This is a genomic window from Enterobacter cloacae complex sp. P27C (assembly GCF_014895705.1).
In the GTDB taxonomy this organism is placed as follows: Bacteria; Pseudomonadota; Gammaproteobacteria; order Enterobacterales; family Enterobacteriaceae; genus Enterobacter; species Enterobacter bugandensis.
The window spans coordinates 1-56046 of sequence record NZ_JADBQB010000015.1 but is presented as its reverse complement, the minus strand read 5'-3'; the positions used below and the strand labels follow the sequence as shown (position 1 = coordinate 56046).

The window sequence follows — 56046 nt, the reverse complement described above, 5'->3', positions numbered from 1 at the left end:
ATCACCATGGGTAAAGGATGTTAAAAAGTGTTCACCATGTCCCCGAACACCTGTCTACCATGTCCCCGGACTGTACAATACGGGGAGGTGGGGGCAAGATTAACGGTCGCGTTGAACAGCGATGTGGGCAAGACCAATCAGGGCATCGCGCCATGGGCTGTCTGGAATAACCTGGAGAGCTTCGATGGCTTTGTCAGCCTCTTCTTCAGCACGCTGGCGGGTCCATTCCAGCGAGCCGCAGATGGCCATCGTTTCCAGTACAGGTTCCAGAAGATGGCGACCATTTCCCTGTTCGATCGCCTCACGGATCATTTTCGCCTGGTCGGCCGTTCCGTGACGCATCGCGTGAAGCAGCGGCAGGGTCGGTTTGCCTTCGTTCAGGTCATCGCCAACGTTTTTGCCGAGCGTTTCGCCGTCCGCGCTGTAGTCCAGCAAATCATCAATCAGCTGGAAGGCAGTACCCAGGTAGCGTCCATAATCCTGCAGTCCTTTTTCCTGCGCCTCGGAACAGCCAGCCAGGATGCCGGAACACTGGGCGGCCGCTTCAAACAGGCGCGCTGTTTTGCTGTAGATAACGCGCATGTAGTTTTCTTCGGTGATATCGGGGTCATTGACGTTCATCAGCTGCAGCACTTCGCCTTCAGCGATGACGTTGACGGCTTCGGACATCACCTCGAGCACTTTCAGAGAGCCCAGGCTGGTCATCATCTGGAAGGCGCGGGTATAGATAAAGTCCCCGACCAGAACGCTGGCGGCGTTCCCGAAGGCAGCGTTTGCCGTGGCTTTGCCACGACGCATATCGGATTCATCCACAACATCGTCATGCAGAAGCGTCGCGGTGTGAATAAATTCGATCAGCGCGGCGATCGTCACGTGGGCATTTCCCTGATAGCCAACGGCTCTGGCAGCCAGAATGGCAATCATCGGGCGAATGCGTTTACCGCCGCCGCTGACAATGTAATAGCCCAACTGATTGATCAGCTGAACGTCAGAGTTGAGTTGCTCCAGGATTGCTGCATTTACACCCGCCATATCTTGCGCGGTTAACTCGTTGATTTTTTCTAAATTCATCGCAAAAGCCGGGCTTTTTATCCTGTTGATCCCATCTTCAATGGGGTAACGAAGGGTTTCGGTTTATCAATAGTAGTGCTGATTGTACTGAAAAAACGGCTCAGATAAACGTTACCGTACGTGTTGTGTTTTTTTTCTTCATGTATTGACGGTAGCACTTGTCAAAGGCTCGCGTTTTGCGTAATATTCGCGCCCTATTGTGAATATTTATAGCGCACTCTGATTCATACGAGGACGTGCGCGGAAGCGGAGTTTATATGTACGCGGTTTTCCAAAGTGGTGGTAAACAACACCGAGTAAGCGAAGGTCAGACCGTTCGCCTGGAAAAGCTGGACATCGCAACTGGCGAATCTGTTGAGTTCGCAGAAGTTCTGATGATCGCAAACGGTGAAGAAGTCAAAATCGGCGTTCCTTTCGTTGATGGCGGCGTTATCAAAGCTGAAGTTGTTGCACACGGTCGTGGCGAGAAAGTTAAAATCGTTAAGTTTCGTCGTCGTAAACACTACCGTAAGCAGCAGGGCCACCGTCAGTGGTTCACTGATGTGAAAATTACTGGCATCAGCGCCTAAGACCTGAGGAGAGATTTAAATGGCACATAAAAAGGCTGGCGGCTCCACACGTAACGGTCGCGATTCAGAAGCTAAACGCCTGGGCGTTAAGCGTTTCGGTGGCGAATCCGTTCTGGCGGGTAGCATCATCGTTCGTCAACGTGGTACCAAATTCCACGCTGGCAACAACGTAGGTTGCGGTCGTGACCACACTCTGTTTGCTAAAGCAGACGGTAAAGTGAAATTTGAAGTTAAAGGCCCGAACAACCGTAAATACATCAGCATCGTTGCTGAGTAAGGTTTTCTCGGTCCGGTAACGGATTAAAGCCCCGCAACGTGTTGCGGGGCTTTTTACATTGGAAACCCGGAAAATTTTCTGTAGGGAAAACGGGCATGAAGCAGCAGGCCGGCATTGGTATTCTTTTGGCGCTCACGACCGCAATGTGCTGGGGTGCGCTGCCGATTGCAATGAAGCAGGTACTGGAAGTGATGGAGCCGCCTACGGTGGTCTTTTATCGCTTCCTGATGGCAAGCATTGGTCTCGGGACCATCCTTGCAGTTAAAGGCAAGCTTCCACCGCTACGGCTCTTCCGCAAACCTCGATGGCTGGTGTTACTGGCCATTGCGACGGGCGGTCTGTTCGGTAACTTTATCCTGTTCAGCTCTTCCCTGCAGTATTTGAGCCCTACGGCGTCTCAGGTGATTGGTCAGCTTTCGCCTGTCGGCATGATGGTCGCGAGCGTGTTCATCCTCAAAGAGAAGATGCGCGGGACGCAGATTATCGGGGCAAGCATGCTGCTATGCGGCCTGGTGATGTTCTTCAACACCAGCCTGATCGAGATTTTTACCCGGCTTACGGACTACACCTGGGGCGTGATCTTCGGCGTGGGTGCAGCAACGGTCTGGGTGAGCTATGGCGTCGCGCAAAAGGTATTATTGCGTCGCCTGGCCTCACAGCAGATCCTTTTTTTGCTGTACACTTTGTGTACAGTGGCATTATTGCCGTTAGCGAAGCCGGGCGTCATTAGCCAGCTGAGCGACTGGCAACTGGCGTGCCTCATTTTTTGTGGGCTTAACACGCTGGTCGGTTATGGCGCGCTGGCGGAAGCGATGGCGCGCTGGCAGGCAGCACAGGTGAGCGCATTGATCACGCTTACCCCGCTGTTTACGCTGTTATTTTCAGATTTGTTATCAATGGCCTGGCCCGATGTCTTCGTCAGACCGATGCTCAACCTGTTGGGCTATCTCGGTGCGTTTGTCGTGGTTGCGGGCGCGATGTATTCCGCCATTGGTCATCGTCTTTGGGGACGTTGGCGCAAAAATGAAGCGGTCGTAGTAGTCCCCCGCTCAGGCGAATGAGTTACGGAGAGTAAAATGAAGTTTGTTGATGAAGCGACGATTCTGGTCGTGGCAGGTGATGGCGGTAACGGTTGTGTAAGCTTCCGCCGTGAAAAATATATTCCTCGTGGCGGCCCTGACGGCGGTGACGGTGGCGATGGTGGTGACGTGTGGCTGGAGGCGGATGAAAACCTCAACACGCTGATCGACTACCGCTTTGAAAAATCCTTCCGCGCAGAACGCGGACAGAACGGCCAGAGCCGTGACTGTACCGGTAAACGCGGTAAAGACGTGACCATTAAGGTTCCGGTCGGTACGCGCGTTATCGATCAGGGCACCGGTGAAACCATGGGCGATATGACTAAACACGGTCAGCGCCTGATGGTGGCGAAAGGCGGCTGGCACGGTCTGGGTAACAGCCGTTTCAAATCTTCCGTTAACCGTACCCCGCGTCAGAAAACGATGGGTACCCCGGGTGATAAGCGTGACCTGCAGCTTGAGCTGATGCTGCTGGCAGACGTGGGCATGCTGGGTATGCCAAACGCCGGTAAATCGACCTTTATCCGCGCTGTTTCTGCTGCGAAACCAAAAGTAGCGGACTATCCGTTTACCACGCTGGTACCAAGCCTCGGCGTTGTCCGTATGGATAACGAGAAGAGCTTCGTCGTGGCTGATATCCCAGGCCTGATTGAAGGCGCTGCGGAAGGGGCTGGCCTGGGTATTCGCTTCCTGAAGCACCTTGAGCGTTGCCGCGTACTGTTGCACCTCATCGACATCGATCCGATCGACGGTTCCGATCCGGTTGAAAACGCCCGTATCATTATCGGTGAGCTGGAAAAATACAGCGAAAAACTGGCGAGTAAGCCACGCTGGCTGGTCTTCAACAAGATCGACCTGATGGATAAAGCGGAAGCCGAAGCGAAAGCCAAAGCGATTGCTGAAGCGATGGGCTGGGAAGATAAATACTACCTTATCTCCGCGGCAAGCCAGGTTGGCGTGAAAGATCTCTGCTGGGATGTGATGACCTTCATCATCGAGAACCCTGTCGTTCAGGCTGAAGAAGCGAAACAGCCAGAAAAAGTCGAATTCATGTGGGATGACTACCACCGCCAGCAGCTCGAAGAGCTGGAAGCGGAAGAGGAAGACGACTGGGACGATGACTGGGATGAAGACGACGAAGAAGGCGTCGAGTTCATCTACAAGCACTGATATCTGTCCAAAGCCCCCATCCGGGGGCTTTTTTCATTCCAGCGTTGAGGGCAGCCAGCAGCTTGCTATCAGGCCGCCTTCAGCACCATTCTCCAGCATCAGCTTACCGTGATGAAGCTGCAGGATGCGCTGTACGATACTCAGGCCCAGGCCGCTGCCGCCGTAACGCTGATCGAGGCGACGGAACGGCTCCGTGATCGACTGTCGATGCGCTTCGTCAATACCAGGCCCCTGATCGATAACGCTGAGCTGCGTACCGCCTTCGACCTCGGTAAGCGTCACGGTAATCGTGGTGCCTGTCGGGCTGTAGCGCCCGGCATTCTCCAGCAGGTTGCGCAGCATCAGCCGCAGCAGTACCGCGTCTCCCTGAACCGTGAGCGCGCTTTTAGCAGGCCAAATCACCGTATGCTCTTTGGCTTCATGCTCAAGACCAAGAGGCGTGATAATGGTGTCCGTCCAGTTGATGGTTTCATAGTGGCCGCTCGCCATTGCCTGTCCTGCACGGGCCAGCATCAGCAGTTGCTCAACGGTGTGCATTAGCTGGTCAATACGGCTGATGAGCGTCGTGGCCTGCGTAGAGCCTGACTGGGCCATGAGCTCCAGATGGAGCCTGATTCCGGCAAGAGGCGTTCGCAGTTCATGGGCGGCGTCAGCCGTAAAGAGACGCTCCTGCTGAATGGTACTGTCCAGCCTGGCGAGTAGCTGATTGAGCGAGGTGGTAACGGCGCCGATTTCTTCCATGTCGGAATACATAGGAAGTGGGGTTAGGTTATCCGCCGAACGGTTAGCCAGGCTCACGCGCAGTTTATTCAGCGGTCGGGTTATCCAGGTGACCGCCCAGAACGAGAAAAACAACGTAAACCCAACCATCACCAGAGAAGGAACCAGCAGCGAGGCAATCGCTTCACGGATCTCTTTCTCGACGTGGTTGTTACGCGATTTTGCCGACAGCGTTTCGTTCACCAGAAAGCCAATCTGCTCGCGGCTTTCGTGCCACAACCAAATGACGCTTATCAGCTGGAAAAATAACAGAATGACCGCCAGCAACACCATTAATCGCCGACGCATGCTGTTCATTTCTGGCTCTCCAGGCGGTAGCCAACGCCGCGGACGGTTTTAATCCGGTCTTTGCCGAGCTTACGACGCAGGTTGTGGATGTGGACTTCCAGGGTATTTGACCCCGGATCGTCCTGCCAGGAATAGATATCCTGCTGAAGGGTTTCTCTGTGTACCGTTTGTCCGCTGCGCATGATCAGACGCGTCAACAAGGCGAACTCTTTTGGTGTGACTTCAACGGGCTGGGACTGGCGCAATACCTGCTGGGTTTGCAGATTCAGGGTAATGTCCCCGTCGGTTAGTAAGTTATCACTATGGCCCTGATAACGGCGTATTAACGCTCGCACCCGAGCCTGAAGTTCTGCAAGCGCAAAGGGCTTCACCAGGTAATCATCGGCGCCAGCATCAAGGCCGGTAATACGATCTTCAATGGCGTCGCGTGCCGTCAGGATTAACACCGGATTGGCGATGCCCCGGCGACGCCACTGGGTAAGCAGCGTCGCGCCGTCTTTGTCCGGCAAGCCCAGGTCAAGGATCACCAGGCTGTATTCGCCGCTCTGGATCAGGGCATCTGCTTCTGCCGCGGTGCCGGCACAGTCCAGGGCATAGCCTTCATTGGCGAGTCCCAGAGCCAGTCCTTCCTGTAATAACAGATCGTCTTCAACTATAAGTAGTTTCATCGCTAGTTATTCTGGTAGATGTCTTTATAAAGCCTGCTTTCGAAGCGAACCAGTGGAATACGGCGGTTGCGCTGGTCGGTCGGTTCGACGGCATAGCCGGAAAGATACTGCACGAATGCCATGCGCTGTCCGCTGGCGGTCGTGATGAACCCTGCCAGGTTATACACCCCCTGCAGTGAACCTGTTTTCGCGGATACTTTGCCATCCACACCTGCCGCGTGAAGCCCGGCGCGGTACTGCAGCGAACCGTCGTGTCCGGCAAGCGGCAGCATTGAGATAAAGTTTAGCTCAGTGTCATGTTGTGCAATGTACTGAAGCACCTGCATCATGGTGGCCGGGGCAATCAGGTTATGACGCGATAATCCTGAACCATCAACGGCGATAGTGTTACCCAGATCGATTCCCGCCTGCTGGCGCAGGATCTGACGAACAGCGTCTGAGCCCGCGCGCCAGGTTCCCGGCACGCCGAAACGCGCGTGGCCAATCATGCGGAACACGGTGTCGGCAATCATGTTGTCAGACTTTTTCAGCATAATTCGCAGCAAATCGTGCAGCGGTGGCGACTGTTTGCTGGCAATGACCGTTCCGGGCTGGTTGACCTGCGTCTGGCGTAGCAGCGTGCCGGAGTAGGTTATTCCCGCCTGCTTCAGCTCATCCTTGAGAATCGCACCCGCATAGCTTGCGCCATCCTGAATCGCGAAGGCCAGCGGCAGGGGATCGGCGCGCTGCGTCAGGCAGCCGGTGAGGGTGTAGCGGTTAAGATCGCCAGGCACCACGTCCAGTTCGCAGTACTGGGCATCAGGGGAGCCTTTAGCCAGCGTTCGCACCTGGCTAAACATGGTCACCGGATAGTAAGATGCCACGCGAATGAACGCTAAATCATCCGGCTTGGGCGCGCTGTAAAGGGAAATCGAGAAGCAGTTGCGGTCAACAATCGCGGCGGCTGGCGGGGCGCTAAAGCACTGCGTCATGTCGTTCCACGGCCAGCCTGGTGCTTTATCGTGGCTGGCAAAAATGGAGGTATCGATCAGCACGTTGCCATCGATTTTTGTCACGCCGGATTTTTTCAACACCGCTACCATGTTGCGGATATCCTGGCGCTTAAAGGTGGGATCACCACCGAAACGGGCGATAAGATCGCCTTTCAGTTCGCCACCGTCGACGTTACCTTTGGTTTCAAGCGTGGTGGTAAAACGGAAGTCAGGCCCGAGTTGGAGCAGGGCGGCGAGGGCAGTGATCACCTTCTGGGTACTGGCAGGCAGCGCCATCTGTTGACTGTGATAGTCAATCTCGGGAGCCTGTGCGCCAACCTTCTGCACCATCAGGGCGAGGTTCGCGCCTGCGGGGAGCTGATTAATGTACTCATCAACATTCGCGGCCTGGGCGGTGAACGTTATACTGGTAGTCAATCCGATGATAAAACTGGAAAATCGCATAATCTCGCGCTAACAACCCGAAAACAAACCGTCATACTACGGTGCATGGCACTGCAAAGTAAACGATGACCCATAGTGAACTTCGCGGTAAAATGCGTATCAAATTGAAAAATTGCTGCTGACCTGGGGCGTCGCTCCCGGGTCGGTTTTCTTTTTGCTTCTTGCCCGCTTCGGGGGGCAGGAGCAGGGAACACTGCTCCCAACAGGAATGTTTAAGAGGTATAACAAATGCAAGCTATTCCGATGACCTTACGTGGTGCCGAAAAACTGCGCGAAGAGCTGGATTTCCTGAAATCCGTGCGTCGCCCTGAAATCATCGCCGCTATCGCGGAAGCCCGTGAGCATGGCGACCTGAAAGAGAATGCTGAATACCATGCGGCGCGCGAGCAGCAGGGTTTCTGTGAAGGGCGCATTAAAGATATCGAAGCGAAACTGTCTAATGCGCAGGTTATCGATATCACCAAAATGCCTAACAACGGTCGCGTGATCTTTGGTTCTACCGTCAGCGTTCTGAACCTCGACAACGATGAAGAGCAAACCTATCGCATCGTGGGCGATGATGAAGCAGACTTTAAACAGAACCTGATTTCGGTGAACTCACCCATTGCTCGCGGCCTGATTGGCAAAGAGCAGGACGATGTTGTCACCATCCGCACCCCTGGCGGTGAAGTGGAATACGAAATTATCAAGGTTGAATACCTGTAATTCGCTTCTCTACTAAGATGTTGATACATTGTAAAGAAAAGAAAAAGGCCGCATAGCGGCCTTTTATCAACTCAAGGAGCATGGCATTTTGCTGAGCCTGCTGAAAGAAATCCCTCGTTTCACACAGAAAATGTGATTGATTCAGGATATCCTTAGCGTGGCAGCGAGATTTTACGCTCTTTAGATGGGCGATAGAGCACCAGCGTTTTACCGATGACCTGTACATTACAGGCGCCGGTTTCGCGCACGATGGCTTCCACGATCAGGTTTTTAGTGTCTCTGTCTTCAGAGGCGATTTTCACCTTGATCAGCTCGTGGTGTTCCAGCGCTTGTTCAATCTCGGCAAGCACCCCTTCGGTCAAACCATTGTTGCCAAGCATGACTACAGGCTTGAGCGGATGTGCCAGACCTTTAAGGTGCTGTTTTTGTTTAGTACTCAGATTCATCGTATATTTTTGCTTACGTTGGGATTGAAAACGGTTCATTCTACCGCCATCTCCCTTATATCGCCAAATAGCTGCGTAGAAATTTACGTCACAGGCAAGCAACGATGAACCAGGACGGAAATGTTAAATGACAGGTAAAAAGCGTTCTGCCAGTTCCAGCCGCTGGCTTCAGGAACACTTTAGCGATAAATATGTTCAACAGGCACAGAAAAAGGGGTTACGTTCCCGTGCCTGGTTTAAACTTGATGAAATACAGCAAAGTGACAAACTTTTTAAGCCGGGGATGACGGTTGTCGACCTCGGTGCGGCACCTGGCGGATGGTCCCAGTATGCGGTAACGCAGATCGGCGGAACGGGCCGAATCATCGCGTGCGATCTTTTACCAATGGATCCCATCGTTGGTGTCGACTTCCTTCAGGGCGACTTTCGTGATGAATTAGTGCTGAAAGCGTTACTTGATCGTGTTGGTGACAGTAAGGTCCAGGTTGTCATGTCGGATATGGCACCAAATATGTGCGGAACACCGGCGGTGGATATCCCCCGCGCCATGTATCTGGTGGAGCTAGCGTTAGAAATGTGTCGTGATGTACTAGCGCCTGGTGGTAGTTTTGTTGTGAAGGTGTTTCAGGGCGAAGGTTTCGAGGAGTATCTTAAGGAAATTCGCTCCCTGTTTGCGAAGGTCAAAGTTCGTAAGCCGGACTCTTCCCGGGCCCGTTCCCGTGAAGTGTATATTGTAGCGACCGGGCGAAAATGATAACCGGGAGATTTCAGACGAAAGTTTGAATGAAACTGGATATAGAGTATCCTGACGCTGTTTTTAACACAGTTGTAATATGAGGTTAATCCCTTGAGTGACATGGCGAAAAACCTAATACTCTGGCTGGTCATTGCCGTTGTGCTGATGTCAGTATTCCAGAGCTTTGGGCCCAGCGAGTCGAATGGCCGCAAGGTGGATTATTCTACCTTCCTGCAAGAGGTCAATCAGGACCAGGTTCGCGAAGCGCGTATCAACGGACGTGAGATCAACGTTACCAAGAAAGATAGTAACCGTTACACGACTTACATCCCGGTGAACGATCCTAAGCTGCTTGATAACCTTCTGACCAAAAACGTCAAAGTGGTAGGCGAGCCGCCAGAAGAACCAAGCCTGCTGGCTTCTATCTTCATTTCCTGGTTCCCGATGCTGCTTCTTATCGGCGTCTGGATCTTCTTTATGCGCCAGATGCAGGGCGGCGGTGGCAAAGGTGCCATGTCGTTCGGTAAGAGCAAGGCGCGTATGCTGACGGAAGACCAGATCAAGACCACGTTTGCTGACGTCGCCGGTTGTGACGAAGCAAAAGAAGAAGTGGGTGAACTGGTTGAATACCTGCGCGAGCCGAGCCGTTTCCAGAAACTGGGCGGTAAAATCCCGAAAGGCGTCCTGATGGTAGGCCCTCCGGGTACCGGTAAAACCCTGCTGGCGAAAGCCATCGCGGGTGAAGCGAAGGTGCCGTTCTTTACTATTTCAGGTTCTGACTTCGTTGAAATGTTCGTGGGTGTCGGTGCATCTCGTGTGCGTGACATGTTCGAGCAGGCCAAGAAGGCAGCACCGTGCATCATCTTTATCGATGAAATCGACGCCGTAGGCCGCCAGCGTGGCGCGGGCCTGGGCGGTGGTCACGATGAGCGTGAGCAGACCCTGAACCAGATGCTGGTTGAGATGGACGGCTTCGAAGGTAACGAAGGTATTATCGTTATCGCGGCGACTAACCGTCCGGACGTACTTGACCCTGCGCTGCTGCGTCCAGGCCGTTTCGACCGTCAGGTTGTTGTCGGTCTGCCGGATGTTCGTGGTCGTGAACAGATTCTGAAAGTGCACATGCGTCGCGTACCGCTGGCGCCAGATATCGACGCGGCAATCATTGCGCGCGGTACGCCGGGCTTCTCCGGCGCGGACCTGGCTAACCTGGTCAACGAAGCTGCACTGTTTGCCGCTCGCGGTAACAAGCGCGTGGTCTCCATGGTTGAGTTCGAGAAAGCGAAAGACAAAATCATGATGGGTGCGGAACGTCGCTCCATGGTGATGACGGAAGCGCAGAAAGAGTCCACGGCTTACCACGAGGCGGGTCACGCGATTATCGGTCGCCTGGTGCCGGAACACGATCCGGTACACAAGGTAACGATTATTCCGCGCGGCCGTGCGCTGGGTGTGACCTTCTTCCTGCCTGAGGGCGACGCGATCAGCGCCAGCCGTCAGAAGCTGGAAAGCCAGATTTCGACCCTGTACGGCGGTCGTCTGGCGGAAGAGATCATCTACGGGCCAGAACATGTTTCTACCGGTGCGTCGAACGACATTAAAGTGGCGACAAACCTGGCACGTAACATGGTGACTCAGTGGGGCTTCTCCGACAAACTCGGTCCGCTGCTGTATGCAGAGGAAGAGGGTGAAGTATTCCTGGGCCGCTCCGTGGCGAAAGCAAAACATATGTCCGATGAGACGGCACGTATCATCGACCAGGAAGTGAAAGCGCTGATTGAACGTAACTACGGTCGCGCGCGTCAGATCCTGAACGACAATATGGACATTCTGCATTCGATGAAAGATGCGCTCATGAAATATGAGACCATCGATGCACCGCAGATTGACGACCTGATGGCTCGCCGCGAAGTGCGCCCGCCAGCAGGCTGGGAAGACCCAGGCGCTTCCAACAATTCTGACAACAATGGTACCCCGCGCGCGCCGCGTCCGGTCGATGAACCGCGTACGCCAAACCCGGGCAACACCATGTCAGAGCAGTTGGGCGACAAGTAAGTCACTGCTGTTGAAGCGTTTGTCTGTACCCCAAACCCTGGAGCTTGCTCCGGGGTTTTTCTTTTCCGTTAAACCATACTAAAACCAGGGATTTGACCATGAAACTCTTCGCCCAGGACTCGCATCTCGATCTTTCACATCCGCACGTGATGGGGATCCTGAATGTTACCCCTGACTCCTTCTCTGACGGCGGCACGCATAACACGCTTATCGACGCGGTTAAGCACGCAAATCTAATGATCAACGCGGGTGCCACTATCATTGACGTGGGCGGTGAATCGACGCGTCCCGGCGCGGCAGATGTTTCGGTGGAAGAAGAGCTGGCGCGCGTGGTGCCGGTGGTTGAGGCAATCGCGCAACGTTTCGAGGTGTGGATCTCCGTCGACACGTCCAAACCAGAAGTGATTCGTGAAGTGGCGAGAGTGGGTGCTCACATTATTAATGACATCCGCTCGCTGACCGAACCGGGTGCGATCGAGGCCGCTGCAGAAACCGGCCTGCCGGTATGCCTGATGCATATGCAGGGGCAACCGAAAACCATGCAGGAAGCGCCGAAGTATGATGATGTCTTTGCCGACGTGAATCGCTTCTTTATTGAGCATATTGAACGCTGTGAGCGTGCAGGCATCCCAAAAGAGAAATTGCTGCTCGACCCGGGGTTCGGTTTCGGTAAAAATCTCTCACACAATTATGCGTTGCTTGCGCGCTTATCGGAATTTCATCACTTTGGTCTGCCGCTGCTGGTGGGTATGTCGAGAAAGTCGATGATTGGCCAATTGCTGAATGTAGGACCGAGCGAGCGCCTGAGTGGCAGCCTGGCCTGCGCGGTAATTGCGGCGATGCAAGGCGCGCACATTATCCGTGTCCATGACGTCAAAGAAACAGTAGAAGCCATGCGTGTGGTGGAAGCCACACTGGCAGCGAAGGAAAACAAACGCTATGAGTAATCGTAAGTATTTTGGTACCGATGGTATCCGTGGGCGCGTAGGCGATGCTCCAATTACCCCTGATTTTGTTCTGAAGCTCGGCTGGGCTGCCGGCAAGGTGCTGGCGCGTCATGGCTCACGTAAGATCATTATTGGTAAAGATACCCGTATTTCGGGCTATATGCTGGAATCTGCGCTGGAAGCGGGTCTGGCGGCTGCAGGGCTTTCAGCCTCTTTTACTGGCCCAATGCCAACGCCTGCTGTTGCCTACCTTACGCGCACCTTCCGCGCGGAAGCGGGAATTGTGATTTCGGCGTCTCATAACCCGTTCTACGACAACGGCATCAAGTTCTTCTCCATTGACGGCACCAAGCTGCCGGACGAAGTGGAAGAGGCCATTGAAGCCGAAATGGAAAAAGAGATCACCTGTGTTGATTCCGCCGAGCTGGGTAAAGCGAACCGTATCGTCGATGCGGCGGGTCGTTATATCGAATTCTGCAAAGGCACCTTCCCGAACGAGCTGAGCCTGGCGCATCTCAAAATTGTGGTGGACTGTGCGAACGGTGCGACCTATCACATTGCGCCGAATGTCTTCCGCGAGCTGGGTGCGAAAGTGATCGCCATCGGCTGCGAGCCGGATGGTCTGAACATTAACGAAGAAGTCGGGGCGACGGACGTGCGCGCCCTGCAGGCGCGCGTGCTGGCGGAAAAAGCCGATCTGGGTATTGCCCTGGACGGCGACGGTGACCGCGTGATCATGGTTGACCACGAAGGTAATAAAGTCGACGGCGATCAGATCCTCTACATCATTGCTCGTGAAGGCCTGCGCCAGGGGCAGCTGCGCGGCGGTGCGGTAGGGACCCTGATGAGCAACATGGGCCTCGAACTGGCGCTGAAACAGCTCGGTATTCCGTTTGTTCGCGCGAAGGTGGGCGACCGCTACGTGCTGGAAAAGCTGCAGGAGAAAGGCTGGCGCATTGGTGCTGAGAACTCCGGCCACGTGATCCTGCTCGACAAAACCACTACCGGTGACGGCATTGTTGCCGCGCTTCAGGTGGTTGCCGCGATGGCGCGCAACCATATGAGCCTGCACGATCTGTGCAGCGGGATGAAAATGTTCCCGCAGATCCTGGTGAACGTGCGTTTCACTGCGGGTAAAGGCGATCCGCTGGAAAATGACAACGTGAAAGCGGTGATGGCTGAGGTTGAAGCGGCCCTGGGCAGCCGTGGGCGCGTGCTGCTGCGTAAGTCTGGTACCGAACCGCTGATCCGCGTGATGGTGGAAGGCGAAGACGAAGCGCAGGTCACCGAATTTGCGCACCGAATTGCGGATGCCGTAAAAGCTGCATAATCTTGCATGCTAAATGTTTAAAAAGGCGGCGTTTGCCGCCTTTGTTTTAAGCAATTAATGGCTTTTTGCTGTTTTTTTCCGCAGTTGATACAATGCGTCGAAAATGCCCTTGCGAAGGTGATTCGCTTTGGTTAGTATTCACACCCGCTTCAGTGGGAAACAGAAATCCTGCTAATTGGTCGAAGCATTGGTATGCGGCAAATCCGCAAGGAACAGGTTGATTATGTACGAAGCTCTTTTAGTTGTTTTCCTTATTGTAGCCATCGCTCTCGTAGCGTTGATCATGCTGCAGCAAGGTAAAGGCGCTGATATGGGAGCCTCCTTCGGAGCAGGCGCTTCCGGTACGCTGTTCGGTTCAAGTGGTTCTGCGAACTTCATGACCCGCACGACGGCGATTCTGGCTACGCTGTTCTTCATCATCAGTCTGGTGCTTGGCAATATCAACAGCAACAAGACCAGCAAAGGAAGCGAGTGGGAAAATCTGAGCGCGCCAGCAAAAACTGAGCAGACTCAGCCAGCTGCACCGGCTAAGCCAACCAGCGATATCCCGCAGTAAGTATTCCGTACCGAGGTGGTGGAATTGGTAGACACGCTACCTTGAGGTGGTAGTGCCCTAACGGGCTTGTGGGTTCGAGTCCCATCCTCGGTACCAATATTCCAGAAGAAAGACGTCGAAAGGCGTCTTTTTTTTCGTCTGTAGTTTTTGCCGTTCGTAGGCCCGGTGGCGCTGCGCTTACACGCCCTACAAAAGCCAAACAAAAAGGCGCCCATAGGGCGCCTTTTGCATGTTTCATCAGCGATTACTTCTTATCGCTATTCTCCAGGTTTTCAACCTGCGGCAGGCCGTTACCGGAATTCGCGGAGAGCAGACCATTCTCAACGTAGTTGAACAGCTTCTCACGGGTATCGGTGATGTCCAGGTTACGCATGGTCAACTGACCAATACGGTCGTCCGGAGAAAACACAGACTCGCCTTTTTCCATGGTCAGACGCTCGGCTTTATAGGTCAGGTTGTCCGACACGGTGTTAAGAATGGAGTAGTCGTTACCACGACGCAGTTCCAGGGTCACTTCACCGGTGATCGCGCTCGCTACCCAACGCTGCAGTGCGTCACGCAGCATCAGCGCCTGCGGATCGAACCAGCGACCCTGATACAGCAGTTTGCCCAGTTGACGACCATGAGAATGATACTGCTCGATGGTGTCTTCGTTGTGAATACCGGTCAGCAGACGCTCGTAAGCGATGTGCAGCAGCGCCATCCCTGGAGCTTCATAGATACCGCGGCTTTTCGCTTCGATGATACGGTTTTCAATCTGATCGCTCATGCCCAGACCGTGACGACCGCCGATGCGGTTTGCTTCCAGCATCAGTTCAACGTCGTCAGAGAAGGTCTTACCGTTCAGGGCAACCGGATGACCACGTTCGAAACGCACGGTCACTTCTTCTGCCGGGATCTTCACGCTCTCGTCCCAGAACTTCACGCCCATGATCGGGTTAACGATCTTCACGCTGGAGTTCAGGAATTCCAGGTCTTTCGCTTCGTGCGTCGCACCCAGCATGTTGGAGTCGGTGGAGTAGGCTTTCTCGACGGACATCTTATAGTCAAAACCGCAGGCAATCATAAACTCAGACATCTCATGACGACCACCCAGCTCGTCGATGAAGTCGGTGTCCAGCCACGGCTTATAGATCTGCAGCTCCGCGTTGGTCAGCAGGCCATAACGATAGAAACGTTCGATATCGTTGCCTTTATAGGTGCTGCCATCACCCCAGATGTTTACGCCATCTTCTTTCATGGCGGCAACCAGCATGGTGCCGGTGACGGCACGACCCAGCGGGGTGGTGTTGAAATAGGTCAGGCCGCCCGTGGTGTTATGGAACGCACCGCACTGAATAGCGGCGATACCTTCTGCAACCAGTTGCTTACGGCAGTCAATCAGTCGCGCGTTTTCTGCGCCATACTCTTTAGCGCGACGAGGAATAGCGTCGTAATCGTCCTCATCCGGCTGACCCAGGTTCGCAGTATATGCATACGGAACCGCTCCCTTCTGGCGCATCCACAGCAGTGCAGCGCTGGTATCCAGGCCGCCTGAGAAAGCGATGCCAATACGTTGTCCTACCGGAAGATGCTTGAGAATCGTCGTCATAGAATAAAACCCTGCTTGATTGACTGATTAGAGACCGCTTTCGTTCTCTTGTGCATTTTTATGCAAAATAAGTGAGTATTCATTTAATCATCTTTTATCGAATACCGGAAGAGACTCATGCGTTTTTTGTAAAAAATTTGGTCTGTTCTCTCTGGCGGAAGCTGGGTTGACAGGTGGGGTCAACTATCAATATACTAAACGCCGATTTTACGTCCCGTCTTCGGTACCAAATCCCAGCATTATTTGCAAATTCTGTCCAAAACGCGTAGAATTTGCCACGTTTCAGGCGCGGGGTGGAGCAGCCTGGTAGCTCGTCGGGCTCATAACCCGAAGGTCGTCGGTTCAAATCCGGCCCCCGCAACCACTTTCCCATAAAGTTCTTTTTCAAATATACTGTGAAGACTTAGAGCCTTCGTAGCTGGATTTGAAAAACTTCTTTCGGAGAGTGCTCCAGGCCACAGTTGTGGCTATAGGGTTCAGTTATCTAAAGCCCCGATTTATCGGGGTTTTTTGTTATCTGACTACAGAATAACTGGGCTTTACGCCCTTTTTTTATGTCTTGGGGGTGGGCTTGTCCACATTAGAGCAAAAATTAACAGAGATGATTACTGCACCGGTCGAAGCACTGGGCTACGAACTGGTCGGCATCGAATTCGTTCGCGGCCGTACATCGACGCTGCGCATCTATATTGATAGTGAAGATGGCATCAATGTTGATGATTGTGCTGATGTCAGCCACCAGGTGAGTGCGGTTCTTGATGTTGAAGACCCGATTACCGTTGCGTACAACCTGGAAGTTTCCTCACCTGGCCTGGATCGCCCGATGTTCACGGCCGAGCACTATGTGCGCTTTACCGGTGAAGAAGTGGCTCTCGTTCTGCGTATGGCCGTACAGAACCGCCGTAAATGGCAGGGAATTATCAAAGCCGTTGATGGTGAAATGATCACGGTAACAGTCGAAGGCAAAGATGAAGTGTTCGCGCTGAGTAATATCCAGAAGGCGAACCTGGTTCCCCACTTTTAACAGTCTGGATTGAGGTGAAAAGCCCGCGATGAACAAAGAAATTTTGGCTGTTGTTGAAGCCGTCTCCAACGAGAAATCACTGCCGCGTGAGAAAATTTTCGAAGCGCTGGAAAGTGCACTGGCTACAGCAACCAAGAAAAAATACGAACAAGAGATCGATGTTCGCGTAGAAATCGATCGTAAAAGCGGTGACTTCGATACATTCCGTCGTTGGGTAATCGTTGAAGAAGTGACCCAGCCGACCAAAGAGATCACCCTGGAAGCGGCACGTTTTGAAGACGAAAGTCTGAACGTTGGTGACTACGTTGAAGATCAGATTGAATCTGTGACCTTCGACCGTATCACCACCCAGACCGCTAAGCAGGTTATCGTGCAGAAAGTGCGCGAAGCCGAGCGCGCGCTGGTTGTTGATCAGTTCCGCGATCAGGAAGGCGAAATCATCACCGGCGTGGTGAAGAAAGTAAACCGTGACAACATCTCTCTGGAAATTAAATCCGAAGGGATGCCGGGCAACGCTGAAGCCGTGATCCTGCGTGAAGACATGCTGCCGCGTGAAAACTTCCGCCCGGGCGACCGTATTCGTGGTGTTCTGTACGCCGTGCGCCCTGAAGCGCGTGGTGCACAGCTGTTCGTGACCCGTTCTAAACCAGAAATGCTGGTTGAACTGTTCCGCATCGAAGTGCCGGAAATCGGCGAAGAAGTTATTGAGATCAAAGCAGCAGCTCGCGATCCAGGCTCTCGTGCGAAAATTGCGGTGAAAACCAACGACAAGCGTATCGACCCGGTCGGTGCTTGCGTCGGTATGCGCGGTGCGCGCGTTCAGGCGGTTTCTACCGAACTGGGCGGCGAGCGTATTGATATCGTTCTGTGGGACGACAACCCGGCGCAGTTCGTGATCAACGCAATGGCTCCGGCTGATGTCGCGTCTATCGTTGTTGACGAAGACAAACACACCATGGATATCGCTGTTGAAGCGGGCAACCTGGCGCAGGCGATTGGCCGTAACGGTCAGAACGTACGCCTGGCGTCACAGCTGAGCGGCTGGGAACTCAACGTCATGACCGTTGATGACCTGCAGGCTAAGCATCAGGCTGAAGCCCATGCGGCGATCGATACCTTCACCAAATACCTCGACATTGACGAAGACTTCGCCACTGTTCTGGTAGAAGAAGGTTTCTCTACGCTGGAAGAACTGGCCTATGTGCCAATGAAAGAGCTGCTGGAAATTGACGGTCTGGATGAGCCAACCGTTGAAGCCCTGCGTGAACGCGCTAAAAACGCACTGACCACCCTGGCACTGGCTCAGGAAGAAAGCCTTGGCGATAAGAAGCCGGCTGATGACCTGCTGAATCTGGAAGGTCTTGATCGTGCGATTGCGTTCAAGCTGGCTGCCCGTGGTGTTTGTACGCTGGAAGATCTCGCTGAGCAAGGCGTTGATGACCTGGCCGATATCGAAGGTTTAACCGACGAGAAAGCCGGCGAACTCATCATGGCCGCACGTAATATTTGCTGGTTCGGCGACGAAGCGTAATAAACTGTAGCAGGAAGGAACAGCATGACTGATGTAACTGTAAAATCGCTGGCTGCTGAGATTCAGACCTCCGTGGACCGCCTGGTACAGCAATTTGCTGATGCAGGGATCCCGAAGTCCGCTGATGACTCGGTGACCGCGCAAGAAAAACAAACCTTGTTAACGCACCTGAACCGCGAACACGGTTCTACGCCTGACAAGTTAACGCTGCAGCGCAAAACGCGCAGCACGTTAAACATTCCTGGTACCGGTGGCAAAAGCAAATCGGTACAAATTGAAGTCCGCAAGACGCGCACCTTTGTAAAACGTGATCCGCAAGAGGCAGAACGCCTTGCCGCGGAAGAGCAGGCACAGCGTGAAGCGGAAGAACAAGCTCAGCGTGAGGCGGAAGCAGCCGCCAAACGTGAAGCAGAATTAAAAGCTGAACGTGAGGCCGCAGAAAAAGCGAAACGCGACGCCAGTGATAAAGTGAAGCGTGACGCTGCGGAAAAAGACAAAGTGAGCAATCAACAGACAGACGAAATGACCAAAACCGCCCAGGCTGAAAAAGCCCGCCGTGAAAATGAAGCTGCCGAGCTGAAGCGTAAAGCGGAAGAAGAAGCCCGCCGTAAGCTGGAAGAAGAAGCTCGCCGCGTCGCTGAAGAAGCGCGCCGTATGGCAGAAGAAAACGAGAAGAATGGCGTGAATACCGCTGAACCGACTGAAGACACCAGCGACTATCACGTGACCACTTCTCAGCATGCGCGTCAGGCTGAAGATGATAACGACCGTGAAGTAGAAGGCGGCCGTGGCCGTGGTCGTAATGCAAAAGCCGCGCGTCCGGCTAAGAAAGGTAACAAACACGCTGAATCTAAAGCTGACCGCGAAGAAGCTCGTGCAGCGGTTCGCGGTGGTAAAGGCGGTAAGCGTAAAGGTTCCTCTCTGCAGCAGGGCTTCCAGAAGCCAGCTCAGGCGGTTAACCGTGACGTCGTGATTGGCGAAACCATCACCGTTGGCGATCTGGCGAACAAGATGGCGGTTAAAGGTTCTCAGGTCATCAAAGCGATGATGAAGCTGGGCGCAATGGCGACCATCAACCAGGTTATCGACCAGGAAACCGCACAGCTGGTTGCCGAAGAGATGGGCCACAAAGTTATCCTGCGTCGTGAAAACGAGCTGGAAGAAGCAGTAATGAGCGACCGTGACACTGGCGCTGCGGCTGAACCGCGTGCACCGGTTGTGACCATCATGGGTCACGTTGACCACGGTAAAACCTCTCTGCTCGACTACATTCGTTCTACGAAAGTTGCCTCCGGCGAAGCGGGTGGCATTACCCAGCACATCGGTGCTTACCACGTAGAAACCGAAAACGGCATGATCACCTTCCTGGATACCCCAGGCCACGCAGCGTTCACCTCAATGCGTGCTCGTGGTGCTCAGGCTACGGATATCGTTGTACTGGTTGTTGCAGCAGACGATGGCGTTATGCCACAGACCATTGAAGCTATCCAGCACGCGAAAGCGGCGCAGGTGCCTCTGGTTGTTGCGGTCAACAAAATCGATAAGCCAGAAGCCGATCTGGACCGCGTGAAGAACGAACTGTCTCAGTACGGCGTTATGCCGGAAGAGTGGGGCGGCGAAGCGCAGTTCATCCCTGTATCTGCAAAAGCGGGTACTGGTATCGACGACCTGCTGAACGCTATCCTGCTTCAGGCCGAAGTTCTGGAGCTGAAAGCCGTTCGTAAAGGTATGGCGAGCGGTGCGGTAATCGAATCCTTCCTGGATAAAGGTCGTGGTCCGGTTGCAACGGTTCTGGTTCGCGAAGGTACGCTGAACAAGGGCGACATCGTTCTGTGTGGCTTCGAATACGGTCGTGTTCGTGCGATGCGTAACGAACTGGGTCAGGAAGTGCTGGAAGCAGGTCCGTCCATTCCAGTGGAAATCCTGGGGCTGTCCGGTGTTCCGGCTGCCGGTGATGAAGTGACCGTTGTGCGTGACGAGAAGAAAGCGCGTGAAGTGGCACTGTATCGTCAGGGCAAGTTCCGTGAAGTTAAGCTGGCGCGTCAGCAGAAATCTAAACTTGAGAACATGTTTGCGAACATGGCTGAAGGCGAAGTTCACGAAGTGAACGTCGTTCTGAAAGCGGACGTTCAGGGTTCTGTGGAAGCGATCTCCGACTCCTTGCTGAAACTGTCTACCGACGAAGTGAAAGTGAAGATCATCGGTTCTGGCGTAGGTGGTATCACCGAAACCGACGCAACCCTGGCTGCGGCGTCCAACGCTATCCTGGTTGGCTTCAACGTGCGTGCTGATGCATCTGCTCGCCGCGTGATCGAAGCGGAAAGCCTGGATCTGCGCTACTACTCCGTCATCTATAACCTGATCGACGAAGTGAAAGCCGCGATGAGCGGTATGCTGTCTCCTGAGCTGAAACAGCAGATCATCGGTCTGGCTGAAGTGCGTGACGTGTTCAAATCACCGAAATTCGGTGCGATCGCGGGCTGTATGGTTACCGAAGGTACCATCAAGCGTCACAACCCAATCCGCGTACTGCGTGACAACGTGGTTATCTACGAAGGCGAGCTGGAATCCCTGCGCCGCTTCAAAGATGACGTTAACGAAGTCCGTAACGGCATGGAATGTGGTATCGGCGTTAAGAACTACAACGACGTTCGCGTTGGCGATATGATCGAAGTGTTCGAAATCATCGAGATCCAACGCAGCATCGACTAATCCTTAGGGATAAGTCCATATGTAGGCCGGGATCGCCTCGTGCCACCCGGCAATAATTTTAAAAGGGGCTTTTAGCCCCTTTTTTGTCTGGAGAATTTATTATGGCGAAAGAATTTGGTCGCCCACAGCGCGTGGCGCAGGAGATGCAGAAAGAGATTGCGCTTATCCTGCAACGCGAAATCAAAGACCCGCGTATCGGTATGATGACCACCGTCTCTGGCGTGGAAATGTCTCGTGACCTGGCCTATGCCAAAGTGTTCGTGACCTTCCTGAACGATCAGGACGAAGCGGCGGTGAAGAACGGCATTAAAGCACTGCAGGAAGCCTCTGGTTTCATCCGCTCTCTGCTCGGCAAAGCGATGCGCCTGCGTATTGTTCCCGAGCTGACCTTCTTCTACGACAACTCGCTGGTCGAAGGTATGCGCATGTCCAACCTGGTGACCAGCGTGGTGAAACATGACGACGAACGTCGTGTTAACCCGACGGACGACAGCAAGGAGGACTGATGAGTCGTCCTCGTCGTCGCGGTCGCGACGTGCATGGCGTGCTGCTGTTGGATAAACCGCAGGGTGCATCCAGTAACGACGTGCTGCAAAAAGTGAAACGTATTTATAACGCTAACCGTGCGGGCCACACCGGCGCGCTGGATCCGCTGGCGACCGGCATGCTGCCGATTTGCCTGGGTGAAGCGACAAAGTTTTCCCAGTACCTGCTCGATTCCGATAAACGCTACCGCGTTATCGCTAAACTTGGCCAGCGTACGGATACCTCCGACGCGGATGGTCAGGTGGTGGAAGAGCGCCCGGTGACCTTCAGCGCTGAACAGCTTGATGCGGCCCTGGAGAGCTTCCGCGGAGACACGATGCAGGTGCCGTCGATGTATTCGGCACTGAAATATCAGGGCAAGAAGCTCTACGAATATGCGCGCCAGGGAATTGACGTCCCGCGCGAAGCGCGTCCGATAACCGTGTATGAGCTGCTGTTCATTCGCCACGAAGGTGACGAGCTGGAGCTGGAAGTCCACTGTTCGAAAGGGACCTATATTCGCACCATCATCGACGACCTGGGTGAAAAGCTGGGCTGCGGCGCGCATGTGATCTACCTGCGTCGTCTGGCGGTCAGTAAATATCCGGTGGAACGCATGGTGACGCTTGAGCAGCTGCGCGCGCTGGCTGAGCAGGCACAAGCGCAGGGAGTGGAACCAGCAGATTTGCTGGATCCACTGCTGATGCCAATGGACAGTCCGGCAGCGGACTTCCCGATCGTTAATCTTCCTTTAACATCGTCCGTTTACTTTAAGAACGGAAACCCGGTTCGTACGGCGGATGCGCCGCTGGATGGACTTGTACGCGTGACGGAAGGTGACGAAGGGAAATTCATCGGTATGGGCGAAATGGACGGTGAAGGGCGCGTTGCGCCGCGTCGTCTGGTCGTCGAATATCCGGTCGACGCGTGACGGTGATTACGCCTCACCTTGCGATAAGCAGGGGAGACGAGTAGAATATCGCCGCTTAACGCCCGGTAAATTGTTTAACAATCTGCGGGGCGTACATGGGGTCGCTGAATTAGAGATCGGCACCCTTACATTTTTTATACTTTGGAGTTTGAAAATGTCTCTAAGCGTTGAAGCTAAAGCTAAAATCGTTTCTGAGTTTGGTCGTGGTACTAACGACAGCGGTTCTACCGAAGTTCAGGTTGCACTGCTGACTGCACAGATTAACCACCTGCAGGGTCACTTTGCAGAGCACAAAAAAGATCACCACAGCCGTCGTGGTCTGCTGCGCATGGTTTCTCAGCGTCGTAAACTGCTCGACTACCTGAAGCGTAAAGATGTTGCACGCTACACCGCGCTGATCGAGCGTCTGGGTCTGCGTCGCTAAGTCTTGCGAGTTTCAGAAAAGGGGGCCTGATGGCCCCTTTTTTCAACCAGACGGCAGCAATTCAATGGAAACTATTGTATTGTTGCTATAAATGATCTTCATTGCAGAGGTTCGCGCGGCTAATGAGAGGCTTCACCCATGGGGGTGTCGGTTGTCATTAGTCGCGAGGATGCGAAGAAGGTCGGGTTAAATCGACAGCACGCCGGCGGTGTGCTGTCATACATTTAAGAAAGGATAGAATTTTGCTGAATCCGATCGTTCGTAAATTCCAGTATGGTCAACATACCGTCACGCTGGAAACCGGCATGATGGCACGCCAGGCGACTGCTGCCGTTATGGTAAGCATGGATGACACCGCGGTATTCGTGACCGTTGTGGGCCAGAAAAAAGCTAAACCAGGTCAGGACTTCTTCCCGCTGACCGTTAACTACCAGGAGCGTACCTACGCTGCCGGCAAAATCCCGGGTGGCTTCTTCCGTCGTGAAGGCCGTCCAAGCGAAGGCGAAACCCTGATCGCGCGTCTGATTGACCGCCCGGTTCGTCCGCTGTTCCCGGAAGGCTTCGTTAACGAAGTGCAGGTTATTGCGACCGTTGTTTCCGTTAACCCACAGGTTAACCCGGACATCGTTGCGATGATCGGTGCCTCCGCTGCCCTGTCACTGTCTGGTATTCCATTCAATGGCCCAATCGGTGCCGCGCGCGTCGGTTACATCAACGACCAGTACGTGCTGAACCCAACTCAGGAAGAGCTGAAAGAAAGTAAGCTGGACCTGGTTGTTGCCGGTACTGAAGCGGCTGTGCTGATGGTTGAATCCGAAGCTGAACTGCTGAGCGAAGACCAGATGCTGGGCGCTGTGGTGTTCGGTCATGAGCAGCAGCAGATTGTTATCCAGAACATCAACGACCTGGTGAAAGAAGCCGGTAAGCCACGTTGGGACTGGCAGCCAGAAGCAGCAAACGACGCGCTGAACGCACGCGTTGCGGCACTGGCAGAATCTCGTCTGAGCGACGCTTACCGCATCACCGACAAACAGGAGCGTTACGCTCAGGTTGACGCGATCAAATCTGAAGTAACCGCGACCCTGGTTGCCGAAGACGAAACGCTGGACGCTAACGAAATTGGCGAAATTCTGCACGCTATCGAGAAAAACGTTGTTCGTAGCCGCGTACTGGCAGGCGAGCCGCGTATCGATGGCCGTGAAAAAGACATGATTCGTGGTCTGGACGTACGCACTGGCGTACTGCCGCGTACTCATGGTTCTGCGCTGTTCACCCGTGGTGAAACGCAGGCGCTGGTTACCGCAACCCTGGGTACCGCACGTGACGCACAGATCATCGATGAACTGATGGGCGAGCGTACTGACAACTTCCTGTTCCACTACAACTTCCCTCCGTACTCTGTGGGCGAAACCGGTATGGTTGGCTCACCGAAGCGTCGTGAAATTGGTCACGGTCGTCTGGCGAAGCGCGGCGTGCTGGCAGTGATGCCGGAAGCTGACAAATTCCCGTACACCGTTCGCGTGGTTTCTGAAATCACCGAATCCAACGGTTCTTCTTCCATGGCTTCCGTATGTGGTGCCTCTCTGGCGCTGATGGATGCGGGCGTGCCGATCAAAGCCGCCGTTGCGGGTATCGCAATGGGTCTGGTGAAAGAAGGCGACAACTTCGTTGTTCTGTCTGACATTCTGGGTGACGAAGACCACCTGGGTGATATGGACTTCAAAGTAGCGGGTTCCCGCGACGGTATCTCTGCCCTGCAGATGGATATCAAAATTGAAGGTATCACCAAAGAGATCATGCAGGTTGCTCTGAACCAGGCTAAAGGTGCGCGTCTGCACATCCTGGGCGTGATGGAACAGGCTATCAACGCGCCACGCGGTGATATCTCTGAATTCGCTCCGCGTATTCACACCATCAAGATCAATCCAGACAAGATCAAAGATGTTATCGGTAAGGGCGGTTCTGTTATCCGCGCGCTGACCGAAGAGACCGGCACCACCATCGAAATCGAAGATGACGGTACTGTGAAGATCGCAGCAACCGACGGCGAGAAAGCGAAATTCGCTATCCGTCGCATCGAAGAAATCACTGCTGAAATCGAAGTGGGCCGCGTCTACGCGGGTAAAGTGACCCGTATCGTTGACTTTGGTGCGTTCGTTGCCATCGGTGGCGGTAAAGAAGGTCTGGTTCACATCTCTCAGATCGCTGACAAGCGCGTTGAGAAAGTGACCGATTACCTGCAGATGGGTCAGGAAGTGCCGGTTAAGGTTCTGGAAGTTGACCGTCAGGGCCGTATCCGTCTGAGCATTAAAGAAGCAACCGAGCAGTCTCAACCTGCTGCGGCACCGGAAGCTCCGGCTGCTGAACAGCAAGGCGAGTAAGTTGCCATTTGCCCTCCGCTTTGCGGAGGGCCTGTTATCAGGCAGGACGCCTTGTTAAGCCGCCGGGGGACAGGACGTTCATCCAATAGTTGTCTTCGGGAGTGGGAAATGAAGCCTTTTTTGCGCTGGTGTTTCGTTGCGACAGCTTTAACGCTGGCAGGATGCAGCAACTCTGCCTGGCGTAAGAGCGAAGTCCTCGCAGTGCCATTGCAACCGACTTTGCAGCAGGAAGTGATTCTGGCACGCATGGAACAAATACTTGCCAGTCGGGCTTTAACCGATGACGAACGCGCACAGCTTTTATATGAGCGCGGAGTGTTGTATGATAGTCTCGGTCTGAGGGCATTAGCGCGAAATGATTTTTCACAAGCGCTGGCTATCCGACCTGATATGCCTGAAGTATTCAATTACTTAGGCATTTATTTAACGCAGGCAGGCAATTTTGATGCTGCCTATGAAGCGTTTGATTCTGTACTTGAGCTTGATCCAACTTACAACTACGCGCACTTGAATCGCGGTATCGCATTGTATTACGGCGGTCGTGACAAGTTAGCGCAAGATGATCTGCTGGCGTTTTATCAAGACGATCCTAATGATCCTTTCCGTAGCCTGTGGCTTTACATCGTTGAGCGGAAGCTCGATGAGAAGCAGGCAAAAGAAGCACTACAACAGCGCTTCGAGAAATCGGATAAGGAACAGTGGGGATGGAACATTGTCGAGTTCTACCTGGGCAACATTAGCGAAGCAACGCTGATGGAACGCCTCAAGGCGGACGCAACGGATAACACCTCGCTCGCTGAGCATCTCAGTGAAACCAACTTCTATTTAGGTAAGTACTACCTAAGTCTGGGGGATATGGACAGCGCTACGGCACTGTTCAAATTAGCGGTTGCTAACAACGTACATAACTTCGTTGAGCACCGTTATGCATTGTTGGAATTATCGCTCTTGGGCCAGGAGCAAGACGACCTGGCAGAATCGGACCAGCAATAGCTGACGACATAAACATCAGCCCGTAATCTTTTGATTGCCATCACCTTCACTGGTGAGGGCGTTGTTGTTCGTCAATACACCTACTTTGAGCCGGTTCACACTTTTCAATGAAAATTGCTAATCATTTTCACGATGAGCTAAGTAGACTGGCCGCCATTGACATTGAGGCACTCGTACTACATGGCTGAATTCGAAACCACTTTTGCAGATCTGGGCCTGAAGGCTCCTATCCTTGAAGCCCTTAACGATCTGGGTTACGAAAAACCATCTCCGATCCAGGCAGAATGTATCCCGCATCTGCTTTCTGGTCGTGACGTGCTGGGCATGGCCCAGACTGGTAGCGGTAAAACTGCAGCGTTCTCGCTGCCGCTGCTGAACAACATCGATCCGGACCTGCGTGCACCGCAGATCCTCGTCCTGGCTCCAACTCGTGAACTGGCTGTTCAGGTTGCTGAAGCAATGACGGAATTCTCTAAACATATGCGCGGCGTAAACGTGGTAGCCCTGTACGGCGGCCAGCGTTATGACGTGCAGTTACGCGCCCTGCGCCAGGGCCCACAGATTGTCGTCGGTACGCCGGGCCGTCTGCTGGATCACCTGAAGCGCGGTACTCTGGACCTCTCTAAACTGAGCGGCCTGGTACTGGATGAAGCAGATGAAATGCTGCGTATGGGCTTCATCGAAGACGTAGAAACCATCATGGCGCAGATCCCGGAAGGTCACCAGACCGCTCTGTTCTCTGCAACCATGCCAGAAGCGATCCGTCGCATTACCCGCCGCTTCATGAAAGAGCCGCAGGAAGTGCGTATTCAGTCCAGCGTGACCACTCGCCCGGACATCAGCCAGAGCTACTGGTCCGTGTACGGCATGCGCAAAAACGAAGCGCTGGTCCGTTTCCTGGAAGCGGAAGATTTTGATGCGGCGATTATCTTCGTGCGTACCAAAAATGCGACCCTGGAAGTGGCTGAAGCGCTGGAGCGTAACGGCTACAACAGCGCAGCGCTGAACGGCGACATGAACCAGGCCCTGCGTGAGCAGACGCTGGAACGTCTGAAAGACGGTCGTCTGGATATCCTGATTGCAACAGACGTGGCAGCACGTGGTCTGGACGTTGAGCGTATCAGCCTGGTTGTAAACTACGACATCCCGATGGACTCCGAGTCTTACGTTCACCGTATCGGTCGTACCGGTCGTGCGGGTCGTGCTGGCCGTGCGCTGCTGTTCGTTGAGAACCGCGAGCGTCGTCTGCTGCGCAACATTGAACGCACCATGAAGCTGACCATTCCAGAAGCCGACCTGCCAAACGCAGACCTGCTGGGCAAACGCCGTCTGGAAAAATTCGCCGCGAAAGTACAGCAGCAGCTGGAAAGCAGCGATCTGGATCAGTACCGCGCGCTGCTGTCGCAGATCCAGCCTGTCGCTGAAGGCGAAGAGCTGGACATGGAAACTCTGGCTGCAGCACTGCTGAAAATGGCTCAGGGCGAACGTAGCCTGATCGTGCCACCAGATGCACCGATGCGTCCTAAGCGTGAGTTCCGTGACCGTGACGATCGTTTCGAACGTCGTGGCGACCGTAACGACCGTGGTCCACGCGGCGACCGTCCAGAGCGTGGTGGTGAAGACCGTCCACGTCGTGAGCGTCGTGACGCTGGCGACATGGAACTGTACCGCATTGAAGTGGGCCGTGATGATGGTGTTGAAGTTCGTCACATCGTTGGCGCGATTGCTAACGAAGGCGACATCAGCAGCCGTTACATTGGTAACATCAAGCTGTTCGCATCCCACTCTACCATCGAACTGCCAAAAGGCATGCCGGGCGAAGTACTGCAGCACTTTACTCGCACCCGCATCCTGAACAAGCCGATGAACATGCAGCTGCTGGGCGATGCACAGCCACGTCCTGACCGCGGTGGAGAACGTCGTGGCGGTGGTCGCGGTTTCGGCGGCGAGCGTCGTGAAGGCGGTCGCAGTGAAGGTCGCGGTGGTGAAGGTCGTCGTTTCTCCGGCGAGCGCCGCGAAAGCCGTGGCCCACGTCGTGAAGAAGGCACCAGCCGTCGTCGTTTCGGTGACGCGTAAGCCTTTCGCTTCTGACGTAAAGTAAAATATACAGCCCCGATACACGCTATCGGGGCTTTTTTTATTCCCTTTGTACTCTTGTACTGGTACAGTGCATCGCACTAAAATGCAGAACCGCATGATTAACTGGAGAAAAGGCTGTATGGCGACACTAACCACCACCCAAACGTCACCTTCGCTGCTTGGCGGCGTGGTGATCATCGGCGGAACCATTATAGGTGCCGGGATGTTTTCCCTGCCCGTGGTCATGTCCGGTGCGTGGTTCTTCTGGTCGCTGGCCGCGCTGGTGTTCACCTGGTTCTGCATGCTGCATTCCGGCCTGATGATCCTTGAAGCGAACCTGAACTACCGCATTGGCTCCAGCTTCGACACCATCACCAAAGATCTGCTGGGCAAAGGCTGGAACCTGGTGAACGGCCTTTCCATCGCATTTGTGCTCTACATCCTGACCTACGCGTACATCTCAGCAAGCGGCTCGATTCTGCATCACACCTTTTCGGAGATGTCGCTGAACGTTCCGGCGCGTCTGGCGGGACTCTGCTTTGCGCTGGGCGTGGCGTTTATCGTCTGGATGAGCACCAAAGCGGTGAGCCGAATGACGGCGATTGTGCTGGGCGCTAAGGTCATCACCTTCTTCCTGACCTTCGGCAGCCTGCTGGGGCACGTTACGCCCGCCACGCTGTTTAACGTTGCGGAAGTTAATACCTCCTACACGCCGTATCTGCTAATGACTCTGCCGTTCTGTCTGGCGTCGTTCGGCTACCACGGCAACGTGCCGAGCCTGATGAAGTACTACGGCAAGGATCCGCGCACCATCGTGAAGTGCCTGGTCTACGGCACGCTGCTGGCGCTTGGGCTGTACGTCATCTGGCTGCTGGGGACAATGGGCAACATCCCGCGCCCGGAGTTTATCGGCATTGCGCAAAAGGGCGGTAACATTGACGTGCTGGTGCAGGCTCTGAGCGGCGTACTGAACAGCCGCAGTCTGGATCTGCTGCTGGTGGTCTTCTCCAACTTTGCGGTGGCGAGTTCATTCCTCGGTGTGACGCTGGGCCTGTTTGACTACCTGGCAGATCTGTTTGGCTTTGACGATTCTGCGATGGGGCGTTTCAAGACGGCGCTGCTGACCTTCCTGCCGCCGATTGTCGGCGGTCTGCTGTGGCCGAACGGTTTCCTGTACGCCATCGGCTATGCAGGGCTGGCGGCCACCATCTGGGCGGCGATTGTGCCAGCGCTGCTGGCACGTAAATCACGTAAACGCTTCGGCAGCCCGAAATTCCGCGTCTGGGGCGGTAAACCGATGATTGCGCTGATCCTGGTATTTGGGGTGGGTAACGCGCTGGTTCACGTGCTGTCGAGCTTTAACCTGTTGCCTGTGTACCAGTAAACACATTGCCCGGTGGCGCTACGCTCACCGGGCCTACAGGGATCGCGTAGGCCGGATAAGGCGAAGCCGCCATCCGGCAAAAAACTACCCCACCAATTCTTCTTTCACCTGCATTGCCAGGTCAAACGAATGTAAACGCGCCTGGTGATCGAAAATCTGGCCGTTGACCATAATTTCATCCGCCTGCGTTTCACGCAGCACTGCTTCCAGCCCGTGACGCACTTTTGCCTTATCACCCACCAACGACATGCTCAACGCCTGCTGCACGCCATACTGCTCGGAGGCCGACCACAGCTGATGCATATTTTCCACCGGAGGCGGCAACTGGCCCGTCTCGCCGCGGCGCAGCTTCACAAACGCCTGCTGCATAGAGGTAAACATGAATCCCGCGTCGCGATTGCTGTCAGCGGCAATGATGTTGATACACACCATCGCGTACGGCTTCTCCAGACGCTCGGACGGTTTGAAGTTCGTACGGTAGAGGTGCAGCGCCTGATGCAGCATATCCGGCGCGAAGTGGGAGGCGAACGCGAACGGCAGCCCCAGCTGCGCGGCGAGCTGCGCGCTATACAGGCTCGAGCCTAACAGCCACACCGGGATTTTCTCGCCATAGCCCGGCACCGGACGCACGTGCGGGTTCGGATCGCGCGCGTCGAACCAGTCCACCAGTTCCGCCACGTCGCGCGGGAAGTTATCGATATCGCCGCTCATATGGCGGCGCAGGGCGCGCATGGTCGGCTGGTCGCTGCCCGGCGCGCGGCCAAGCCCCAGGTCAATACGGCCCGGATAGAGGGTGTTCAGCGTCCCGAACTGCTCGGCTATCACCAGCGGGGCGTGGTTCGGCAGCATCACGCCACCGGAGCCAAGGTGCAAAGTGGTGGTATTCGCTGCCAGGTAGCCAATCAGCACCGATGTAGCGGCGCTGGCAATGCCGACCATGTTGTGATGTTCTGCCAGCCAGTAGCGGTGATAGCCACGCTTTTCGGCCAGCTGAGCCAGATCGAGAGAGTGCGTGAAGGCTTCTCTTGCCGAGGAGCCTTGTGGGATCGGCGCCAGATCCAGCACCGAAAACGGAATGGTTTTGTCAGTCATAACAGCTCACTTTGTCGACGGTCAATCTTTAATACTGCATTAAAAAATGATAACCGTTGTTAACAAAGTGAGCCTTTTTTAGGCCTGAAGTTCCAGCCCGGCCAGACGTTTCCAGTAACCGTTGCAGTCGCTGTTTGCCGCCAGCGGCAGCGGCGACGCGCCGTTTTCGTTAGCGCGGAAGGCGTCCAGCATCGCGAAAACGCTGGTATCCAGCGGCGACAGGCGCACCATGTCCACCAGCCCGTCCATCGACGCCAGCTCGTTGCCGAGGTTATAGACGTAACCGCTCATGGTCTGAATGCCGTTCAGGACAAACACCTGCTGGTTCTCCTGCGACAGCATGCTGCGCCCGTTCGGGTACTTGATGCAGCAGGTTTCACATTCATCTTTCGGGCGGTCTTCCGATCGCGCGGTGAAGCAGCGGGCAGAGTAGGCCAGCGGCAGATGACCGTAGCTCAGCACTTCCACTTCGAACTGATGGCGAATGCCCAGCTCGTCGCACTGATTCAGCAGGTTTGCCAGCCAGTCACGGGAGAGCTCCACCGGCATGCACCAGCGGGTCATTCCCTGTTTGAGCAGCAGGCGCAGGGTGACGGCGTTATAGCAGTTCAGCGCATGGCCTGCGACAAACGGCAGCCTGCGTTCGGCGCACATGTTCACCACGCCCAGGTCGCTCGCCTCCAGCAGAAACTCACCGTTTTCGACGTAGCGCTTCAGCTCGCCTAGTTCAGAAGAGGCCTGCACCAGCGCGAGCGTTGACAGCACCACCTGCTTGCCGCTCCCGGCCAGGCTTTTCGCCATCTCCAGCCAGTCGCCCACTTTGGTGGCGCGGCGTTTGCTGCATACTGCTTCACCGAGGTAAATCACATCGGCGCTGCTGGTGGCGGCCTGTTGGTAAAAATCTTCCAGCGTCTCTTTTGGCCAGTAGTAGAGCACCGGCCCTAATGAATATTTCATGGTTATCTCACTGCCATTTACGGTGATACGCGCCCAGCGTGGTTTGCGTGCCTTCGGACATCGATCCGAGCGTCTCCATCCACGCCGCCTGTGGGGCGTAGTTCTGCGGGTCCGCCATGCAGCGGTCGATGGCCTGACGCCACACTTTCGCCACCTGGCTCACATAGGCCGGACTGCGCTGGCGACCTTCAATTTTCACCGAGGCAATATTGGCGGCCAGCAGCTCCGGCAGCAGCTCCAGCGTATTAAGGCTGGTGGGCTCTTCCAGCGCGTGGTAGCGCTCGCCGTCGACCAGGTAGCGGCCTTTGCACAGCGTCGGATAACCCGCGTTTTCACCGTCCTGATAGCGGTCGATCAGAACTTCATTCAGACGCGACTCCAGCCCCTGTGGGGTCTGCTGCCAGCGGACGAAGCGGGCAGGGGAGCAGGCCCCGACGGTATTCGGCGATTCACCGGTTAAGTAAGAAGAAAGATAGCAACGGCCTTCGGCCATGATGCACAGACTACCAAAGGCAAAAACCTCCAGCGGCACTGGCGTGACGCGCGCGAGTTGCTTAACCTGATGAATAGAGAGCACGCGCGGCAGCACCACGCGGGCGACGTCAAAGTGTTGATGGTAAAAACGCACCGCCTCTTCGTTGGTGGCAGATGCCTGAACAGAGACGTGGCGCTCAATATGCGGATAGCGTTCTGCCGCATACTCAAGCATGGCGAGGTCGGCCAGGATTAACGCATCGGCGCCCAGCTGTGCTGCCATATCCACCGCGCGCTGCCAGCGGGCGTAGCCGTCAGGGTGGGCAAACGTGTTGATGGCAATATGCAGCTTGCGGCGGTGCTGATGAACGAAGTTAACGGCTTCCTGAAGCTTTTTCTCCGTAAAGTTAAGGCCAGCAAAATGGCGGGCATTGGTGTCATCTTTCAGCCCGATATAGACCGCATCGGCCCCATTCTCGATGGCCGCCTTAAGCGCCGGAAGGTTTCCGGCAGGGCAGAGCAGCTCCATAAATTATCCTGATGTAGTCGATAGCAAAATTGTTAACGAGCTGGGATTTTAATTAACCCATACGCGACAATTTTTGATTTAAGGCAGCTAATGGCGTATTGATGGCACCAATAATGGGGTACGTCCGACGATGGTTTGTTGATTTACGCCGCTATGTTCTGGAACGGATGTGGCAAAATAGCGGGACTATAGCTATCAGGGAGTAAAGCTCGTGCTGGATAAACTGCGTTCACGTCTCGTACAATTCGGTCCATCAATGCTGAGCGTGCCGGTCAGGCTGGCGCCGTTCGCGCTTAAACGCCAGGTGCTGGAGCAGGTTCTGAGCTGGCAGTTCCGTCAGGCGCTGCAGGATGGCGAGCTGGAGTTTCTGGAAGGGCGCTGGTTAAGCATTGAGGTGCGTGACATCGGGCTGCGCTGGTTCACCTCCGTAGAGAACGACCAGCTGATCGTTCGTGAGTCTGCCGTGGCGGACGTGAGCTTTAGCGCCAACGCCAGCGACCTGCTGATGATTGCCGCGCGTAAGCAGGACCCGGACACACTCTTCTTCCAGCGCCGTCTGGTGATTGAGGGCGACACGGAGCTTGGCCTGTACGTTAAGAATTTAATGGATGCCATTGAGCTGGAGCAGATGCCGAAAGCGCTGCGCGTGATGTTGATGCAAATGGCAGATTTTGTTGAGGCGGGGCTGAAATCCCCGCCGGACAGTAAACACACTTCAGTAGGTGAGCCATGCTGATTCGAGTCGAAATAGGGATTGATGCACCGGGTATCGATGCGTTATTACGCCGCGCTTTTGAGAGCGATGCGGAAGCCCAACTGGTCCACGATCTCCGTGAAGACGGCCTGATCACGCTGGGGCTGGTTGCCACCGATGACGAAGGTCAGGTTGTCGGCTATGTTGCCTTCAGCCCGGTGATCGTTCAGGGTGAAGATCTTCAGTGGGTGGGCATGGCACCGCTGGCGGTAGATGAAAACTACCGCGGGCAGGGCCTGGCGCGCCAGCTGGTCTATGAAGGGCTGGACTCGCTGAATGAGTTTGGTTATGCCGCCGTGGTCACGCTGGGCGATCCGGCGTTCTATGGCCGTTTAGGCTTCGAGCAGGCCGCGCATTACGATCTTCGCTGCCGCTGGCCAGGTACCGAATCCGCCTTCCAGGTGCATCGCCTGGCGGATGATGCCCTGAACGGCGTAAATGGTCTGGTGGACTACCACGACCATTTTAATCGCTTTTAATCAGGCTCTCGCGTAGCGCCTCAAAGGAGCCGTCTCCGGTCACGAGGCGCTCCTTCTGGCGCTTCGTTAGCTGCTTAATACGGTACTCCAGCCTGAGTGCCAGCGATCTGTCCCCCACGGCGGCAGAAAAAGCCAGCTGCAGTTCGCCTTTCCCCCGCAGCGCTTTTGCCCCTTTCCCCGTTTGATGTTGTAAAAAACGCCGCGCCACATCGGTGGTGATCCCGGTGTAGAGTGCGTTATCAGCGGTTCGGACAAGATAGAGAAACCAGCACACGGTAAACAGATTCAGTATGTTAAGGTGAACGCACCATAGCATGAGAGAGAGCGAAAATGGAAATACTGGCCGCCATTAACCGCTGGCTGGCAAAGCAGCACGTCGTGACCTGGTGCGTATATAGCGAGGGCGAAATGTGGTGCGCCAACGCCTTTTACTACTACGATCCTGAACGCGTCGCTTTTTACGTCATGAGTGAGGACAAAACGCGGCATGCCCAGATGACCGGCCAGCAGGCAAAAGTGGCGGGCACGGTCAACGGCCAGCCCAAAACCGTCGCGCTGATCCGCGGCGTGCAGTTCAAAGGTGAGATTCGTCGTCTGGAAGGTGAAGAAAGCGACGCACAGCGTAAACGCTACACGCGCCGCTTCCCGGTTGCTGCTGCGCTAAAAGCCCCGGTGTGGGAAATCCGGATTGATGAGCTGAAATTTACCGACAACACCCTGGGCTTTGGCAAGAAGCTTCACTGGCTACGCGCCGAGCAGGCGTAGCGCTTCGCGGTTAAACGCCGGGAGATCGTCCGGGGTCCGGCTGGTGATCAGCTGGTCGTTATCGTTGACCACCTCCTGATCGTAAAACTCGGCCCCTGCGTTTTTCAGATCGATAACGATCGGTTTCACCGCCGTAAGCTTACGCCCGCGGACCACTTCAGCGCTGATCAGCAGCTGCGGGCCGTGGCAGATGGCAAAGACCGGCTTGCCGGTGCCGACGAAGTCACGGGTAAAGGTGACGAAACGCTCGTCCCCGCGCAGGGAATCCGGTGAATGGCCGCCCGGTAACAGCAGGGCGTCGAAATCTGACGGGCTGACGTTATCGATGGACTCATCGATGGTCACGCTGGCTTCGCCCTTGTGGCCCTTCACGGTTTTACCCGCTTCTTTCTCAATGGTGATGACCTCGTGGCCTGCCTTGCGGAATGCCTCAGCTGGTGACGTAAATTCTGAATCTTCAAACTCGTCGGTAATCAAGACTGCGATTTTTTTACCCATGCTTCCTCCGTTGTTTTCGCTTCAGACTGTTTTTTTCCCGTTTGTGGTAAATACTTACCGGTAACAGACTTTTAAGTGTGGTAGAGCAGGTCCAGATCGCAAACGGACAATTCTGTAAAGGGGATAAGATGAGTCAGGTACTGATTACCGGCGCAACCGGGCTGGTGGGGGGACATCTGCTGCGGTTGCTGATCCAGGACCGGCATATCAACTATATTGCCGCCCCGACGCGCCGCCCGCTGTTGGATATCACCGGCGTCTATAACCCGCACGATCCCCAGCTCACCGACGCGCTGGCGCAGGTGCAGGATCCTATAGATATCGCCTTTTGCTGCCTGGGCACGACGCGGCGTGAGGCGGGCAGTAAAGAAGCGTTCGTCCATGCGGACTACACGCTGGTGGTGGATACCGCCCTGACGGCGAAAAAGCTGGGGGCAAAACATTTCCTGGTGGTGAGCTCGCACGGCGCCAGCACCGGCTCACCGTTTTTTTACAATCAGGTGAAGGGCAAAATGGAAGAGGCGCTGATTGCGCAGAAGTGGGAGCGCCTGACAATCGTGCGGCCTTCCATGCTGATGGGCCACCGCGACGAACGGCGTTTTAACGAATCCTTCTTCGCCCCGCTGTTTCGCATCCTGCCGGGTAACTGGAAGTCCATCGAGGCGCGGGACGTCGCGCAGGCGATGCTGAAAGAGGCGCTGGCACCGTCGCAGGAGGGCGTCAATATCATCCCTTCGGCAAAACTGCGTGAAATCGCGCAGGGCGAGGCGTAAACTTCTCCGGCTTATTAAATAACACTCTCCGGGGAATGGTATGACTGGTCAGTCTTCATCTCAGGCGGCAACACCTGTCCAATGGTGGAAGCCCGCACTCTTCTTTCTCGTGGTCATCATTGGCCTCTGGTATGTGAAATGGCAGCCGTACTACGGCAAAGCTTTCACCGCCGCCGAAACGCACAGCATCGGTAAATCTATACTCGCTCAGGCTGATGCCAGCCCGCTGAAGGCGGCATGGGATTACGCCATGGTCTACTTCCTGGCGGTGTGGAAAGCTGCCGTCTTAGGGGTAATCCTGGGATCGCTGATTCAGGTACTTATTCCGCGAAACTGGCTGATGAAAACACTCGGGCAGCCGCGCTTTCAGGGCACGCTGCTGGGGACGATTTTCTCTCTGCCGGGCATGATGTGCTCCTGCTGTGCCGCACCGGTAGCGGCGGGTATGCGCCGCCAGCGCGTATCCATGGGCGGTGCGCTGGCATTCTGGATGGGGAACCCGCTGCTCAACCCGGCGACGCTGGTGTTTATGGGCTTTGTGCTCGGCTGGCATTTTGCCGCTATCCGTCTGGTTGCAGGGCTGCTGACGGTGCTGGTGGTGGCGACGCTGGTACAAAAACTGGTGAAGGATACTGCCGTCGAACCCGCAGCCGTTGAACTGGACGTCAGCGAACCGCAGGGCGGTTTCTTCACTCGCTGGGGTAAGGCGCTGTGGCAGCTTTTCTGGAGCACCATTCCGGTCTATATCCTGGCGGTACTGGTTCTGGGCGCGGCGCGCGTCTGGCTCTTCCCGCATGCGGATGGGGCGATCGACAACACGCTGATGTGGGTGATTGCGATGGCCGTTGCAGGCTGCCTGTTTGTGATCCCCACGGCGGCAGAAATTCCGATTGTCCAGACCATGATGCTGGCCGGTATGGGTACCGCACCGGCGCTGGCGCTGCTTATCACCTTGCCGGCAATCAGCCTGCCGTCGCTCATCATGCTGCGTAAGTCTTTCCCGGCGAAAGCGCTGTGGCTGACGGCGGGGCTGGTGGCGTTGAGCGGAGTGATGGTGGGGAGTATTGCGTTGATGTAAAAAAAGCCCGGTGGCGCTCGCGCCTACCGGGCCTTTAGTCAGACGTGGATTACTTAATGTAGGTAAACGCGGTGGTGACGTGCTTCACGCCGCTCACCCGGCTGGCGATATCCGCCGCCGCTTTCCCTTCACGATCGGTCACCAGACCCAGCAGGAACACTTCACCGTTTTCGGTCGTTACTTTTACGTTTGAGGATTTCACCTGGTCTGAACCCAGCAGCTGGGAGCGGACTTTGGTGGTGATCCATGTGTCAGACGACGCGGTGCCCAGGTTGATTGGCTGACCCTGGCGGATTTCATTGAAGACTTCCGTGGTGCCCTCAACGCCCATTGCGATCTGCTTCGCGCGGCTGGAGAGTTCGGTATTCGGTGCCTGACCCGTCAGCAGGACTTTGCCCTGATAGGCCGTCACGTTGATACGCGCTTCTTTCTTGATTTGTTCGTCTTTCGACAGCGCACTGTTGACCCGCAGCTCCAGCGTACCGTCATCCACCTGCGTTCCCACAGAGCGCGGATCGGTCGCCGCTTTGGTGCCTACTGCGGCAGTACCCACAACGGCCGCAGCGATACATCCCTGAAGCAGTAATGCAGACATAAGGACTGCGAGGGTCGATAAAGCCTTCATAAAAACTCCTTAATCATCCTGGTGAGGGAAAAGCGTGTTATCGATCAAATCGCATAAGCAGTTCACCGTGAGCATATGCATCTCCTGGATACGTGCGCTACGGTGAGACGGAATGCGGATTTCCACATCCTGCGGCCCGAGCAGACCCGCCAGCTCACCGCCGTCATAGCCGGTTAAGGCGACGATGGTCATGTCGCGGGTAACGGCGGCTTCAACGGCTTTGACGATGTCCCGGCTGTTACCGCGCGTGGAGATCGCCAGCAGCACATCGCCGGCATGCCCCAGGGCGCGCACCTGCTTTGCGTAAATTTCGTCATGCAGACGATCGTTAGCAATCGCTGTTAAGACCACATTATCGGTATTAAGTGCAATGGCAGGTAAACTCGGGCGTTCGGTTTCAAAACGGTTAATCATGCTGGCAGCAAAATGCTGTGCGTTGGCGGCTGAGGTTCCGTTGCCACAACAGAGGATTTTGTTGCCGTTAAGCAGGGATTGCACCAGCGTCATTGCAGCGCGAGAGATCGCGTCCGGAAGGGCTTCCGCCGCGGCAATCTGAGTCTGGATGCTTTCTGTGAAGCACACTTTAATTCTTTCGAGCACGTTATCCCTTTTAAATCTTAATTATGCGTCTTCGCCAAAAGCGTTTTTAAGCCATTCGATCTCATTTCCGGTGAAGGCTATCACATCGAAACGGCAATCCACAGTATCAAAGCTCCCATTATGGCGGGCAAGCCACAAGTGGGCAGTCTGTAATAATTTATGTTGTTTGGCGAGCGTCACGCTGGCGGCAGCACCGCCAAAACGGGAAGACTGTCGAAAGCGGACTTCTACAAACACAATCACCTGACCGTCTTTCATGATCAGATCAATTTCGCCGCCGCGCCCGCGGACGTTGGCGGCGATAAAGCGCAGTCCTTTGCCTTCGAGCCAGCGACGCGCTTTTAACTCCCACGCATCGCCGGTCTCTTTACGGCTTAACTGGCCGGGACGATTTGCCCCTGCTGGTATTTGAGCCATGATAACTTCCTGTTAATCACACAGTCCTGAGTGGCGGTCAGATCGCCGGTGTTGCCGTTAAGCTCAAAGCCCGGCACCTGACGCATCTGGGTAAAGTGGTTTGCCAGCGCCCACGCATCAACACCCATCGCATACAGACGCGCCAGAGAGTAGTCGTTACGTACGGAGCTTAGCGCCTGCTGCATCAGCGCCGGGTTGCTGCCCGCCAGCATCGGGATTTCGCTGTACTGCAGGCCGTCCATTTCCAGACGGAAATCCGGGCCTGCGGTGCCCTGTGCGCTGCGGGAGCTGGCGTAGAGCGTTGCGCCGCTCTGGCTGCCGTTACGCATCGCGATCATCGGCTTGATAAAGGCGATCTCCTGTGGCGTGGCAACGATATAGGCCGCATCCACTTTACCGCCACCGCTAATCTGCGCGTCGGTAGGTGGCGCAGGGATCGTCAGGCCGCCAATCGTCACGCTCTGCTGCTGTGGCAGGCTCGCCGTAACAGGGCTGCCGTTAAGCGCGATACCTGCCCCGCCGTTGACGCCCGCGCGCAGTTCCGAGGCGGAACCGAATTTCTGCTGCAGCACCACGCCGCCGCCAAGCTTCTGCCACTCATCGGCAAAGGCATTGGCCACGCGATCGCCCAGCGTACTGCGCGGGATCAGCAGCAGCGGAGCCTGCTTACCCTGCTCGTGGATATGACGCGCCGCATCGCGGGCTTCATCTTCCGGAGAGAGTGCGAAGTAGCAAATATTGGCCCGGTTCTGAACCTGTTCCGGCTGGTTGAGCGCCAGTACGTTCAGCGTGGTATTGCTCTTCATCAGCTCTTCCACGTTGTTTTTCAGCAGCGGGCCGACAACGATGCTTGCCCCGTCCTGCTGAACCTGCGCCAGCACCTGGTCAAGCGGCTTCGAACTGGTGTCGTAGATTTTCAGCTCAGCGCCAGGGTTCGCGCTGGCGGTCGCCACGGCCTGCGGCTGTGCGGCAGGTTGTGATGCTGGCTGTGCCGGCTGCTGTTGAGGCTGTTCTGCCGTTGCCTCTGGTGCAGGCGTCGCTTGTGCCTCAGCCGGAGCCTGTGCTGCCGGTGCTGCCGTCGCTGGAGGGGTAGTCGGTGCGGTAACCGGGTTTTGCATTGTACCCTGCGCCGGGGTTTGTGCGGTGGTCAGGTCACTGGTCTCGGCGGTGGAGGGGCTGACAACATCGTTCACGTTGGCCGCCTGCGCTGCCTGCACCGGAACCGCACTGCCCGTTACCGGCGTGGTGCCGTTTTTCGCCGCTTCAAAGCCCTGTTGAATCGTACGGCCAAACACTGCCGCCTGGCCATTCAGCGGCAGAAGCAGCGCAATTTTGCTTGTCGACGCAGGCTTAAAGTTCTGCACATTCACCAGCTGGGTTGGCAGCATTTTCGCGCCCGGGTTCTGCGGGTAACGGGTCTGCCAGTCGGTAATACCGGCTTTCAGCATTTTTGGATCGCTGCGGTTGTTAAACCACATCTGCTGCAGATCAAGCCAGCCCTGAAGCACGTTTTCGTCCGCGTTAATGACCAGCGCCTTTGCCTGATCCTGGGTCATCGAGGCAAGCGCCTGCCAGGTGGCATCAATGTTTTTCTGCTTGTCGGCACCGGCGAGCAGCGGCTCCTGGGCAATCAAGGCACGCAGGAGCGTCAGGGAAGGGCGCCCCTGCTCAGCGGTAATGCCCGCCTGCCAGAAGCGCGCCTGCTGGTTTTTATCCAGCGCGCTCAGGTCGATGCTCCCCAGGATCTTTTTCGCGCCATCATAATCTTTCTGCGCGACCTTCAGCTCGGCAGAGAGCAGGCTCTGCTCAAGTTGCTGAGTATCGTTAAGCTCTTTCGGCAGTTGGCCGAACAGCTCGGCAGCCTGCTGGGTTTTGCCCTCTTTCAGCAGTGCACGAATGGCGAGTAATTGCCAGTTGATCCTGGTATCATTTGTACTCTGCGACATTTGTTGCAGATAAAAGCCAGAATCAGCCTGAGCGGAGCCCTGAAGATGGGCGGTGCTCTGGTCAGGTGCCTGGGTGCCACAGCCTGCAAAAATCAGGGCTGCGAGCAGCAGCGGCACGCTGCGCGTGGCTTTTTTTCGAAGAAACGTTAACGGTACCATACTGTATCCAGTGATTTTTTTTACGCAATGCTCAATATTAAATCGGCAATACGGACGAAACAATGAAACAACACGAAACGGCAGATAATTCTCAAGGCCAGCTTTATATTGTACCTACTCCTATCGGGAATTTGTCTGATATTACCCAACGTGCGCTGAACGTATTGCAAACTGTTGATTTAATTGCCGCTGAAGACACCCGACACACCGGTTTACTGCTGCAACATTTCGCGATTAACGCCCGTTTGTTTGCCCTGCACGATCACAATGAGCAACAAAAAGCCGAAACGCTGGTGGCGAAGCTCAAAGAGGGGCAGAACATCGCGCTGGTCTCTGACGCCGGGACGCCGCTGATTAACGATCCTGGCTACCATCTGGTGCGCACCTGTCGCGAAGCCGGGATTCGCGTTGTGCCACTGCCGGGGCCGTGCGCCGCGATTGCTGCATTGAGCGCCGCAGGTTTGCCGTCTGACCGTTTCTGCTATGAAGGCTTCCTCCCTGCCAAATCCAAAGGCCGTCGCGATGTATTAAAGGAACTGGAAGCCGAGCCGCGTACCCTGATCTTCTACGAATCCACTCACCGCCTGCTGGAAAGCCTGGAAGATATGGTCACCGTCTGGGGCGAATCCCGCTACGTGGTGCTGGCGCGTGAGCTGACCAAAACCTGGGAAACCATTCACGGCGCGCCAGTCGGTGAACTGCTGGCGTGGGTGAAGGAAGACGAAAACCGCCGCAAAGGCGAAATGGTGCTGATTGTCGAAGGGCACAAGGCGGAAGAAGACGCGCTTCCTGCCGACGCGCTGCGTACGCTGGCGCTGCTGCATGCGGAACTGCCGTTGAAGAAAGCCGCTGCGCTGGCGGCAGAAATTCACGGCGTGAAGAAAAATGCGTTGTATAAATATGCGCTGGAACAGCAGGGGGAGTAAGGCATCCCCTGCCAGTTTTGCCGGGTGGCGGCTGCGCCTTACCCGGCCTACAGATCTTTGCGTCTTTTAGCTAACTGGTATCGCCTCAAACACCAGCGTTTCCAGCGGTTGCAGCGTAATCACCACGGCGTTTTTGTACTCCTCCGGTACGGTTGAATTACTGCCGTACACCGCTTTGAGACTAAACTTCGCCGCGTCTCCCGTGGGTATTTCGAATTCTTTCGCTAAATCCAGATAGTAGCTTTGCGGCTTGTCCGAGGGGTTACGCAAGCCGAGTATGGCTTTCTCTTTACTCCACGAAGCCCAGCCGTAAACCTGCAGTGCCGTCGGGTCTCCGCCAATCCAGTGCGTATCCACCAGCACGCTGGCATTGTCACGCGACCATTTTGCGGCCTGCGCCAGCGTATCCCACTTCGCCTTGTTCAGCATTGAAGGGGTAATATACAGTTCCTGCAACTGGGTGCCGGTGGCGAAGTAGCTCCAGACCTGATCGGCAAAATCGCTGTCCGTTTGTACCTTCTCCAGACCGTAGTAGGCATTCTCCGCGCTGACGATCCCGTGGTACATCAACGAGTTCAGCGGAAACAGCGGGCCTTTGCGCACAATGGAGCGGTACGTTTCGGCATCGCGGTAGGTCATCCACTGCTGCACCGGCGTGCCGGGACCGTACAGGTTGATGTCATCACCCTGACGCCAGATGGAATCCGCATAGAACAGCCAGGACGGACTGGCGTTGGTGCCGGTCGTCAGGTTGATAAACAGATTCGGGTTGGCGCTGCGCATGTTATGCAGCAGAGCGATGGAGGCGTCAAAATCCGAGGCGAACGGGCTACCCGGGATATGCGCGTTGGCATTACCCATCCCGTCCAGCTTGAACGAGGTAATGTGCTCGTTTTTGATAAGCTTAACGATCTGCTCATTGAAGTTTTTAAAGTAGTTAGGCCCTGACAGGGCCAGCTTCCCGTCGACGGTTTCGAACCCATACTCTTTTGCATGCGAGACGCGAATGTCGCGCGGTTTGTTGTAGCCTCCCCACGGTGAGAGCCACAGTCCGACCGAGCTGTGCAGGCTGTCGGCTTTTTCCCGTACCTTGCCAAAACCGTTGCCGAATGCCGGGCCAAACAGCCAGCGCCCGGTCAGGTCGTCCCAGCCATCGTCCAGCAAGAAGGCGTCCAGCGCCACGCCGCGTCCGGCGATAAATTCCTTATTCCATTCATCCATCCGCCCCAGCACGTCCTGTTCGGAATAGGGGGTAAAGAAGCCAATATCCATCCAGCTGTTGTAGTGCAGGTAGGGCTTATACGGACGCGGACGCACGGCATTAATAAACTGGTTTACGCTGCGGCGCAGCTGGCTGGTTTCCGGGAAGGTGCCGAAGTAGGTGGTATAGCTGACCGGCGTTGCGGGCTGAATCGGCGTTTTTAACTCTACGTTGAGGTTGGTCGTCGCTTCATAGGCGTAAGTATTCACGATCGGTTTATCTGGAAGAATAAAGAACGAATCAGCAACGATCGGCGAGCTGTTGATCGCCCCGTCAACATACGGTGCCTGTGACTGCTTTTTCGTCGGGAAGAAGGTGATTTTCGCCACGTCACGCGGCTGGCCTACCGCCGCGAGGGTGTAATCGATGCTGGCGTATTTATCTTTCACCAGGTTGAGCTTTACCGTCACGTTAAAATCCGGACGCGAAAAGTCGATGACAATGGCGCTGTCCTGCTTTTCGACGTGCTTGATTTTGAAATCAGCGGTGTGGATTTTGGTTTCGTCCGGCAACGTCAGAAAGAACAGTTCCTGCGGGGTGATGGGGTGGTCGGCTTTTTTGTCAGTTACCACCACCGTTGAATTGGCGTCATCAAAGGACAGGGCAATCTTGTCGTTAGTGAGCGTGTAGTTCGCTGCCATCGCGCCATGGGAAACGCACAGGGCAAGCATTGAGAGGGTGAGCACTTTTTTCATTAAAGTAAGATCCTCTTAGTTATGCTTCTGCCGGAATACGCAGACGGTTAGCCGAACCGCAAACGGCGATTTTGCTTCGGACCACCTCTTTCATGGCGTCCATCCCGACGCGCATGTAGAAGCGCGGATCGTTGCCCTGCGGGTTCTCGGCAAACCAGGCTTTGACCGCATCAGAGAAGGCGATTTTCAACTCGGTTGCGACATTAACTTTGCACACGCCCAGTTCAATAGTGCGGCGCACATCATCATCCGGAACATCGCTCGCACCGTGCAGCACCAGCGGAACCGCTACCACCTCGCGGATCTCAGCCAGGCGCTGGAAGTCAATTTTGGGGCGTTTGGTATAGAGGCCGTGCGCGGTGCCGATGGCAACGGCGAGGCTGTCCACGCCGGTCAGTTCAACGAAGCGTTTCGCCTCCTGCGGGTCGGTCAGGAATGCGCTTTCGGCGTCGACGCTCATGTCATCTTCAACACCCCCCAGACGGCCCAGTTCCGCCTCAACGCTACAGTCGTTGAGGTGGCAAAAATCGACCACCGATTTCACCAGCTTCACGTTTTCTTCAAAGGGATAGTGGCTACCGTCGATCATTGCGCTGCGTACGCCGGCATGTACCTTGCGACGAATGTCATCCAGCGATTCGTGATGATCGAGATGCAGCGCCAGCGGCATGTCGTAGCTGAGGGAGTATGCGCTGCACAGAGCGTAGATCTCCTCCAGCGCAATGTGTTTAAAAGTACCCGGCGTCCCGGCGAGGATCACCGGCGATCGCATTTCGCTGCACACTTCGAGGATCGCCTGGATCGTCTCGGCGTTATGGATGTTAAAGGCCGGAACGGCATAGCCCTTTGTCTGCGCGTCCTGCAGAAGATATTTGGTCGAAATAATACTCATAATACGATCCTCTTAAGCCTGCCACGGATGAATAACCACGCCCTGTACCACACGGTTGACCGTTCCGCTGGCGGATGGTGTGTCCGGCGTGTTGCCAACATGCAGAGACTGGGTTAGCGCAAAGACCTGGGCGTAGATCAGAAAGCAGAACGCCTGCTCCATATCGTTGAACGGACGGGAAGGCGGCAGCAGGATATGCGGCCCCGCTTCAATGGCTGGATCGTTTTCGGCGGCGATGGCGACCACGCGCATGGCCTGACGATCGCGGCGCAGTTCGGCCAGCAGATCCAGATCGTACTGACGCGTATACGGATGGCTGGAGATAAACACCACCACCAGCGTTTCGTTATCCACCAGTGACTTAGGCCCATGACGAAAGCCCGTTGGTGAATCGTAGAACGCCGCCAGCTTGCCCGCAGTCAGCTCCAGCACCTTCAGCGCAGACTCGCGCGCCGCGCCCTGCAGACCGCCGCTTCCCAGGTAAACAATCCGTTTCCACGGTTCGTTGCCAAAGACGCCCTCGCTGAAATCCCCGAGCGAGGTGAGGATCGCCTGGCAGCGATCGGCTACGTCCCGGAAGCTTTGGCTGCCGATCGTCTCTGGTGCGAATACGGCCAGACAGCTCGCCATCATGGTGGTAATGCTGCTGGTCATCGCGAACCCGCGATCGTGCGTTTCGGCTGGCATCAGCAGGGCAAAGGCGTTATCGCTCTCGACGGCGTTCTGGTACAGGCTTCCCGCCTCGTTGCAGGTGATCGACAGGTGGTAGCACTCGGGCACGAACCGGTTCGCCAGCTCAACGGCGGCGACGCTCTCTGGACTGTTGCCGGAGCGGGCAAAAGAGACCAGCAGCAGAGGGTGTGCCGGGCTGAAGTAATCCATCGGGTTGGTGACCAGATCGGTTGTCGGTATGGCGGAGACGTTTTTACCGGTGTGGCTCGCAAGCCAGGGGGCAATTATCTCGCCAATAAACGCGGAGGTGCCCGCGCCGGTGAGGACGATCCGAAGGTCTCGCTTACGCAGCAGCGGCGTCAGGAAACCGTCAATCGAGGTGCGCAGATTATCGATGTTGTTGAGTGAGCGGATCCAGCAGGCAGGCTGCTGGCGGATCTCTTTTTCGGTCCAGGTGCCGGTTGTGGCGGCGGTGGTTTGTTGCATAACTCAGTCCTTAGTCGTGTGAATTCCACATCAGACGCTGGCAAACGTGTCGCTATCTTTCGTTTCGTTTCACTTATTCACATTAGCAGTTAAACAAAATCTATAGGAAAGAAATCGAAAGTTCAATAATGGAAAAGGAATAAAACGAAAAGTGTGATCGTGAAAGGAAAGGGTAAAACCAAGGAAAGGAAAAGAAAGGCCTTACGATCTGATGCCGTAAGGCCGCCGGGACACGCAATGTAAACTACGAAGGTGAACGCTGTGAAAGTAACCGGATCATATTCCTTCCTCTACGGGGGCTTCCTCGCGACAGCGACCAAGCTCATCCACCAGGCTGGTCAGGCCGCGGTGGCCGCACTCCAGCGCCTGCAGACGAAACGCTTCGCTACTTAATCCGTCACGTTCCAGCACCATTTCCAGCAAAAGCTGCAGGTTGGTGCCGGTAATCACTTCGCTACCCGGTCTTTGCATCGCGAGCGTCGACGCCACGCGAAACGGCGTGCCGCCGAGAAGGTCGGTGAGGAAAATAATATCCTGCTCTGGGTCCAGCTCACTCACCGCCTGCTCAAGCTGAGCGGTCAGCCTGGCAGTGGTGGAGTTTTCCGGAAAATCGATGGCGATAAACTGCGGCTGCTCGCCAAGGATCTGCCTCATCGCCTGTTCAAGCCCGCTGGCAAAGCCGCCGTGACCCGTCAAAATTATGCCTAACATCGCAACCTCTTTGCTTTTACAGGAAGTGACAGAATTTACCGACAACGCCCAGCAGTACGGTAATACCGATCAGCCGCAGCGGACTCCAGCCGCGGCGCACCAGCCAGAACATGGTCAGGGTGTAGACCAGCGGCAGGAAGGCGGGCATCAGCTTGTCGATAACGTCGGCCTGCAGTTTGACGACGGCATCACCCGCCTTAATTTCAAGCGTCGTATTGAGTCGGACATAGGTTGCCACCAACGCGCCGATCACCGTCATCCCGACAATAGAGGCCGCGTGGCCCACCTTTTTGGTGTTGGCTTTGATCAGCGGAATGGCGGCAACGCCCATTCGGTATGCGTAGTGCGCCAGGCCAAAGCGAAGGCCGAGATGCACCACGTTGAACAGCACGATAAAAACTACCGCGCCAAGAATGGAGCCTTGCAGCGCCAGGCTGGCACCAATCCCCCCGCAGATGGGTAACAGGGTCAGCCAGAACATGGCGTCACCAATGCCTCCGAGCGGGGCACCGACCGCAATTTTGGTGCTCTGGATGCTGTTCACATCCTGCTTGGAACGCTCCATTGCCAGAATAATGCCGATAACGAAGGTCACCAGAAACGGGTGGGTGTTAAAGAAGCCCATATGACCTTTCATCGCCCGCGCCAGGTCCCGCTTATTGGTGTGGATCTTTTTCAGCGCGGGCAGCAACCCGTACAGCCAGCCGGAGGCCTGCATACGTTCATAGTTAAACGAGGCCTGCAGCAGCATGGAGCGCCAGGCCACGCGGTTAATGTCATTTTTGGTCAGCTCCGCGCCAATGGTCTGGTCTTCATAGACGTTTTCATTCACGCCGCTCAGCAGCGTCTCTTCACTGACAGACGTGCCCGGCAGGGTGGTTTGATTAGATGCCATCTTCAAATTCCTCTTTCTGGGCCGCGGGCGCCGTCGGTTCAGGCGATTTACGCAGCAGGTCGATCAGCGCCATCGCCAGCGCCGCTGCGGCAATCGCCAGTACCGGAAGCTTCAGCCAGGCCGCGGCGACAAAACCGATAATGAAATAAGGGATGTAAACGTTTTTCATCATGATCTTCAGCAGCACGGCGAAGCCGATCGCTGGCATGATGCCGCCCGCGACGCCGAGACCGTCAATCAGACGCTCCGGCAGGATAGCAATGGCGGTTTTCGCGTGTTCAGCGCCAAAGTAGATGGGCAGAAACGCGCACAGGAAATAAAAAATGCCGAGCGCCAGCAGCGCCAGATAGTTGACTCGCTCTATGCCGTCGGTGTCCGCGTTGGCTGCCATGCGATCGCAGCGGGACATTACGCCGGACATCACGGAGAAGAGGAAGGTGATACCCATCTGCACCGCCACGGCAAACGGCACCGCGACCCCAACGGCGACATCCGGCTTCACGCCCGTGGTGATGGCAAACGTGGTGCCGACGATGGTGCCGATAATCACGTTTGGCGGCTGCGCGCCCGCCAGCGGCGCCAGACCCATCCAGACCAGCTCTAAGGTACCGCCGGTCAGGATCCCGGTATGCAGATCGCCCAGTATCAGGCCGACCAGAGGACCAAGCACCACCGGGCGGTGCATGTGTGTTAAGCCGTTAAACATATCCAGGCCCGCGATAAAGGCAAGAAGCCCCAGCGCGAAAGCCTGCAACAGACTGATTTCCATTGTGAATCCCTCAAAGCAGTTTAAAGAGATCCAAAGCGGTCTCTGTTGGGACGCCCTGAACAAAGCATTCCACCCCGGCCGCTTTCAGGCCGTTGAACGCAGCGATATCGTTCGCGTCGACAGAGACCGTTTTGGCAATTTGCTGTTTGCCACTGGCGTAGTGCATGTTTCCGACATTGATACGGGTGATGGGCACGCCGCCTTCAACCAGCTTCAGAAAATCGGCGGGTGATTTGCAGACCAGCAGAATTTTCTGACGGTCAGCGGCGCGGTGAATATTGTCGATCACTTTTTGCAGCGACCAGAAACGCACGGCGATCCCTTCCGCGAGCACCATTTCCATCAGGTTTTGTTGAACCGGATCGTCTGCAACCTCGTCATTTGCCACCAGCACCAGGTTTGCCCCCGCAAACCCCACCCACTGCACGCCCACCTGTCCGTGGATCAGGCGTTCATCAATGCGGCATAAGACAATGTTTGGCATAGCGTTTTCCTCTTTTTAATTATGCGTGTGGAGTCGTTACGCCTTCGCAGGCGGCATGGTACTGCTGGAGTATGTCCTGAATGTGGTCAATGATGAGTTCCCGCGGCGTTGACTTGAGAGCGCCCTCGCGAACTTTGCTGTACTGCAACGGCAAATACTGGCTGATAAGCGGCAGCGGAATGGGTTCGTCTGCCAGATTGCGCACCAGTCGTTCAAAGGCATCGTCAATCTGGCTGTCCGGCCAGTAATAGCGTACGCGGTCGGAGTAGCTGTAGCCGCGGGCCAGGCGTCGGGCGTTGCCGTCACCGTGATAGTGGCTTTGCCAGTATTCCGGGCGATCGAGCATCACGTTTTCCAGAACGTGACGCAGGCCCGAGCTGGCTTTCGCCGGGAGCAGTTCTTCTTCAATGGCGGCCAGTGAGAACAGCGCTTCACGCAGGGCAAAGGTCAGGGCAGGGCCGACTTTTAAAATAGCGAAGTGATCGTTCACCAGCTGGCGCAGCGCCTGTTGCGTCTGGTAATCGGTAGAGTGTGCTTCAAATACCAGCGTGTCATAGGCTTCAACCATCTTGCTCAGCGCGACGGCTTTATGTGGCTGATAGTCACAAACGTGCGCATGGTCGAACTCAACGCCGGGCTGAACCACCAGGCCAATAATGCGCGGCCAGATGTCGCTTAACCCTTCCTTCTCGAATGCGTGGCGGTGTGCCTCAAGCGTGGCGCGCGCCGCCTCTGGCGTCGTGACCTCAAGCTCGGTCAGCGTTTCGTGCGCGCCGCCGGGAACCGGAACTTCCGTGCCGATAACGTAGACCAGATCGGCTACACCAAATTGCTCAAGACAGGTTGTTTCGGCAATTTTTGCCAGACGCGCGGCGCGCCCGGCAACGATCGCATCGGTTAAAGGAACCGGATCGTCTTCACAGGACATGCTGCAATCGAGGTGAATTTTTTTAAATCCGGCCGTCACGTAGTCCCTGATCAGATCGTCGGCGTTCGCCATCGCCTGCAAAGCCGGCAGGTTTTGCCAGCGGTTGGGCCCTAAATGATCGCCGCCGAGGATCAGCTGTGACGTCGGGAAACCAAGCGAGTCCGCCAACTGGCAGACAAACCCGTGAAAATCAGCGGGCGTCATGCCGGTATAGCCGCCAAACTGATCCACCTGGTTTGAGGTGGCTTCAATCAGCAGTGGCGTTTGGCGTGAATGGGCGTAACGAATGGCAGCTTCAAGTACCAGTGGATGTGCGGAACAGACGGCATAAATCCCGTTTGCATTCCCCCGTTTATGTTGTTCCACCATTTCTGTCAGATGTTTCACTTTCCTCTCCATTTCGGATGGTAATGATTTTTATCTTTCGTTTTGTTTCATTTAATCCTGCATTATGGCGGTGTAAAAATAAAACGAAAGATAATGGTTTTCCGATCTGTTTCACAAAAGAAACACAATGAAAGGTTTCAGCTGTTCACAGGCTTGCGTATGTCCTCCAGACAGCGCTTGCATTCGCTAAAAAGAAAGGCGTTAATAGACAAAACGAAATGAAATGAAAGTTTATTGATTAAGGATCTCGTATGAGCAGCAGCGATTCATCCGCAGAGAAGCGCATCACCGGCACCAGTGAAAGGCGGGAGCAGATCATTCAGCGGTTGCGGGCGCAGGGAAGCGTGCAGGTTAACGATCTGTCTCATCTGTACGGCGTATCGACGGTGACGATCCGTAACGATCTGGCGTTTCTGGAAAAGCAGGGCATCGCCGTTCGTGCCTACGGCGGGGCGCTGATCTGCGAAGGGAATGCGCCTGGCATCGAGCCTTCCGTTGAGGATAAAAGCTCGCTCAATACGGCGGTGAAGCGCAGCATCGCTCAGGCCGCCGCCGCGCTGGTGAAGCCGGGGCACCGCATTATTCTGGATTCCGGCACCACGACTTTTGAGATCGCTCGTATGCTGCGCCAGCACACGGATGTCATTGCGATGACGAACGGGATGAACGTGGCGAATGCGTTGCTGGAAGCTGAAGGGGTAGAGCTGCTGATGACCGGCGGTCACTTGCGTCGTCAGTCGCAGTCCTTCTACGGCGACCAGGCGGAACAGTCCTTACAGAATTATCACTTTGATCTGCTGTTCCTGGGCGTCGACGCTATCGATCTCGATCGCGGTGTGAGCACGCACAACGAGGATGAAGCACGCCTGAACCGCAGAATGTGCGAGGTGGCAGAGCGTATTATTGTCGTGACCGACTCCAGCAAGTTTAACCGCTCAAGCCTGCATAAAATCATTGATACGCAACGAATTGATATGATTATCGTCGATGAAGGTATTCCGGCGGAGAGTCTGGAAGGATTACGGAAAAGCGGGATTGATGTGGTGCTGGTTTAAGGTTTTTTTACCCTCTCCCCTATGGGGAGAGGGAAGGCTGAGGGGCTATCACGTCACCGGTGCCGGGTTAAACACCGCCAGCTGGTTATGCAATCCCCACTGGTCCGAGAAGGTTTTCTTCCGCCCGCTCGCTACGTCCAGAATAAAATGGAACAGCTTCCAGCCCACGTCCTCAATACTCTCTTCCCCGGTGGCGATGGTGCCCGCGTTGATATCCATTAAGTCATACCAGCGGTTTGCCAGCTCGGTGCGCGTCGCCATCTTGATCACCGGGACCGCCATCAGCCCGTACGGCGTGCCGCGCCCGGTGGTAAAGACCTGCACTGTAATACCGGAGGCCACCTGCTGGGTGCCGCACACAAAATCGCTGGCAGGTGTTGCCGCATAAATAAGGCCGCGCCTGGTTGGCCGCTGGCCCGGAGAGAGCACTTCCACAATCGCGCTCTGGCCGGATTTGGCAATCGAACCGAGGGCTTTTTCCACCACGTTCGCCAGGCCGCCTTTCTTGTTGCCCGGCGAAGGGTTGGCGCTGCGGTCCGTTTTGCCCATATCAAGATAATTATCGTACCAGGCCATCTCCTCCAGCAGGCGTTTGCCCACCTCTTCGTTGACTGCGCGTGGCGTCAGCAGATGGATGGCGTCACGCACTTCGGTTACCTCGGAGAACATCACCGTGGCGCCGCAGCGAACCAGCAGATCGGACGCATAGCCCACTGCCGGGTTGGCCGTCACGCCGGAAAACGCATCGCTGCCGCCGCATTGTGTTCCCACCACCAGTTCCGACGCCGGACACGTTTCGCGCTGTCGGCGGTTGAGTTTGTCCAGATGATGCTCTGCTACCTGCAAAATATCGTCGACCATTGAATGAAAACCAACGTGGCGCTCGTCCTGCAGGCGCACGATGCTGGCCCCGTCAGCCGGGATGGCTTTGACATCTTCGGTGCCCTGAAGCAGGCGCTCTGGCTGCAATTTTTCACAGCCGAGACCGATTACCATCACCTCGCCGCCAAAGTTCGGATTTAGGGCGATATTGTGGATAGTACGGATCGGCACGACCGCCGCGGGCGCATTGATCGCTACGCCGCAGCCGTACAGGTGGTTAAGACCCACCACGCCGTCGACGTTCGGGTACTTTGGCAGCAGATCGCGTTCAATGATTTTCACCACGTAATCCACCACGCCCGCCACGCAGTGCACGCTGGTGGTAATGCCGAGCAGGTTTTTGGTGCCGACGCTACCGTCCGCATTGCGGTAGCCTTCAAAGGTATAGCCCTCCAGCGGCGGCAAAGCTTCAGGAACGCGGGTCGCCAGCGGAAGCGTATTCAGCGGCGGTGCTTCTGGCAGCGCCACCAGCGACTCCTCAATCCAGCTACCCTGCGGGATAGCGCTTACCGCATAGCCGATGACTTCGCCGTAGCGTACGATTTCACCGTGGACAGGAATATCGACCAACGCGACCTTGTGCCCCTGCGGAATATGCTCAATCAGCTCCAGCCCGTCCGGGAAGCGGGTGCCTGCTTTTAAGCCATTGTCGTTGACAATAATCGCCACGTTATCCGTATCGTGAACCTTAATATAAAACGCCGTCGGGGGTGCCTCTCTAATTGCAATATCGGTCATTATTCACTCTTCTCCGGCAAAGTTTCAGCTATGAAAAATAACTCGTTGGATAATCGTTTTCTTAACGTAGAAATAAAGCATGTCAGGAGAAGAAAAGTGAAAATGCGATCGCGATCGTTTCAGGCGGACTAATCCTTGATTCTGTGCATTAGCGCCCACTGCTTTGTGCATATGCTCAAAATAGCATTGAGATGTTACGCAATACTTGAGCATCAAAACAATGTGCTGACGTGTAGAGCCGATTATACTGAATGACGATTTTATAACGCCACCATTCAGTCAGAGAAATAAATATAAAGAATCTGTTCTGGAATAAATATTACTGGCGAAAACTGCGGAATTAAAAAAGGGTTAAGTGATGAATAACGATATCTTCCCGAATAAGTTTAAAGCTGCCCTCGCGGCGCACCAGATTCAGATTGGCTGTTGGTCCGCGCTGGCAAACCCTATCAGCACCGAAGTGTTAGGCCTGGCCGGATTCGACTGGCTGGTGCTGGACGGCGAGCACGCGCCGAACGATATCAGCACCTTTATTCCGCAGCTGATGGCGCTGAAAGGTAGCCCCAGCACTCCGGTGGTGCGCGTGCCAACTAACGAGCCGGTGATTATCAAGCGTCTGCTGGATATCGGGTTCTACAATTTCCTGATCCCGTTTGTGGAAACGGAAGAACAGGCGGCGCTGGCCGTGGCCTCTACGCGCTATCCGCCGGAAGGGATCCGCGGCGTCTCGGTATCGCACCGCGCCAACATGTTTGGCACCGTGCCGGACTATTTCGCCCAGTCCAATAGCAACATCACTATTCTGGTTCAGATTGAAAGCCAGCAGGGCGTTGATAACGTCGATGCGATTGCAGCCACAGACGGCGTGGACGGTATCTTCGTCGGTCCAAGCGATCTGGCTGCGGCGTTTGGGCATCTGGGCAACGCCAGCCACCCGGACGTACAGCGCGCAATACAGCACATCTTTGCCCGCGCCAAAGCGCACGGCAAACCGTGCGGCATTCTGGCGCCGGTTGAAGCCGATGCTCGCCGCTACCTGGAGTGGGGAGCCACGTTCGTTGCCGTCGGCAGCGACCTCGGCGTGTTCCGCTCAGCGACGCAGAAATTAGCGGACGCTTTTAAAAAATAACCATTATTGAGGAAACAGATTATGACGCTGAAAGTGGGTTTTATTGGTCTTGGGATCATGGGTAAACCAATGAGTAAGAACCTGATTAAAGCGGGTTACTCACTGGTGGTATCCGATCACAATCCACAGTCTGTGGCTGAGGTGATGGCGGCGGGCGCGGAAACAGCTACTACCCCTAAAGCCATTGCTGAGCAGTGCGATGTCATCATCACCATGCTGCCAAATTCCCCTCACGTCAAAGAGGTCGCGCTTGGGGAGAACGGCATCATCGAAGGTACGAAGCCAGGCCTGGTGCTGATTGATATGAGCTCTATCGCCCCGCTCGCGAGCCGTGAAATCAGCGAGGCGTTAAAAGCGAAGGGCGTAGAGATGCTGGATGCGCCCGTCAGCGGCGGCGAGCCGAAAGCCATCGACGGTACCCTGTCGGTGATGGTGGGCGGCGATAAGGCCGTGTTCGACAAATACTATGACCTGATGAAAGCGATGGCAGGCTCCGTAGTGCATACCGGAGACATTGGCGCGGGCAACGTTACCAAGCTCGCGAACCAGGTGATTGTGGCGCTGAACATTGCCGCCATGTCTGAAGCGCTGACGCTGGCAACGAAGGCGGGCGTCAATCCGGACCTGGTTTATCAGGCAATCCGTGGCGGTCTGGCGGGCAGTACGGTGCTGGATGCCAAAGCGCCGATGGTGATGGATCGTAATTTCAAACCCGGTTTCCGCATTGATCTGCACATCAAAGATCTGGCGAACGCGCTGGATACGTCTCACGGCGTGGGTGCACAGCTGCCGCTGACCGCTGCGGTTATGGAGATGATGCAGGCGCTGCGTGCGGATGGCCTGGGTACGGCCGATCACAGCGCGATTGCGTGCTACTACGAAAAACTGGCGAAGGTGGAAGTGGCGCGTTAATAGCATCTTGCCCGCACCTGAGGGTGACAGCGGCGCGCAAACCCTCTATACTGCGCGCCGAAGCTGACCAGACAGTCGCCGCTTCGTCGTCGTCCCTTTCGGGGGAGACGGGCGGAGGGGAGGAAAGTCCGGGCTCCATAGGGCAGGGTGCCAGGTAACGCCTGGGGGGGAAACCCACGACCAGTGCAACAGAGAGCAAACCGCCGATGGCCCGCGCAAGCGGGATCAGGTAAGGGTGAAAGGGTGCGGTAAGAGCGCACCGCGCGGCTGGTAACAGTCCGTGGCACGGTAAACTCCACCCGGAGCAAGGCCAAATAGGGGTTCACATGGTACGGCCCGTACTGAACCCGGGTAGGCTGCTTGAGCCAGTGAGCGATTGCTGGCCTAGATGAATGACTGTCCACGACAGAACCCGGCTTATCGGTCAGCTTCAACTCATTCCAAAACAATACGTTGGTGTATCTCAGGCGCTCAGAAGCAGAAATGGGATACACCAACGGTTGCAATGTCCCAAAATGCTCCGCAGCAACGATAGTTATTATGGCTACAAAGTTTATATAAACTATTATCCGCCCCCACTCGTTTCAGGCTCCTGAAAAAGCGCGCCATTGCATTATTCACACTCCTATGTCAGGAGCGAGCGAGTGGCAGATGTGAGAGCTGACAAAATTGATCAGCTTCACGTTGATGAATATATCTCAGGATCTCTTTGGTCGATAGCCCTTCGCCAGTTCTTCTGGTGACATCCTGGGCGACGTTTTGAACGCTCCGAAGGGTTATTCCAACAGTATTTACATGTTGACCTTCATTACCAGGTCGAAGAAATGTCCTTACAGTATAACCTTCGATGTATAGCTGCATGAATAAAAGGAATCAACTCATTCATTGAATATATAAAATGGATTAATGTTTCATTTTTATTAGGATAATATTACATTGAGTGAACGCTATTTATATAATAAATATCAAACGAGCATTGATGCGCTTTAGACAGAGGGAATTATGGCTAAGGGATATATCCTTCATTTGTACGACCTTACCACTTGTGGCGGTCGTGTACTGGAAGGGGCGCCAAATAGAAGAACCAATGGGACTTCAGTTGCCCGAATGGGTGACCGGGTAACATGCGGTAAAGATGGCAATATTTACCGCATCGTCGGTGGCATTGGATGGATTAAAACGGATGGTCGCCTTGTTGCTGGCAGTCTGGACAGTTTCAGCAGCTGTCCCTGTAATGCAAAAATCATCCCGCAGATAACCGTTCAAACTTATGAATCACGCAGCGAATCCAGAACGTCGGCACCGATAACGGTAACCACACCGCCGACAATTTTTTCCTCAAATTCATCACCAGCGGCTGGCCCTGCTGTACTGCGGCCTGTCCCTGTCT

The 56046-nt window shown here is 55.3% G+C and carries 55 protein-coding genes, 2 tRNA genes and 1 other RNA gene; 34 read left to right on the top strand and 24 right to left on the bottom strand.

What is annotated here, in order from left to right; translation table 11 throughout:
- Nucleotides 1–99 precede the first annotated feature (99 nt).
- Entirely contained in the window at nucleotides 100–1071 is a 972-nt protein-coding gene (gene ispB, locus IM291_RS21040) for an octaprenyl diphosphate synthase (protein ID WP_045260467.1), read from the bottom strand.
- A gap of 257 nt (nucleotides 1072–1328) precedes the next feature.
- Between ispB and rplU the strand changes: the two genes are divergently transcribed.
- From rplU to cgtA, 4 genes are all read left to right on the top strand, one after another.
- Nucleotides 1329–1640 (top strand): 50S ribosomal protein L21, encoded by a 312-nt coding sequence (gene rplU / locus IM291_RS21035; RefSeq protein WP_003025032.1) that lies wholly within the window; start codon nucleotides 1329–1331, stop codon nucleotides 1638–1640.
- 19 nt (nucleotides 1641–1659) lie between these two features.
- Nucleotides 1660–1917, top strand: a complete 258-nt coding sequence (gene rpmA / locus IM291_RS21030; RefSeq protein WP_004385076.1) for a 50S ribosomal protein L27 — start codon at nucleotides 1660–1662, stop codon at nucleotides 1915–1917.
- 95 nt (nucleotides 1918–2012) lie between these two features.
- Nucleotides 2013–2978, top strand: a complete 966-nt coding sequence (locus tag IM291_RS21025) for a DMT family transporter (RefSeq protein WP_192971984.1) — start codon at nucleotides 2013–2015, stop codon at nucleotides 2976–2978.
- Nucleotides 2979–2993: 15 nt separating this feature from the next.
- Nucleotides 2994–4166: an Obg family GTPase CgtA gene (gene cgtA, locus IM291_RS21020; protein ID WP_014885381.1), complete on the top strand. Its 1173-nt coding sequence runs from the start codon at nucleotides 2994–2996 to the stop codon at nucleotides 4164–4166.
- 33 nt (nucleotides 4167–4199) lie between these two features.
- On the opposite strand, the gene pmrB is transcribed toward cgtA, so the two are convergent.
- From pmrB to dacB, 3 genes are read right to left on the bottom strand one after another with little or no spacing between them, the layout of a single operon-like run.
- Nucleotides 4200–5243, bottom strand: coding sequence for a two-component system sensor histidine kinase PmrB (gene pmrB, locus IM291_RS21015; RefSeq protein ID WP_041907874.1), 1044 nt, complete (start codon nucleotides 5241–5243; stop codon nucleotides 4200–4202).
- A complete protein-coding gene (gene pmrA, locus IM291_RS21010; protein WP_028014555.1) occupies nucleotides 5240–5902 on the bottom strand; it encodes a two-component system response regulator PmrA in 663 nt (220 codons plus the stop codon). Before pmrA ends, pmrB begins: the two co-directional genes overlap by 4 nt.
- Nucleotides 5903–5904: 2 nt before the next feature.
- Entirely contained in the window at nucleotides 5905–7338 is a 1434-nt protein-coding gene (dacB, locus tag IM291_RS21005; protein ID WP_028014554.1) for a serine-type D-Ala-D-Ala carboxypeptidase, read from the bottom strand.
- A gap of 228 nt (nucleotides 7339–7566) precedes the next feature.
- Between dacB and greA the strand changes: the two genes are divergently transcribed.
- Nucleotides 7567–8043, top strand: coding sequence for a transcription elongation factor GreA (gene greA / locus IM291_RS21000; RefSeq protein ID WP_006812122.1), 477 nt, complete (start codon nucleotides 7567–7569; stop codon nucleotides 8041–8043).
- Between the two features lie 152 nt (nucleotides 8044–8195).
- On the opposite strand, the gene yhbY is transcribed toward greA, so the two are convergent.
- Nucleotides 8196–8489 carry a ribosome assembly RNA-binding protein YhbY gene (gene yhbY, locus IM291_RS20995; protein WP_003861814.1) on the bottom strand — a complete coding sequence of 98 codons (294 nt, stop codon included), beginning with the start codon at nucleotides 8487–8489 and terminating at the stop codon, nucleotides 8196–8198.
- A 127-nt stretch (nucleotides 8490–8616) separates the two neighbouring features.
- Here yhbY and rlmE point away from each other — a divergent pair, with 127 nt between their 5' ends.
- The 6 genes from rlmE to IM291_RS20965 all read left to right on the top strand — a co-directional run bounded on the left by rlmE (nucleotide 8617) and on the right by IM291_RS20965 (nucleotide 14209).
- Nucleotides 8617–9243 (top strand): 23S rRNA (uridine(2552)-2'-O)-methyltransferase RlmE, encoded by a 627-nt coding sequence (gene rlmE / locus IM291_RS20990; protein ID WP_003861812.1) that lies wholly within the window; start codon nucleotides 8617–8619, stop codon nucleotides 9241–9243.
- 102 nt (nucleotides 9244–9345) lie between these two features.
- Nucleotides 9346–11280, top strand: coding sequence for an ATP-dependent zinc metalloprotease FtsH (gene ftsH, locus IM291_RS20985; RefSeq protein ID WP_013098921.1), 1935 nt, complete (start codon nucleotides 9346–9348; stop codon nucleotides 11278–11280).
- 98 nt (nucleotides 11281–11378) lie between these two features.
- On the top strand, nucleotides 11379–12227 hold the full coding sequence (gene folP / locus IM291_RS20980) for a dihydropteroate synthase (protein WP_014885377.1): 849 nt from the start codon (nucleotides 11379–11381) through the stop codon (nucleotides 12225–12227).
- Nucleotides 12220–13557: a phosphoglucosamine mutase gene (glmM, locus tag IM291_RS20975; protein ID WP_041907881.1), complete on the top strand. Its 1338-nt coding sequence runs from the start codon at nucleotides 12220–12222 to the stop codon at nucleotides 13555–13557. The genes folP and glmM overlap by 8 nt, the downstream gene beginning before the upstream one ends.
- A 223-nt stretch (nucleotides 13558–13780) precedes the next feature.
- Complete coding sequence (gene secG / locus IM291_RS20970) at nucleotides 13781–14113, top strand: preprotein translocase subunit SecG (protein WP_021242256.1); 333 nt, start codon at nucleotides 13781–13783, stop codon at nucleotides 14111–14113.
- 9 nt (nucleotides 14114–14122) lie between these two features.
- Nucleotides 14123–14209 (top strand) — tRNA-Leu (locus tag IM291_RS20965).
- Nucleotides 14210–14357: 148 nt separating this feature from the next.
- On the opposite strand, the gene argG is transcribed toward IM291_RS20965, so the two are convergent.
- Nucleotides 14358–15704 carry an argininosuccinate synthase gene (gene argG / locus IM291_RS20960; RefSeq protein ID WP_028014551.1) on the bottom strand — a complete coding sequence of 449 codons (1347 nt, stop codon included), beginning with the start codon at nucleotides 15702–15704 and terminating at the stop codon, nucleotides 14358–14360.
- 287 nt (nucleotides 15705–15991) lie between these two features.
- Between argG and IM291_RS20955 the strand changes: the two genes are divergently transcribed.
- The 12 genes from IM291_RS20955 (at nucleotide 15992) to mtr (ending at nucleotide 29688) form a co-directional block, all read left to right on the top strand.
- Nucleotides 15992–16068, top strand: a tRNA-Met gene (locus IM291_RS20955).
- Nucleotides 16069–16275: 207 nt separating this feature from the next.
- Nucleotides 16276–16728 (top strand): ribosome maturation factor RimP, encoded by a 453-nt coding sequence (rimP, locus tag IM291_RS20950; RefSeq protein WP_014833432.1) that lies wholly within the window; start codon nucleotides 16276–16278, stop codon nucleotides 16726–16728.
- A 28-nt stretch (nucleotides 16729–16756) separates the two neighbouring features.
- Nucleotides 16757–18259 carry a transcription termination factor NusA gene (gene nusA, locus IM291_RS20945; RefSeq protein WP_014885374.1) on the top strand — a complete coding sequence of 501 codons (1503 nt, stop codon included), beginning with the start codon at nucleotides 16757–16759 and terminating at the stop codon, nucleotides 18257–18259.
- A gap of 24 nt (nucleotides 18260–18283) precedes the next feature.
- Nucleotides 18284–20971, top strand: coding sequence for a translation initiation factor IF-2 (gene infB / locus IM291_RS20940; protein WP_041907885.1), 2688 nt, complete (start codon nucleotides 18284–18286; stop codon nucleotides 20969–20971).
- A 101-nt stretch (nucleotides 20972–21072) separates the two neighbouring features.
- Nucleotides 21073–21477 carry a 30S ribosome-binding factor RbfA gene (gene rbfA, locus IM291_RS20935; protein ID WP_041907887.1) on the top strand — a complete coding sequence of 135 codons (405 nt, stop codon included), beginning with the start codon at nucleotides 21073–21075 and terminating at the stop codon, nucleotides 21475–21477.
- Nucleotides 21477–22427: a tRNA pseudouridine(55) synthase TruB gene (gene truB, locus IM291_RS20930; RefSeq protein WP_045260076.1), complete on the top strand. Its 951-nt coding sequence runs from the start codon at nucleotides 21477–21479 to the stop codon at nucleotides 22425–22427. Before rbfA ends, truB begins: the two co-directional genes overlap by 1 nt.
- A gap of 154 nt (nucleotides 22428–22581) precedes the next feature.
- Entirely contained in the window at nucleotides 22582–22851 is a 270-nt protein-coding gene (gene rpsO / locus IM291_RS20925) for a 30S ribosomal protein S15 (protein ID WP_003861789.1), read from the top strand.
- A gap of 242 nt (nucleotides 22852–23093) precedes the next feature.
- Nucleotides 23094–25232, top strand: a complete 2139-nt coding sequence (gene pnp, locus IM291_RS20920; RefSeq protein ID WP_028014547.1) for a polyribonucleotide nucleotidyltransferase — start codon at nucleotides 23094–23096, stop codon at nucleotides 25230–25232.
- Nucleotides 25233–25340: 108 nt separating this feature from the next.
- Nucleotides 25341–26225 carry a lipoprotein NlpI gene (gene nlpI, locus IM291_RS20915; RefSeq protein ID WP_028014546.1) on the top strand — a complete coding sequence of 295 codons (885 nt, stop codon included), beginning with the start codon at nucleotides 25341–25343 and terminating at the stop codon, nucleotides 26223–26225.
- A gap of 107 nt (nucleotides 26226–26332) precedes the next feature.
- Complete coding sequence (gene yrbN, locus IM291_RS22140; RefSeq protein ID WP_100122156.1) at nucleotides 26333–26413, top strand: protein YrbN; 81 nt, start codon at nucleotides 26333–26335, stop codon at nucleotides 26411–26413.
- Nucleotides 26406–28301 carry a DEAD/DEAH family ATP-dependent RNA helicase gene (locus tag IM291_RS20905; RefSeq protein WP_041907893.1) on the top strand — a complete coding sequence of 632 codons (1896 nt, stop codon included), beginning with the start codon at nucleotides 26406–26408 and terminating at the stop codon, nucleotides 28299–28301. Before yrbN ends, IM291_RS20905 begins: the two co-directional genes overlap by 8 nt.
- Before the next feature lie 142 nt (nucleotides 28302–28443).
- Nucleotides 28444–29688 carry a tryptophan permease gene (gene mtr, locus IM291_RS20900; RefSeq protein WP_028014544.1) on the top strand — a complete coding sequence of 415 codons (1245 nt, stop codon included), beginning with the start codon at nucleotides 28444–28446 and terminating at the stop codon, nucleotides 29686–29688.
- 84 nt (nucleotides 29689–29772) lie between these two features.
- Here the strand turns inward: mtr and IM291_RS20895 are convergent, their stop codons facing one another.
- From IM291_RS20895 to IM291_RS20885, 3 genes are all read right to left on the bottom strand, one after another.
- Nucleotides 29773–30780 carry a luciferase-like monooxygenase gene (locus tag IM291_RS20895; RefSeq protein WP_192987590.1) on the bottom strand — a complete coding sequence of 336 codons (1008 nt, stop codon included), beginning with the start codon at nucleotides 30778–30780 and terminating at the stop codon, nucleotides 29773–29775.
- A gap of 78 nt (nucleotides 30781–30858) precedes the next feature.
- The gene (locus IM291_RS20890; protein WP_041907896.1) at nucleotides 30859–31737 is read right to left on the bottom strand and encodes a U32 family peptidase; all 879 of its coding nucleotides are present in this window, start codon (nucleotides 31735–31737) and stop codon (nucleotides 30859–30861) included.
- A gap of 7 nt (nucleotides 31738–31744) precedes the next feature.
- Complete coding sequence (locus tag IM291_RS20885; RefSeq protein WP_014885366.1) at nucleotides 31745–32740, bottom strand: peptidase U32 family protein; 996 nt, start codon at nucleotides 32738–32740, stop codon at nucleotides 31745–31747.
- Nucleotides 32741–32951: 211 nt separating this feature from the next.
- Here IM291_RS20885 and IM291_RS20880 point away from each other — a divergent pair, with 211 nt between their 5' ends.
- Entirely contained in the window at nucleotides 32952–33476 is a 525-nt protein-coding gene (locus tag IM291_RS20880) for an SCP2 domain-containing protein (protein ID WP_192987589.1), read from the top strand.
- Entirely contained in the window at nucleotides 33470–33973 is a 504-nt protein-coding gene (locus tag IM291_RS20875; RefSeq protein WP_028014540.1) for a GNAT family N-acetyltransferase, read from the top strand. The genes IM291_RS20880 and IM291_RS20875 overlap by 7 nt, the downstream gene beginning before the upstream one ends.
- Here IM291_RS20875 and IM291_RS20870 read toward each other — a convergent pair.
- Nucleotides 33960–34289, bottom strand: coding sequence for a GIY-YIG nuclease family protein (locus IM291_RS20870; protein WP_045260079.1), 330 nt, complete (start codon nucleotides 34287–34289; stop codon nucleotides 33960–33962). The two genes, IM291_RS20875 and IM291_RS20870, sit on opposite strands and share 14 nt — an antisense overlap.
- Nucleotides 34290–34303: 14 nt before the next feature.
- Between IM291_RS20870 and IM291_RS20865 the strand changes: the two genes are divergently transcribed.
- Nucleotides 34304–34738, top strand: a complete 435-nt coding sequence (locus IM291_RS20865; protein ID WP_048999527.1) for a YhbP family protein — start codon at nucleotides 34304–34306, stop codon at nucleotides 34736–34738.
- On the opposite strand, the gene IM291_RS20860 is transcribed toward IM291_RS20865, so the two are convergent.
- Nucleotides 34718–35236 (bottom strand): type 1 glutamine amidotransferase domain-containing protein, encoded by a 519-nt coding sequence (locus IM291_RS20860; protein ID WP_028014537.1) that lies wholly within the window; start codon nucleotides 35234–35236, stop codon nucleotides 34718–34720. The two genes, IM291_RS20865 and IM291_RS20860, sit on opposite strands and share 21 nt — an antisense overlap.
- Nucleotides 35237–35364: 128 nt before the next feature.
- Between IM291_RS20860 and IM291_RS20855 the strand changes: the two genes are divergently transcribed.
- Both IM291_RS20855 and IM291_RS20850 read left to right on the top strand, forming a co-directional pair.
- Nucleotides 35365–36009 carry an NAD(P)H-binding protein gene (locus IM291_RS20855; RefSeq protein WP_032644919.1) on the top strand — a complete coding sequence of 215 codons (645 nt, stop codon included), beginning with the start codon at nucleotides 35365–35367 and terminating at the stop codon, nucleotides 36007–36009.
- Nucleotides 36010–36049: 40 nt separating this feature from the next.
- Nucleotides 36050–37087, top strand: a complete 1038-nt coding sequence (locus IM291_RS20850) for a permease (protein WP_192987587.1) — start codon at nucleotides 36050–36052, stop codon at nucleotides 37085–37087.
- Nucleotides 37088–37136: 49 nt separating this feature from the next.
- Here the strand turns inward: IM291_RS20850 and dolP are convergent, their stop codons facing one another.
- Genes dolP through IM291_RS20830 form a run of 4 tightly spaced genes read right to left on the bottom strand, consistent with a single transcriptional unit; the run spans nucleotide 37137 to nucleotide 40834 of the window.
- Nucleotides 37137–37712 (bottom strand): division/outer membrane stress-associated lipid-binding lipoprotein, encoded by a 576-nt coding sequence (gene dolP, locus IM291_RS20845; RefSeq protein ID WP_192987585.1) that lies wholly within the window; start codon nucleotides 37710–37712, stop codon nucleotides 37137–37139.
- A gap of 9 nt (nucleotides 37713–37721) precedes the next feature.
- Nucleotides 37722–38312, bottom strand: coding sequence for a DnaA initiator-associating protein DiaA (gene diaA, locus IM291_RS20840; protein WP_003861754.1), 591 nt, complete (start codon nucleotides 38310–38312; stop codon nucleotides 37722–37724).
- 21 nt (nucleotides 38313–38333) lie between these two features.
- Complete coding sequence (locus IM291_RS20835; protein ID WP_028014533.1) at nucleotides 38334–38729, bottom strand: YraN family protein; 396 nt, start codon at nucleotides 38727–38729, stop codon at nucleotides 38334–38336.
- Complete coding sequence (locus IM291_RS20830) at nucleotides 38687–40834, bottom strand: penicillin-binding protein activator (protein ID WP_048999525.1); 2148 nt, start codon at nucleotides 40832–40834, stop codon at nucleotides 38687–38689. Before IM291_RS20830 ends, IM291_RS20835 begins: the two co-directional genes overlap by 43 nt.
- 62 nt (nucleotides 40835–40896) lie before the next feature.
- Between IM291_RS20830 and rsmI the strand changes: the two genes are divergently transcribed.
- Nucleotides 40897–41760, top strand: a complete 864-nt coding sequence (rsmI, locus tag IM291_RS20825) for a 16S rRNA (cytidine(1402)-2'-O)-methyltransferase (RefSeq protein ID WP_192987583.1) — start codon at nucleotides 40897–40899, stop codon at nucleotides 41758–41760.
- Between the two features lie 66 nt (nucleotides 41761–41826).
- Here rsmI and IM291_RS20820 read toward each other — a convergent pair whose 3' ends face one another.
- The 8 genes from IM291_RS20820 to kbaZ form a co-directional block, all read right to left on the bottom strand.
- A complete protein-coding gene (locus IM291_RS20820; RefSeq protein ID WP_048999523.1) occupies nucleotides 41827–43716 on the bottom strand; it encodes an enterotoxin in 1890 nt (629 codons plus the stop codon).
- A 19-nt stretch (nucleotides 43717–43735) separates the two neighbouring features.
- A complete protein-coding gene (gene kbaY / locus IM291_RS20815) occupies nucleotides 43736–44608 on the bottom strand; it encodes a tagatose-bisphosphate aldolase subunit KbaY (protein WP_048999522.1) in 873 nt (290 codons plus the stop codon).
- A 12-nt stretch (nucleotides 44609–44620) separates the two neighbouring features.
- Nucleotides 44621–45766, bottom strand: a complete 1146-nt coding sequence (locus tag IM291_RS20810; RefSeq protein ID WP_048960551.1) for an SIS domain-containing protein — start codon at nucleotides 45764–45766, stop codon at nucleotides 44621–44623.
- A gap of 276 nt (nucleotides 45767–46042) precedes the next feature.
- Nucleotides 46043–46477: a PTS galactosamine/N-acetylgalactosamine transporter subunit IIA gene (gene agaF / locus IM291_RS20805; RefSeq protein WP_047367065.1), complete on the bottom strand. Its 435-nt coding sequence runs from the start codon at nucleotides 46475–46477 to the stop codon at nucleotides 46043–46045.
- 16 nt (nucleotides 46478–46493) lie between these two features.
- The gene (gene agaE, locus IM291_RS20800) at nucleotides 46494–47372 is read right to left on the bottom strand and encodes a PTS N-acetylgalactosamine transporter subunit IID (RefSeq protein ID WP_192987581.1); all 879 of its coding nucleotides are present in this window, start codon (nucleotides 47370–47372) and stop codon (nucleotides 46494–46496) included.
- Nucleotides 47362–48141 carry a PTS N-acetylgalactosamine transporter subunit IIC gene (gene agaW, locus IM291_RS20795; protein WP_028014525.1) on the bottom strand — a complete coding sequence of 260 codons (780 nt, stop codon included), beginning with the start codon at nucleotides 48139–48141 and terminating at the stop codon, nucleotides 47362–47364. The genes agaE and agaW overlap by 11 nt, the downstream gene beginning before the upstream one ends.
- Nucleotides 48142–48151: 10 nt before the next feature.
- Entirely contained in the window at nucleotides 48152–48625 is a 474-nt protein-coding gene (gene agaV, locus IM291_RS20790; protein ID WP_028014524.1) for a PTS N-acetylgalactosamine transporter subunit IIB, read from the bottom strand.
- Between the two features lie 19 nt (nucleotides 48626–48644).
- Nucleotides 48645–49952 (bottom strand): tagatose-bisphosphate aldolase subunit KbaZ, encoded by a 1308-nt coding sequence (kbaZ, locus tag IM291_RS20785; protein WP_192987580.1) that lies wholly within the window; start codon nucleotides 49950–49952, stop codon nucleotides 48645–48647.
- 239 nt (nucleotides 49953–50191) lie between these two features.
- On the opposite strand from kbaZ, the gene IM291_RS20780 reads away from it, so the two are divergent.
- Nucleotides 50192–50995, top strand: a complete 804-nt coding sequence (locus tag IM291_RS20780) for a DeoR family transcriptional regulator (protein WP_192987579.1) — start codon at nucleotides 50192–50194, stop codon at nucleotides 50993–50995.
- A 48-nt stretch (nucleotides 50996–51043) separates the two neighbouring features.
- Here the strand turns inward: IM291_RS20780 and garD are convergent, their stop codons facing one another.
- Nucleotides 51044–52615, bottom strand: a complete 1572-nt coding sequence (gene garD / locus IM291_RS20775; protein ID WP_192987578.1) for a galactarate dehydratase — start codon at nucleotides 52613–52615, stop codon at nucleotides 51044–51046.
- 358 nt (nucleotides 52616–52973) lie between these two features.
- Here garD and garL point away from each other — a divergent pair, with 358 nt between their 5' ends.
- The 4 genes from garL to IM291_RS20755 form a co-directional block, all read left to right on the top strand.
- Nucleotides 52974–53744 (top strand): 2-dehydro-3-deoxyglucarate aldolase, encoded by a 771-nt coding sequence (gene garL / locus IM291_RS20770; protein ID WP_028014520.1) that lies wholly within the window; start codon nucleotides 52974–52976, stop codon nucleotides 53742–53744.
- A 21-nt stretch (nucleotides 53745–53765) separates the two neighbouring features.
- On the top strand, nucleotides 53766–54656 hold the full coding sequence (gene garR / locus IM291_RS20765) for a 2-hydroxy-3-oxopropionate reductase (protein ID WP_048999515.1): 891 nt from the start codon (nucleotides 53766–53768) through the stop codon (nucleotides 54654–54656).
- 59 nt (nucleotides 54657–54715) lie between these two features.
- An RNA gene (gene rnpB, locus IM291_RS20760) (RNase P RNA component class A) lies at nucleotides 54716–55092 on the top strand.
- A 566-nt stretch (nucleotides 55093–55658) separates the two neighbouring features.
- A partial coding sequence (locus IM291_RS20755; protein ID WP_192972000.1) for a PAAR domain-containing protein occupies nucleotides 55659–56046 on the top strand: 388 nt, incomplete at its 3' end.

What these genes read in the sequence shown, in the direction of transcription:
- ispB (WP_045260467.1), bottom strand. Translation starts at nt 1,071, where the DNA reads ATGAATTTAGAAAAAATCAACGAGTTAACCGCGCAAGATATGGCGGGT.
- rplU (WP_003025032.1), top strand. Translation starts at nt 1,329, where the DNA reads ATGTACGCGGTTTTCCAAAGTGGTGGTAAACAACACCGAGTAAGCGAA.
- rpmA (WP_004385076.1), top strand. Translation starts at nt 1,660, where the DNA reads ATGGCACATAAAAAGGCTGGCGGCTCCACACGTAACGGTCGCGATTCA.
- IM291_RS21025 (WP_192971984.1), top strand. Translation starts at nt 2,013, where the DNA reads ATGAAGCAGCAGGCCGGCATTGGTATTCTTTTGGCGCTCACGACCGCA.
- cgtA (WP_014885381.1), top strand. Translation starts at nt 2,994, where the DNA reads ATGAAGTTTGTTGATGAAGCGACGATTCTGGTCGTGGCAGGTGATGGC.
- pmrB (WP_041907874.1), bottom strand. Translation starts at nt 5,243, where the DNA reads ATGAACAGCATGCGTCGGCGATTAATGGTGTTGCTGGCGGTCATTCTG.
- pmrA (WP_028014555.1), bottom strand. Translation starts at nt 5,902, where the DNA reads ATGAAACTACTTATAGTTGAAGACGATCTGTTATTACAGGAAGGACTG.
- dacB (WP_028014554.1), bottom strand. Translation starts at nt 7,338, where the DNA reads ATGCGATTTTCCAGTTTTATCATCGGATTGACTACCAGTATAACGTTC.
- greA (WP_006812122.1), top strand. Translation starts at nt 7,567, where the DNA reads ATGCAAGCTATTCCGATGACCTTACGTGGTGCCGAAAAACTGCGCGAA.
- yhbY (WP_003861814.1), bottom strand. Translation starts at nt 8,489, where the DNA reads ATGAATCTGAGTACTAAACAAAAACAGCACCTTAAAGGTCTGGCACAT.
- rlmE (WP_003861812.1), top strand. Translation starts at nt 8,617, where the DNA reads ATGACAGGTAAAAAGCGTTCTGCCAGTTCCAGCCGCTGGCTTCAGGAA.
- ftsH (WP_013098921.1), top strand. Translation starts at nt 9,346, where the DNA reads ATGGCGAAAAACCTAATACTCTGGCTGGTCATTGCCGTTGTGCTGATG.
- folP (WP_014885377.1), top strand. Translation starts at nt 11,379, where the DNA reads ATGAAACTCTTCGCCCAGGACTCGCATCTCGATCTTTCACATCCGCAC.
- glmM (WP_041907881.1), top strand. Translation starts at nt 12,220, where the DNA reads ATGAGTAATCGTAAGTATTTTGGTACCGATGGTATCCGTGGGCGCGTA.
- secG (WP_021242256.1), top strand. Translation starts at nt 13,781, where the DNA reads ATGTACGAAGCTCTTTTAGTTGTTTTCCTTATTGTAGCCATCGCTCTC.
- argG (WP_028014551.1), bottom strand. Translation starts at nt 15,704, where the DNA reads ATGACGACGATTCTCAAGCATCTTCCGGTAGGACAACGTATTGGCATC.
- nusA (WP_014885374.1), top strand. Translation starts at nt 16,757, where the DNA reads ATGAACAAAGAAATTTTGGCTGTTGTTGAAGCCGTCTCCAACGAGAAA.
- infB (WP_041907885.1), top strand. Translation starts at nt 18,284, where the DNA reads ATGACTGATGTAACTGTAAAATCGCTGGCTGCTGAGATTCAGACCTCC.
- rbfA (WP_041907887.1), top strand. Translation starts at nt 21,073, where the DNA reads ATGGCGAAAGAATTTGGTCGCCCACAGCGCGTGGCGCAGGAGATGCAG.
- truB (WP_045260076.1), top strand. Translation starts at nt 21,477, where the DNA reads ATGAGTCGTCCTCGTCGTCGCGGTCGCGACGTGCATGGCGTGCTGCTG.
- rpsO (WP_003861789.1), top strand. Translation starts at nt 22,582, where the DNA reads ATGTCTCTAAGCGTTGAAGCTAAAGCTAAAATCGTTTCTGAGTTTGGT.
- nlpI (WP_028014546.1), top strand. Translation starts at nt 25,341, where the DNA reads ATGAAGCCTTTTTTGCGCTGGTGTTTCGTTGCGACAGCTTTAACGCTG.
- yrbN (WP_100122156.1), top strand. Translation starts at nt 26,333, where the DNA reads ATGAAAATTGCTAATCATTTTCACGATGAGCTAAGTAGACTGGCCGCC.
- IM291_RS20905 (WP_041907893.1), top strand. Translation starts at nt 26,406, where the DNA reads ATGGCTGAATTCGAAACCACTTTTGCAGATCTGGGCCTGAAGGCTCCT.
- mtr (WP_028014544.1), top strand. Translation starts at nt 28,444, where the DNA reads ATGGCGACACTAACCACCACCCAAACGTCACCTTCGCTGCTTGGCGGC.
- IM291_RS20895 (WP_192987590.1), bottom strand. Translation starts at nt 30,780, where the DNA reads ATGACTGACAAAACCATTCCGTTTTCGGTGCTGGATCTGGCGCCGATC.
- IM291_RS20890 (WP_041907896.1), bottom strand. Translation starts at nt 31,737, where the DNA reads ATGAAATATTCATTAGGGCCGGTGCTCTACTACTGGCCAAAAGAGACG.
- IM291_RS20885 (WP_014885366.1), bottom strand. Translation starts at nt 32,740, where the DNA reads ATGGAGCTGCTCTGCCCTGCCGGAAACCTTCCGGCGCTTAAGGCGGCC.
- IM291_RS20875 (WP_028014540.1), top strand. Translation starts at nt 33,470, where the DNA reads ATGCTGATTCGAGTCGAAATAGGGATTGATGCACCGGGTATCGATGCG.
- IM291_RS20870 (WP_045260079.1), bottom strand. Translation starts at nt 34,289, where the DNA reads ATGCTATGGTGCGTTCACCTTAACATACTGAATCTGTTTACCGTGTGC.
- IM291_RS20865 (WP_048999527.1), top strand. Translation starts at nt 34,304, where the DNA reads ATGGAAATACTGGCCGCCATTAACCGCTGGCTGGCAAAGCAGCACGTC.
- IM291_RS20860 (WP_028014537.1), bottom strand. Translation starts at nt 35,236, where the DNA reads ATGGGTAAAAAAATCGCAGTCTTGATTACCGACGAGTTTGAAGATTCA.
- IM291_RS20855 (WP_032644919.1), top strand. Translation starts at nt 35,365, where the DNA reads ATGAGTCAGGTACTGATTACCGGCGCAACCGGGCTGGTGGGGGGACAT.
- IM291_RS20850 (WP_192987587.1), top strand. Translation starts at nt 36,050, where the DNA reads ATGACTGGTCAGTCTTCATCTCAGGCGGCAACACCTGTCCAATGGTGG.
- dolP (WP_192987585.1), bottom strand. Translation starts at nt 37,712, where the DNA reads ATGAAGGCTTTATCGACCCTCGCAGTCCTTATGTCTGCATTACTGCTT.
- IM291_RS20835 (WP_028014533.1), bottom strand. Translation starts at nt 38,729, where the DNA reads ATGGCTCAAATACCAGCAGGGGCAAATCGTCCCGGCCAGTTAAGCCGT.
- IM291_RS20830 (WP_048999525.1), bottom strand. Translation starts at nt 40,834, where the DNA reads ATGGTACCGTTAACGTTTCTTCGAAAAAAAGCCACGCGCAGCGTGCCG.
- rsmI (WP_192987583.1), top strand. Translation starts at nt 40,897, where the DNA reads ATGAAACAACACGAAACGGCAGATAATTCTCAAGGCCAGCTTTATATT.
- IM291_RS20820 (WP_048999523.1), bottom strand. Translation starts at nt 43,716, where the DNA reads ATGAAAAAAGTGCTCACCCTCTCAATGCTTGCCCTGTGCGTTTCCCAT.
- kbaY (WP_048999522.1), bottom strand. Translation starts at nt 44,608, where the DNA reads ATGAGTATTATTTCGACCAAATATCTTCTGCAGGACGCGCAGACAAAG.
- IM291_RS20810 (WP_048960551.1), bottom strand. Translation starts at nt 45,766, where the DNA reads ATGCAACAAACCACCGCCGCCACAACCGGCACCTGGACCGAAAAAGAG.
- agaF (WP_047367065.1), bottom strand. Translation starts at nt 46,477, where the DNA reads ATGTTAGGCATAATTTTGACGGGTCACGGCGGCTTTGCCAGCGGGCTT.
- agaE (WP_192987581.1), bottom strand. Translation starts at nt 47,372, where the DNA reads ATGGCATCTAATCAAACCACCCTGCCGGGCACGTCTGTCAGTGAAGAG.
- agaW (WP_028014525.1), bottom strand. Translation starts at nt 48,141, where the DNA reads ATGGAAATCAGTCTGTTGCAGGCTTTCGCGCTGGGGCTTCTTGCCTTT.
- agaV (WP_028014524.1), bottom strand. Translation starts at nt 48,625, where the DNA reads ATGCCAAACATTGTCTTATGCCGCATTGATGAACGCCTGATCCACGGA.
- kbaZ (WP_192987580.1), bottom strand. Translation starts at nt 49,952, where the DNA reads ATGGAGAGGAAAGTGAAACATCTGACAGAAATGGTGGAACAACATAAA.
- IM291_RS20780 (WP_192987579.1), top strand. Translation starts at nt 50,192, where the DNA reads ATGAGCAGCAGCGATTCATCCGCAGAGAAGCGCATCACCGGCACCAGT.
- garD (WP_192987578.1), bottom strand. Translation starts at nt 52,615, where the DNA reads ATGACCGATATTGCAATTAGAGAGGCACCCCCGACGGCGTTTTATATT.
- garL (WP_028014520.1), top strand. Translation starts at nt 52,974, where the DNA reads ATGAATAACGATATCTTCCCGAATAAGTTTAAAGCTGCCCTCGCGGCG.
- garR (WP_048999515.1), top strand. Translation starts at nt 53,766, where the DNA reads ATGACGCTGAAAGTGGGTTTTATTGGTCTTGGGATCATGGGTAAACCA.